Annotated in this window: 49 protein-coding genes and 1 pseudogene (1 of these 50 only partly in view); 24 read left to right on the top strand and 26 right to left on the bottom strand. The window is 62.0% G+C overall.

Translation table 11 applies throughout. From position 1 onward, the window contains the following. Positions 1 to 118: 118 nt before the first annotated feature. A complete protein-coding gene (locus ACESNB_RS13125; protein ID WP_373008016.1) occupies positions 119 to 3,193 on the top strand; it encodes an ATP-binding protein in 3,075 nt (1,024 codons plus the stop codon). Between the two features lie 66 nt (positions 3,194 to 3,259). On the opposite strand, the gene ACESNB_RS13130 is transcribed toward ACESNB_RS13125, so the two are convergent. Beyond that, positions 3,260 to 3,601, bottom strand: a complete 342-nt coding sequence (locus tag ACESNB_RS13130) for a hypothetical protein (protein ID WP_373008018.1) — start codon at positions 3,599 to 3,601, stop codon at positions 3,260 to 3,262. A gap of 292 nt (positions 3,602 to 3,893) precedes the next feature. On the opposite strand from ACESNB_RS13130, the gene ACESNB_RS13135 reads away from it, so the two are divergent. Further along, positions 3,894 to 4,220 (top strand): hypothetical protein, encoded by a 327-nt coding sequence (locus ACESNB_RS13135; RefSeq protein WP_373008020.1) that lies wholly within the window; start codon positions 3,894 to 3,896, stop codon positions 4,218 to 4,220. Positions 4,221 to 4,509: 289 nt separating this feature from the next. On the opposite strand, the gene ccrA is transcribed toward ACESNB_RS13135, so the two are convergent. Further along, positions 4,510 to 5,766 (bottom strand): crotonyl-CoA carboxylase/reductase, encoded by a 1,257-nt coding sequence (gene ccrA, locus ACESNB_RS13140; RefSeq protein WP_373008022.1) that lies wholly within the window; start codon positions 5,764 to 5,766, stop codon positions 4,510 to 4,512. Positions 5,767 to 5,930: 164 nt separating this feature from the next. Here ccrA and ACESNB_RS13145 point away from each other — a divergent pair, with 164 nt between their 5' ends. Then, positions 5,931 to 6,815: an aminotransferase class IV gene (locus ACESNB_RS13145; RefSeq protein WP_373008024.1), complete on the top strand. Its 885-nt coding sequence runs from the start codon at positions 5,931 to 5,933 to the stop codon at positions 6,813 to 6,815. Here ACESNB_RS13145 and ACESNB_RS13150 read toward each other — a convergent pair. Then, positions 6,764 to 7,084, bottom strand: coding sequence for a SemiSWEET transporter (locus tag ACESNB_RS13150; protein ID WP_373008026.1), 321 nt, complete (start codon positions 7,082 to 7,084; stop codon positions 6,764 to 6,766). The genes ACESNB_RS13145 and ACESNB_RS13150 overlap by 52 nt on opposite strands. 49 nt (positions 7,085 to 7,133) lie before the next feature. Next, positions 7,134 to 7,736, bottom strand: a complete 603-nt coding sequence (locus ACESNB_RS13155) for a hypothetical protein (protein WP_373008028.1) — start codon at positions 7,734 to 7,736, stop codon at positions 7,134 to 7,136. A gap of 87 nt (positions 7,737 to 7,823) precedes the next feature. Between ACESNB_RS13155 and ACESNB_RS13160 the strand changes: the two genes are divergently transcribed. Beyond that, the gene (locus ACESNB_RS13160; RefSeq protein WP_373008030.1) at positions 7,824 to 9,818 is read left to right on the top strand and encodes a methylmalonyl-CoA mutase family protein; all 1,995 of its coding nucleotides are present in this window, start codon (positions 7,824 to 7,826) and stop codon (positions 9,816 to 9,818) included. Positions 9,819 to 9,903: 85 nt separating this feature from the next. Continuing rightward, on the top strand, positions 9,904 to 11,313 hold the full coding sequence (gene rimK / locus ACESNB_RS13165) for a 30S ribosomal protein S6--L-glutamate ligase (protein WP_373008032.1): 1,410 nt from the start codon (positions 9,904 to 9,906) through the stop codon (positions 11,311 to 11,313). On the opposite strand, the gene ACESNB_RS13170 is transcribed toward rimK, so the two are convergent. From ACESNB_RS13170 to ACESNB_RS13185, 4 genes are all read right to left on the bottom strand, one after another. Next, positions 11,300 to 12,568 (bottom strand): multidrug effflux MFS transporter, encoded by a 1,269-nt coding sequence (locus ACESNB_RS13170; protein ID WP_373008034.1) that lies wholly within the window; start codon positions 12,566 to 12,568, stop codon positions 11,300 to 11,302. The genes rimK and ACESNB_RS13170 overlap by 14 nt on opposite strands. 153 nt (positions 12,569 to 12,721) lie before the next feature. Next, positions 12,722 to 13,312, bottom strand: a complete 591-nt coding sequence (locus ACESNB_RS13175) for a hypothetical protein (protein WP_373008036.1) — start codon at positions 13,310 to 13,312, stop codon at positions 12,722 to 12,724. A gap of 190 nt (positions 13,313 to 13,502) precedes the next feature. Then, positions 13,503 to 14,933, bottom strand: coding sequence for an aldehyde dehydrogenase family protein (locus tag ACESNB_RS13180; protein WP_373008038.1), 1,431 nt, complete (start codon positions 14,931 to 14,933; stop codon positions 13,503 to 13,505). A gap of 126 nt (positions 14,934 to 15,059) precedes the next feature. Further along, positions 15,060 to 16,580 (bottom strand): helicase HerA-like domain-containing protein, encoded by a 1,521-nt coding sequence (locus ACESNB_RS13185; protein WP_373008040.1) that lies wholly within the window; start codon positions 16,578 to 16,580, stop codon positions 15,060 to 15,062. Positions 16,581 to 16,741: 161 nt separating this feature from the next. On the opposite strand from ACESNB_RS13185, the gene ACESNB_RS13190 reads away from it, so the two are divergent. The 5 genes from ACESNB_RS13190 to mtgA all read left to right on the top strand — a co-directional run bounded on the left by ACESNB_RS13190 (position 16,742) and on the right by mtgA (position 25,870). After that, positions 16,742 to 17,860: an AI-2E family transporter gene (locus ACESNB_RS13190; RefSeq protein WP_373008042.1), complete on the top strand. Its 1,119-nt coding sequence runs from the start codon at positions 16,742 to 16,744 to the stop codon at positions 17,858 to 17,860. Between the two features lie 325 nt (positions 17,861 to 18,185). Further along, positions 18,186 to 22,910 carry an NAD-glutamate dehydrogenase gene (locus ACESNB_RS13195; RefSeq protein ID WP_373008044.1) on the top strand — a complete coding sequence of 1,575 codons (4,725 nt, stop codon included), beginning with the start codon at positions 18,186 to 18,188 and terminating at the stop codon, positions 22,908 to 22,910. A 98-nt stretch (positions 22,911 to 23,008) separates the two neighbouring features. Further along, on the top strand, positions 23,009 to 23,683 hold the full coding sequence (locus ACESNB_RS13200) for a glutathione S-transferase family protein (protein ID WP_373008046.1): 675 nt from the start codon (positions 23,009 to 23,011) through the stop codon (positions 23,681 to 23,683). Continuing rightward, positions 23,664 to 24,803 (top strand): tRNA epoxyqueuosine(34) reductase QueG, encoded by a 1,140-nt coding sequence (gene queG, locus ACESNB_RS13205; protein ID WP_373008048.1) that lies wholly within the window; start codon positions 23,664 to 23,666, stop codon positions 24,801 to 24,803. The genes ACESNB_RS13200 and queG overlap by 20 nt, the downstream gene beginning before the upstream one ends. Next, positions 24,800 to 25,870, top strand: coding sequence for a monofunctional biosynthetic peptidoglycan transglycosylase (gene mtgA / locus ACESNB_RS13210; RefSeq protein ID WP_373008050.1), 1,071 nt, complete (start codon positions 24,800 to 24,802; stop codon positions 25,868 to 25,870). The genes queG and mtgA overlap by 4 nt, the downstream gene beginning before the upstream one ends. A gap of 23 nt (positions 25,871 to 25,893) precedes the next feature. Here mtgA and ACESNB_RS13215 read toward each other — a convergent pair whose 3' ends face one another. Beyond that, on the bottom strand, positions 25,894 to 26,811 hold the full coding sequence (locus ACESNB_RS13215; RefSeq protein ID WP_373008052.1) for an SDR family NAD(P)-dependent oxidoreductase: 918 nt from the start codon (positions 26,809 to 26,811) through the stop codon (positions 25,894 to 25,896). 105 nt (positions 26,812 to 26,916) lie between these two features. On the opposite strand from ACESNB_RS13215, the gene ACESNB_RS13220 reads away from it, so the two are divergent. Genes ACESNB_RS13220 through ACESNB_RS13230 form a run of 3 tightly spaced genes read left to right on the top strand, consistent with a single transcriptional unit; the run spans position 26,917 to position 28,433 of the window. After that, positions 26,917 to 27,567, top strand: coding sequence for an HAD-IA family hydrolase (locus tag ACESNB_RS13220; protein ID WP_373008054.1), 651 nt, complete (start codon positions 26,917 to 26,919; stop codon positions 27,565 to 27,567). Then, positions 27,554 to 28,135: a hypothetical protein gene (locus ACESNB_RS13225; protein WP_373008056.1), complete on the top strand. Its 582-nt coding sequence runs from the start codon at positions 27,554 to 27,556 to the stop codon at positions 28,133 to 28,135. The genes ACESNB_RS13220 and ACESNB_RS13225 overlap by 14 nt, the downstream gene beginning before the upstream one ends. 4 nt (positions 28,136 to 28,139) lie before the next feature. Further along, positions 28,140 to 28,433 carry a 4a-hydroxytetrahydrobiopterin dehydratase gene (locus ACESNB_RS13230; protein WP_373008058.1) on the top strand — a complete coding sequence of 98 codons (294 nt, stop codon included), beginning with the start codon at positions 28,140 to 28,142 and terminating at the stop codon, positions 28,431 to 28,433. A gap of 4 nt (positions 28,434 to 28,437) precedes the next feature. On the opposite strand, the gene ACESNB_RS13235 is transcribed toward ACESNB_RS13230, so the two are convergent. From ACESNB_RS13235 to ACESNB_RS13255, 5 genes are all read right to left on the bottom strand, one after another. Continuing rightward, positions 28,438 to 30,102, bottom strand: coding sequence for a response regulator (locus ACESNB_RS13235; RefSeq protein WP_373008060.1), 1,665 nt, complete (start codon positions 30,100 to 30,102; stop codon positions 28,438 to 28,440). An 85-nt stretch (positions 30,103 to 30,187) separates the two neighbouring features. After that, the gene (locus ACESNB_RS13240) at positions 30,188 to 31,738 is read right to left on the bottom strand and encodes a nitrilase-related carbon-nitrogen hydrolase (protein ID WP_373008062.1); all 1,551 of its coding nucleotides are present in this window, start codon (positions 31,736 to 31,738) and stop codon (positions 30,188 to 30,190) included. Positions 31,739 to 31,795: 57 nt separating this feature from the next. Continuing rightward, a complete protein-coding gene (locus ACESNB_RS13245; protein ID WP_373008064.1) occupies positions 31,796 to 33,088 on the bottom strand; it encodes an ATP-binding protein in 1,293 nt (430 codons plus the stop codon). Positions 33,089 to 33,095: 7 nt separating this feature from the next. Then, positions 33,096 to 33,776: a response regulator gene (locus tag ACESNB_RS13250; protein ID WP_373008066.1), complete on the bottom strand. Its 681-nt coding sequence runs from the start codon at positions 33,774 to 33,776 to the stop codon at positions 33,096 to 33,098. 7 nt (positions 33,777 to 33,783) lie between these two features. After that, positions 33,784 to 34,140 (bottom strand): MarR family transcriptional regulator, encoded by a 357-nt coding sequence (locus tag ACESNB_RS13255; protein ID WP_373008068.1) that lies wholly within the window; start codon positions 34,138 to 34,140, stop codon positions 33,784 to 33,786. Between the two features lie 162 nt (positions 34,141 to 34,302). Between ACESNB_RS13255 and ACESNB_RS13260 the strand changes: the two genes are divergently transcribed. Next, positions 34,303 to 35,187 carry a branched-chain amino acid aminotransferase gene (locus ACESNB_RS13260; RefSeq protein ID WP_373008070.1) on the top strand — a complete coding sequence of 295 codons (885 nt, stop codon included), beginning with the start codon at positions 34,303 to 34,305 and terminating at the stop codon, positions 35,185 to 35,187. Positions 35,188 to 35,327: 140 nt separating this feature from the next. Then, complete coding sequence (locus ACESNB_RS13265; RefSeq protein WP_373008072.1) at positions 35,328 to 36,257, top strand: hypothetical protein; 930 nt, start codon at positions 35,328 to 35,330, stop codon at positions 36,255 to 36,257. A gap of 2 nt (positions 36,258 to 36,259) precedes the next feature. On the opposite strand, the gene ACESNB_RS13270 is transcribed toward ACESNB_RS13265, so the two are convergent. From ACESNB_RS13270 to ACESNB_RS13285, 4 genes are all read right to left on the bottom strand, one after another. Then, entirely contained in the window at positions 36,260 to 36,514 is a 255-nt protein-coding gene (locus ACESNB_RS13270) for a DUF3297 family protein (protein ID WP_373008074.1), read from the bottom strand. A gap of 46 nt (positions 36,515 to 36,560) precedes the next feature. Beyond that, the gene (locus ACESNB_RS13275) at positions 36,561 to 37,577 is read right to left on the bottom strand and encodes an NAD-dependent epimerase/dehydratase family protein (protein ID WP_373008076.1); all 1,017 of its coding nucleotides are present in this window, start codon (positions 37,575 to 37,577) and stop codon (positions 36,561 to 36,563) included. An 83-nt stretch (positions 37,578 to 37,660) separates the two neighbouring features. Further along, on the bottom strand, positions 37,661 to 38,812 hold the full coding sequence (locus tag ACESNB_RS13280; RefSeq protein ID WP_373008078.1) for a dipeptidase: 1,152 nt from the start codon (positions 38,810 to 38,812) through the stop codon (positions 37,661 to 37,663). Positions 38,813 to 39,001: 189 nt separating this feature from the next. Further along, positions 39,002 to 39,640, bottom strand: coding sequence for a peroxiredoxin (locus ACESNB_RS13285; protein ID WP_373008080.1), 639 nt, complete (start codon positions 39,638 to 39,640; stop codon positions 39,002 to 39,004). 128 nt (positions 39,641 to 39,768) lie between these two features. Between ACESNB_RS13285 and ACESNB_RS13290 the strand changes: the two genes are divergently transcribed. After that, complete coding sequence (locus ACESNB_RS13290; protein WP_373008082.1) at positions 39,769 to 40,296, top strand: histidine phosphatase family protein; 528 nt, start codon at positions 39,769 to 39,771, stop codon at positions 40,294 to 40,296. Between the two features lie 116 nt (positions 40,297 to 40,412). Here the strand turns inward: ACESNB_RS13290 and ACESNB_RS13295 are convergent, their stop codons facing one another. From ACESNB_RS13295 to ACESNB_RS13305, 3 genes are all read right to left on the bottom strand, one after another. Next, positions 40,413 to 40,724: a UrcA family protein gene (locus tag ACESNB_RS13295; RefSeq protein ID WP_373008084.1), complete on the bottom strand. Its 312-nt coding sequence runs from the start codon at positions 40,722 to 40,724 to the stop codon at positions 40,413 to 40,415. 78 nt (positions 40,725 to 40,802) lie between these two features. Beyond that, entirely contained in the window at positions 40,803 to 40,985 is a 183-nt protein-coding gene (locus tag ACESNB_RS13300; RefSeq protein WP_373008086.1) for a hypothetical protein, read from the bottom strand. A 233-nt stretch (positions 40,986 to 41,218) separates the two neighbouring features. Then, positions 41,219 to 42,799, bottom strand: coding sequence for an FAD-binding domain-containing protein (locus tag ACESNB_RS13305; RefSeq protein ID WP_373008088.1), 1,581 nt, complete (start codon positions 42,797 to 42,799; stop codon positions 41,219 to 41,221). Positions 42,800 to 43,042: 243 nt separating this feature from the next. Between ACESNB_RS13305 and ACESNB_RS13310 the strand changes: the two genes are divergently transcribed. From ACESNB_RS13310 to ACESNB_RS13325, 4 genes are all read left to right on the top strand, one after another. Then, entirely contained in the window at positions 43,043 to 43,543 is a 501-nt protein-coding gene (locus ACESNB_RS13310; RefSeq protein WP_373008090.1) for a hypothetical protein, read from the top strand. Then, positions 43,449 to 44,360 (top strand): glycosyltransferase family 2 protein, encoded by a 912-nt coding sequence (locus ACESNB_RS13315; RefSeq protein WP_373008092.1) that lies wholly within the window; start codon positions 43,449 to 43,451, stop codon positions 44,358 to 44,360. Before ACESNB_RS13310 ends, ACESNB_RS13315 begins: the two co-directional genes overlap by 95 nt. Positions 44,361 to 44,462: 102 nt before the next feature. Continuing rightward, positions 44,463 to 45,677 (top strand): acyl-CoA dehydrogenase family protein, encoded by a 1,215-nt coding sequence (locus tag ACESNB_RS13320; RefSeq protein ID WP_373008094.1) that lies wholly within the window; start codon positions 44,463 to 44,465, stop codon positions 45,675 to 45,677. Positions 45,678 to 45,679: 2 nt separating this feature from the next. Further along, positions 45,680 to 46,816: an acyl-CoA dehydrogenase family protein gene (locus ACESNB_RS13325; protein WP_373008096.1), complete on the top strand. Its 1,137-nt coding sequence runs from the start codon at positions 45,680 to 45,682 to the stop codon at positions 46,814 to 46,816. 82 nt (positions 46,817 to 46,898) lie between these two features. On the opposite strand, the gene ACESNB_RS13330 is transcribed toward ACESNB_RS13325, so the two are convergent. Next, complete coding sequence (locus tag ACESNB_RS13330) at positions 46,899 to 47,336, bottom strand: DUF2853 family protein (RefSeq protein WP_373008098.1); 438 nt, start codon at positions 47,334 to 47,336, stop codon at positions 46,899 to 46,901. A 303-nt stretch (positions 47,337 to 47,639) separates the two neighbouring features. Here ACESNB_RS13330 and ACESNB_RS13335 point away from each other — a divergent pair. Then, positions 47,640 to 49,223 (top strand): annotated as a pseudogene (locus tag ACESNB_RS13335) (FMN-binding glutamate synthase family protein). A 9-nt stretch (positions 49,224 to 49,232) separates the two neighbouring features. Here ACESNB_RS13335 and bfr read toward each other — a convergent pair. From bfr to ACESNB_RS13350, 3 genes are all read right to left on the bottom strand, one after another. Next, positions 49,233 to 49,712, bottom strand: a complete 480-nt coding sequence (gene bfr, locus ACESNB_RS13340) for a bacterioferritin (RefSeq protein ID WP_373008100.1) — start codon at positions 49,710 to 49,712, stop codon at positions 49,233 to 49,235. Between the two features lie 146 nt (positions 49,713 to 49,858). After that, positions 49,859 to 50,059 carry a bacterioferritin-associated ferredoxin gene (locus ACESNB_RS13345; RefSeq protein ID WP_373008102.1) on the bottom strand — a complete coding sequence of 67 codons (201 nt, stop codon included), beginning with the start codon at positions 50,057 to 50,059 and terminating at the stop codon, positions 49,859 to 49,861. A 32-nt stretch (positions 50,060 to 50,091) separates the two neighbouring features. Then, complete coding sequence (locus ACESNB_RS13350; protein ID WP_373008104.1) at positions 50,092 to 50,811, bottom strand: O-methyltransferase; 720 nt, start codon at positions 50,809 to 50,811, stop codon at positions 50,092 to 50,094. 76 nt (positions 50,812 to 50,887) lie between these two features. Here ACESNB_RS13350 and ACESNB_RS13355 point away from each other — a divergent pair, with 76 nt between their 5' ends. The 3 genes from ACESNB_RS13355 (at position 50,888) to ACESNB_RS13365 (ending at position 53,563) form a co-directional block, all read left to right on the top strand. Further along, a complete protein-coding gene (locus tag ACESNB_RS13355) occupies positions 50,888 to 51,505 on the top strand; it encodes a TetR/AcrR family transcriptional regulator (RefSeq protein WP_373008106.1) in 618 nt (205 codons plus the stop codon). A gap of 60 nt (positions 51,506 to 51,565) precedes the next feature. After that, positions 51,566 to 53,155, top strand: a complete 1,590-nt coding sequence (locus tag ACESNB_RS13360; RefSeq protein ID WP_373008108.1) for a lysine--tRNA ligase — start codon at positions 51,566 to 51,568, stop codon at positions 53,153 to 53,155. 69 nt (positions 53,156 to 53,224) lie between these two features. Further along, positions 53,225 to 53,563, top strand: coding sequence for a hypothetical protein (locus ACESNB_RS13365; protein ID WP_373008110.1), 339 nt, complete (start codon positions 53,225 to 53,227; stop codon positions 53,561 to 53,563). 9 nt (positions 53,564 to 53,572) lie between these two features. Here the strand turns inward: ACESNB_RS13365 and ACESNB_RS13370 are convergent, their stop codons facing one another. Further along, positions 53,573 to 56,784, bottom strand: the 3' portion of a protein-coding gene (locus tag ACESNB_RS13370) for an indolepyruvate ferredoxin oxidoreductase family protein (protein ID WP_373008112.1). The gene runs 247 nt beyond the window's last position; the window shows 3,212 of its 3,459 coding nt (coding positions 248-3,459); its start codon lies beyond the right edge, outside the window; it ends in the stop codon at positions 53,573 to 53,575.

A 56,784-nucleotide genomic window follows, 5' to 3' on the forward strand; every position in this document is an offset into this window, starting at 1 on the left:
CGCAACACCGCGCATCATACGCTTGCGAAGATCAGGGGAAATCAAATTTGCCATGGTAGCTACCTCCTCGAACTGTGAATCACAGTTCGAGGAGGCTGGGAATCAATTTGATTCACTCATGCTGTACGTTGCTCTAGCCCGTGGTACGGGTGATGTCGCAGCCGTCTGGCCCGTCAATGCGATCCTGCTTATTGTCGTGCTGAGGTGGCCAAAGGCCAAATGGCCAGCCCTGTTTGCGTGCCTGTTCATCGGCTATATCCTGGCCAATGTCGTTATCGGCGACCCGTGGGTGCGCAGTCTGATCCTAACGATGGCAAACAGCCTTGAAGTTCTCATCGTCGCGCTGATACTGAGCCGGAATTCCGCGCCGAATATCACCCGCAAATCGGGCATTTTGAGATTGTTCGCGGCATCCCTGATCGCGTGCAGCACTTCGACGCCGATAGCGCTTGCGGGTCTCGCGCTGACCGGAGCGGCCCTGCCTTTGCAGGATTCAGCTCTCTGGTTCTTTGGCGACATCCTGGGCCTGCTCCTCTTCGCGCCGTTGCTTTGGGCGCTTTTGACGAAACGCAAAACCGGGAACGACATTGGCTGGATGTCTGCGTTCGAGGGGTTGCTGGTTGTCGTCGTCACAATTGGTGTGTTTGTGCAGCCGAACTATCCGCTCCTCTTTCTCGTTCCGCCGGTGCTTGTGCCTCTGACTTTCCGCCACGGCGTTCGCGGGGCGGCTGTTGCGCTGCTGATCGTAACGGTGATCTCGATTGGGTTCACCTATGCTGACATGGGTCCGACCATGCTGGCAGAGGACGGGATCGTCCATCATATGCTTGTCCTACAGGCTTTTCTCGCAGCGAATTCCTACATGGCGCTGTCACTTGGTGCGTCCGTGAGCGAACGTCATCGCCTAAACCAGCGCCTGCGCGAGTCCAGACGCCGCATCGCCGAGCGATCGACGCGCGAAAAGGTTCTCCTCAGCCAGGCCGAAATGGCCAATGAAATCTCGCAGGTCGGGCACTGGACCCTGAATTCCGAGAAGAGTGAAGTCTACTGGTCGCCGGAAGTCTATCGTATTCACGGCGTGACACCCGAGACGTTCGATCCGATGCTCGATGGTGCGCTTGATTTTTATATCGAGGGTGACCGCGAACGCGTTGCGGGTCTGATTGATCAGCATATGAAGAGCGGTCAGGACTGGAATTTCGAGGCAACGATTCAGCGGCGCTCTGACGGCGAAAAACGCCGCGTAAGATCGATAGCCAAATGCCACGTCGGCCCCTCCGGATCGGTCGAACACATATTCGGCGTTTTCAAGGATATAACGCAGGAGCACGAACTTTATGCCGCCCTGTCTGTGAAGGAAGAACAATATCGTCTTCTGGCGGAACACTCGACTGATATCGTCCTCAAGTTCGGCCTCGACGGTGTGATCAGCTATGCTTCGCCTTCGGCGTCCATCGTTGCCTCGCCAGAGGAGTCCATCGGCAAGCGGACGGACGACTTCGTTTTTCCGGAGGATCGCGCGATCGCAATGTCGATTGCGCAGGAACTGTTCACGGGCAAGGAAATTGACGTCAATGCACAACGCGAATTCCGGATCCGCCTTGCTGACGGATCCATTGTTTGGCTTGAGGGCAAGTCTCAGGTCATCCGCGATGCTGACGGCAACCCGGTTGAGGCTGTATCGACCTATCGTGATGTCAGCGAACGTCATGAACGCGAAAAAGCGCTGGCCGCAGCGCGGCTTGAGGCCGAGTCTGCCGTCATCGCCCGCACGGAATTCCTGTCCAATATGAGCCATGAGATTCGCACGCCGCTGAATGGTGTCATGGGCTTCACCGATATTCTCAAGACGACGGCGCTGACGGATGACCAACTGACCTACGTCCAGCGCATTTCGTCTGCGAGCCGGACATTGCTCGAAATTGTCAACGACATTCTGGATTTTTCCAAGATCGATGCCGGACGGATGGACGTTGAAAAGCGACCCTTCGACATTCGCGAGGTGATTGAGGATGTCGTTAGCCTGGTCGCGGCGGCGCGACCGAACCCGAACGTCAAGATTACGTGCCAGGTTGCGCCCGAGATTGCTGCGGCGGTCGTGGGGGATGAAACCCGGTTGCGCCAGATACTCACGAATATCGTCGGCAATGCGGCCAAGTTTACGGAGGCGGGCCATGTCAGGCTGGACGCGAGACTGACGGACGGACGACTTTGCATGATCGTGGCTGATACCGGGCCGGGCATTCCTGCCGACAAGATGGACCACATATTTACCGGTTTCTCCCAGGCCAACGCCTCGATCACCCGGCGCTTCGGGGGCTCTGGCCTGGGCCTGTCGATCAGCCGGTCTCTGGCCTTGCTGCTGGACGGCAACCTGGAGATTGTCAGCGAAGAAGGGGTGGGGACGAATGCGATCCTGACCGTGCCTTATATCCCGGATAGGCGTACCGGCCGTGTCGAAGCGCCCGATATGGTCAAAGATCGCCGGGCACCGACGGCGGCGCGCATCATGGTCGTCGACGATATCGAGATGAACCGGGCCCTGATCGCTATCGGGCTGCGTTCGGCCGGGCACGAGGTGACGACCTTTGCCTCGGCGCCCGACGCGATCCTCTCGCTGCTTGAAGGCATCCCCTATGACATCATCCTGATGGATGTGCAGATGCCTGAAATGGATGGCTTGACCGCGACCCGCCGTATCCGGAAAATGCATGGGCCTGCAGGCCGCCTTCCGATTGTTGCGCTGACGGCGAATGCGCTGGCCACCCAGGCGTACGAATGTCTTGCGGCGGGCATAGACGCACATTTCTCCAAGCCCATCGATATGGTGCGCCTGAACAACCTGATCGAGCGCCTGCTGCGCAAGAAGGGTGGAGAGGTGGTCGAGCGGACGAGCGAAGCGGATGCCATGATCGCCGATCTGAAGGAAGACTGTCGCCGCGATATCCTGGAGCTGCCCGGCAAGCTGGGCGCATTGCTGCGGATCAGTGCGCCGGACACCCGGGCGCAAGCGGTTGCGTCGCTCGCCCATTCTGTGGCCGGAACATCCGGAAGCCTGGGCTTCAAGGATGTGTCGGACGCGGCCTTCAGGCTGGAGGCCGTTGCCAAGAAAATCCTGTCCGGTACGCCGGTTCCGGACTCGCTGGAGGGCGCGGTGGACAGCTTTGTCAGCGTCGTCGAGGATGCGGCCTGAGGCTAGCGCCTGCATCCGGAAACACCTTCCGGTGCCCGGCAAACCTTTCTGACAAGCCTGTCGGAGTCAGCTTGAATTATCCCACTTTTCCAGCGCGGCGGAGAGCAGCCCTGGCAGGGCCGTGGCGACGGCGCCAAGCTCGGGCCGGAGGCGATAGGCCGATGCCATGGGCAGGGCGACGGGCTTCGGATCGCCGCGTTTACGCTGGCGGGCGAGACTGCGCGCGAGGCGTTTGGCGTGAACTTCCGGCGCTTCCAGCACCTTGTAGAGGGCACTGACACGCGCAAGGAAGGGCGCGGCGGGCACAGGCCCGAATGCCCAGACGCTGCCTGGAAACAGCACAGGTGCGTCCGGATCGACGGCAGGCTGCACCCTTCCGGACAGGGCGAAGCGGTGCGGGGGCAGCACGGGTTGGCAGTGGGGATGGCAGGGTGAGCGCCAGCGTCATCAGGGTCAGCAACCGCCGCACGATCATCTCGAGCTGTTTCAGCCGCGCCATCGCCTTCTGCTTCAGGCTGCGTTTCAGCGTCAGCGTCAGCGGCTTCAGGTGGATACTGGTCAGCCCGATAATATTTGTCAGCGCGAGACTGGCTTCTCGGAGGCCATGAGAGATGAGATCGCTGTTGACGGTCATGAGGGCAGTATAGCGCGGGCGGGATATGGGTTGGACAAGGGTGTGGGAGAGACGCGGGGCCGACGAGTGAATATCGCGCAGCGCGGGCCGACCCTGCGCTTGCCAAAATTTCATCATCTTTGTCGGAACCCGGCGGCGAGTATCCCGCTTATTGGGCATCGTTCCAATCAACGGAGACCCCACCTGACCAACCAAACCTTCCATACAGAAATCGACGCCCTCAACGACGTCACCAAGGTCTTCATCGACAGCAAGAAAGGCTATGAAAAGTGCTGCGAGCTGGCCGATGACGGCTATGCCCTGCGGGCGCAATTCCTGAAGCGGGCGAATGAGCGTGCCGATCTTGTCAGCCGCTTCCATCATCATGTCCGCAGCCTTGGCGGCGAACCTTAGACGGATGGTGGCACGCTCGGCACGCCGCACCGCAGGTTCACGCAATTCGTGTCGCTGTTCAGCGACGATGAGAAAGCTGCGCTTGAAGCCGTCGATGATGGCGAGGAACACCTGGCCAAGGCAATCGAGGGCCGGATGGAGAAAAGCGAGGTGCAGGGACAGTCCCGAGCACTGCTGCAGGACGCCCTTCGCCGACCGGCTGACCTGAGACAGGGCCTGATAAAGAAAAAGCCGGCTCCTTCAGGGAGCCGGCTTTTGTGTGTTTTGTATGCGTGTCCGGTCGCCCGGCTTAAATCTGGCCCGTCACTTCCAGAACATCTTCGACGGTGCGCAGGCCGGGTTTCGGGCTGGTGACAAGGACGGCCATATTGCCGGGCAGGTGCTTGTTATCGAGCATCTTGTCATGGGCCGCCGGAATCTGGTCCCAGGGGAAGACTTCCGACATGCCGGGATCGATACGGCGGTTGATGACGAGGTCATTGGCAGCGCTGGCCTGTTTGAGGTGGGCGAAGTGGCTGCCCTGCACGCGCTTCTGGCGCATCCACAGGAAGCGGGCGTCCATGGTGAGGTTGAAGCCGGTCGTGCCGGCGCAGATGACGACCATGCCGCCGCGCTTCACCACGAAGACCGAAACGGGGAAAGTTGACTCGCCCGGATGTTCGAACACGATGTCGACATCCTTCTTGCCCGTATGTTCCCAGATGGCTTTGCCGAACTTGCGGGATTCTTTCATATAGTCGTTGAATTCCGGGCCATTGACCGTGGGCAGCTGGCCCCAGCAATTGAAGTCATTGCGGTTGAGCACGGCCTTGGCGCCGAGGCCGAGGACGTGATCCTTCTTGTCGTCGGAACTGACAACGCCGATGGCATTGGCGCCGGTGACGGCGCAGAGCTGGACCCCGAAACTGCCAAGGCCGCCGGACGCGCCCCAGACGAGCACGTTGTCGGCCGGCTTCACGATGTGGGGACGATGGCCGAACAGCATGCGATAGGCGGTCGCCAGCGTCAGCATGTAGCAGGCGCTCTCTTCCCAGGTAAGGTGTTTCGGGCGCGGCATGCACTGGCGGGCCTGCACGCGGCAGAACTGGGCGAAGGAGCCGTCAGGTGTCTCGTAGCCCCAGATGCGCTGGGACGGCGAGAACATCGGGTCGCCGCCATTACACTCTTCGTCGTCGCCATCATCCTGGTTGCAGTGGATGACGACTTCGTCGCCGGGCTTTACGCGCTTCACCTTGCGGCCAACGGCCCAGACGATGCCGGCGGCATCACTGCCGGCAATGTGATAGTCCTGCTTGTGGATGTCGAACGGCGAGACCGGCTCGCCGAGACCGGCCCAGATACCGTTATAGTTGACGCCTGCAGCCATCACGAGGACGAGCACTTCGTCGGAGTCGATGTCTGGCACGGGGACCTGCTCGAGCTGCATTGCAGTCGACGGGCGACCGTGGCGCTCGCGGCGGATGGCCCACGCGTGCATGAATTTCGGCACGTGGAATTCCGGTGGAATCTCGCCCAGTGCGTAAATGTCTTTCTGTTCTCTGCCCATAATTGAAATTCCAATCCTCCAAAATCACTTCAGGCAGCAGCATGCGCACGTTTATTGCGTGTCTTCACAAAGCCCCCGGGTCGCGGCACCTTGGCTTCACGCCCGCCCGGATGCAAGGCATTTGTTGCGGCGCACAATAACGCAACCGGATCGGCGTGACAAAAATGACAATATGCACCACGGCCTACCTCAACGGCGCCTTCTGTCCTGCAGCAGACGGTCGGATATCGCCGTTTGACCGGGGCTTCCTGTTTGCCCATGCCGCGTATGAGGTGACCGCCGTATATGGCGGGCAACTCGTGGATTTTGGGGGTCATATGTCGCGCCTCAGCCGCACGCTGGCCGGAATTGGCATTCCGAACCCCTTGCCGGGAGAGGGCTGGGGCAAGGTTCACCGCGACCTGATCGACTATAATGGCCTCACTGAAGGCCTGATCTATTTGCAGGTCACAGCCGGGGCCTATGGCCTGCGCGACTTTGCCGGGCCCGAGGAATTCGAGCCGACCGTGTTCCTTTATGCCGACTCCCGTCCGCTGATCGGCGCCGCGGCGCGCGACGGGATCAGGGCAGTCTTCCTGGACGATACGCGCTGGAAACGGCGCGACATGAAGACGACGCAGCTGCTGTCGCAGGCGCTGGCCTACCGCACGGCGCGCGAGGCGGGAGCGGAGACGGCCTTCCTGGTGGAAGACGGACGTGTGACCGAGGCGGCCTCGGCCAATGCCTGGATTGTTGATGGGGAGGGGCAGCTGGTGACGCGGGACCTGTCGCCGTCCATCCTGCCGGGGATCACGCGGGCGGGTGTCCTCGACCTGCTGGAAGGCTCAGGCCTTCACCTTGTCGAACGCGGCTTCACGCCGGAGGAGGCGCTGGGCGCGAAGGAGGCGTTCACGACGTCTGCGGGCGCGATGATCGCGCCGGTGATCGCGATAGATGGACAGGTGATTGGCAGCGGCAAGCCGGGGCCGGTGACGCGTCAGGTCCAGCGACTGTATTATCAGGCGATGGGCGCTGACGTGGCGACGGTGGCGCCGTGGACGATGGGCTGACGCGCAGGACGGCGGGCGGCCATTACGGCGCGGGCCTTGAGGGTGAGGATCGTGCCGGCGAGTACGATGGTGACGAGGTTTGCCAGAACGACCGGGACGCTGGCAATCATGATGCCATAGGCGAGCCAGGCGGCGATGCCAGCGGTGAACAGGACGTACATGACGAGGGAGATACCGCCGGTGTCGCGCGTCCGCAAGATCTGGACGGCCTGGGGCACGAACGAGACCGTGGTCAGGATGGCGGCTAAAAAGCCAATAAATTCAGTCATTTGGGGTGCGCTCCGCCGGCATTCTGGCCGCATGTACATCAAGTCCGTTTCAGCGGCGAGGGGAAGAATCAGGCCCGGATTCGGGATTGTAGAATTCGCCTTCGATGATCTCGCCATCTGCCGAGCCTGCGCTCGGATTGGCCTCGCGGAACGTTGCGTTCAGGGTCGACAGCGCGCTGCTGACCTCGGTTGTGGCGAGGCGGGCGCTGATCGCGTTGGCGGCGAGGGCAAAACCGGTGATGCCGATGAAGATCGCCGCATCTTCAAGGCCAAGGCCGCGCGCCAGGGATGTGTCGCGGAACAAAGCGAGGAAGCCCAGGAGGACAATGAACAGGCCGGCAAGGCCGCCAAGGCGTAAGGCAAATCCGGGCAACAGGCCCGCAAGCGATACAGGCGCAGGCGATCCGGTGAGCCGGGCGAGGCGAAAACGTTCAACCAGGCTGACGCCGACCATGGCAGCGGCCAGCAAGATGATCATCAGGGCGCTGCGCTGCATCAGGGCCACAAGGGCCACGCCGAACGGGAAGGCGAGCAGGGTGGCGAGGCGCAGGCCGAGCGCTGTCTGGAGGGGGGAGGAAGGCTGGGTCAGGGCGGCAGTATCCGGTGGGGGCAGGGGTGTGTAGGGTCGTTTTCGATGTGGCCATGAAGACACGCCAGCACAAGGGCGTGGTCTGACGCTTGCGCTGGCGAACGCCACACGGCATGTTGCGCCGCAACAATACAATTGGGGAGCCCCGGCATGGCCGACACACAAAAACCGTTCCAACACGCGCCTGACCGGCCGTGGATTTTCCGCACCTATGCGGGCCATTCGACGGCGCAGAAATCGAACGAGCTGTATCGGGGCAATCTGGCCAAGGGCCAGACCGGCCTGTCCATCGCCTTCGACCTGCCGACGCAGACCGCCTATGACGCCGACCATATCCTGGCGCGCGGCGAAGTCGGCAAGGTTGGTGTGCCGGTCAAGCATATGGGCGACATGGCGAAACTGTTCGACCAGCTGCCGCTGGAAGAGATGAACACGTCGATGACGATCAATGCGCCGGCGGCCTGGATGCTGGCCATGTATGTTGCGCTGGCCGACGAGCGCGGCGACGACCGGCACAAGCTGCGCGGCACGACCCAGAACGATATCGTCAAGGAATACCTGTCGCGCGGCACCTATGTGTTCCCGCCCGAGCCTTCGATGCGGCTGATCTCGGACATGGTATGCTGGTGCTATACAGAAGTTCCAAAATGGAACCCCATGAATGTCTGCTCCTATCACCTGCAGGAAGCGGGCGCGACGCCGGAACAGGAGCTGGCCTATGCGCTGGCCACCGCGATCGCCGTGCTGGATCGCGTGAAAGCGGGCGGGCAAGTTCCGGAATCAGACTTTGAAACCGTGTTCGGGCGGATTTCCTTTTTCGTGAATGCGGGTGTACGTTTCGTTACAGAACTTTGTAAGATGCGGGCCTTCGTCGACCTGTGGGAAGAGATCGGCCGCGAGCGTTATGGCGTGAATGACCCGAAGGCGCTGCTGTTCCGCTATGGCGTGCAGGTCAACTCGCTGGGCCTGACCGAGCCCCAGCCGGAAAACAATGTCTACCGCATCCTGATCGAGGCGCTGGCCGTGACCCTGTCGAAGCGGGCCCGCTGCCGCGCGCTGCAATTGCCGGCCTGGAACGAGGCGATGGGCCTGCCGCGCCCGTGGGACCAGCAATGGAGCCTGCGCCTGCAGCAGATCCTGGCCTACGAAACCGATCTGCTCGAATTCGAAGACATATTCGACGGCAGCCATGTGATCGACGGTAAGACCGAGGAATTGAAGGACAAGGCCCGCGCGACGCTGGCCGAGATCGACGCTCTGGGCGGTGCGACGAATGCCATTGGCCATATGAAGGAAAGCCTTGTCGGCGCGCATATCGATCGCATCAAGGCGATCGAGAACGGCTCGATGAGCGTTATCGGCGTCAACAAGTACACCTCGACCGAGGCAAGCCCACTGGGCACGGGCGACGGTGCCATCATGACGGTCGATCCGGCTGAAGAAGCCGCGCAAGTGCGCGAGCTGAAAGCGTGGCGGGCCAAGCGCGACAATGCGGCTGTCGAAGCGGCACTGGCGGACCTGAAGGCGGCGGCGGCAAGTGATGTGAACATCATGGAGCCCTCGATTTCCTGCGCCAAGGCGGGCGTGACGACCGGTGAATGGGGCACGGCGATGCGCGAAGTGTTCGGCGAATTCCGTGCACCGACGGGCGTGGCTATGGTTATCAGCGGCGATCCCGATGAAGAGATCGCGGCCGTGAAAGCCGATGTCGACCGCGTGTCGGAAGCGCTGGGCCGGCGCCTGACCTATGTGCTGGGAAAGCCGGGCCTTGATGGCCACTCGAACGGCGCCGAGCAGATCGCGGCGCGCGGACGGGAAGTGGGCATGGATGTCGTCTATGCAGGCATTCGCTTCACGCCAGCCGAGATTGCGGCGCAGGCGAAGGAGGCCAATGCGCATGTCGTCGGCCTGTCGATCCTGTCCGGCAGCCACCTGGATCTCGTGCGCGAGACGATTGCAGAGATGCGCAAGGTGGGACTGGAAAATGTGCCGCTGGTGGTGGGCGGCATCATCCCGCCGGAGGACGCGCGCGCCCTCGGCCAGATGGGCGTGACCCGCATCTACACGCCAAAGGACTTCAAGATTACCGGCATCATGGGCGACGTGGTGAAAGTGGTCGAAAAGGCGTGGCTGGCGACGGCCTAGGCTTACAGCTTTCTTCTTCTTGCGACGCAGCAACAAGGCGTCTAAGGGCGGCAATCACTTACAATTCAGCCTGACCGGAGCCGGCATGGGACAGTTTGAACTCGGTTGGGAGGAGTGGCTGGCGCTGCCGGACCTAGGCTTGCCTGCGATCAAGGCCAAGGTGGATACCGGCGCCAAGACATCGGCGCTGCATGCCAGCGTGATCGAGCCGTTCGGGCCGAACACAAAGCCGCAAGTGCGCTTCCTGATCCAGCCGGACCCGGCGGACCCGAACCTGGAGATCACCTGCTCGGCGCGGGTGATCGACCGGCGTGAAGTGACCAGTTCGAATGGCGACACCGAGCTACGCTATGTGATCGAGACCGAGGCCGAGATGGGCGGGCGGCGCTGGCCGATCCAGTTGACGCTGACCAACCGCGAGAATATGACCTATCGCATGCTGTTCGGTCGTGGCGCGATCCAGCCGGACATGATCGTCAATCCGAATGCCTCGTTCAGCCAGCCCTTGCTGGATTATGCCGGCTATGCCGGATTGCCCAAGCGCACGCCGGTCAAGCGTCCCTTGCGGATTGCGCTGTTGACCCGCGAGCCGGATAATTATTCCTCGAAGCGCCTGGTGGAGGCCGCCGAGGCGCGCGGGCATGTGATGGAGATGATCGATACAGCGCGCTGCTACATGCAGATCGGCACGCTGGATCCGGAAGTGCATTATGACGGCAAGGCGCTGGCGCGGTTCGACGCGGTGATCCCGCGCATCGGTGCGTCGATCACGGACTATGGCATGGCGGTGCTGCGCCAGTTCACCAATACCGGCGCGTTCTGCCTGAACGGGGCAGGGGCCATCGGACGGTCACGTGACAAGCTGCTGGCTCACCAGTTGCTGGCCCGCGCCAAGATCGGCATGCCGATCACGGCGTTTGCGCACAGCCCGAAGGATACAAAAGACCTGATCTCTCTGGCCGGCGGCGCGCCGGTGGTCGTGAAACTGCTCTCCTCGACGCAGGGCAAGGGCGTGGTGCTGGCCGAGACGCGCAAGGCCGCCGAGAGCCTGGTCGATGCGTTCCGGGGTCTGGACGCGAACTTCCTGGTGCAGGAATTCGTCAACGAGGCCGCCGGTGCCGACACGCGGTGTTTCGTCATCGGCAACAAGGTGGTCGGCGGCATGAAGCGGCAGGCGGCCAAGGGCGAGTTCCGGTCGAACCTGCACCGGGGCGGGACGGCGAGCGCGGTGAAGCTGACACGCGCCGAGCGCGACGTCGCGCGCGACGCGGCCAGGGTGCTGGGCCTGCGCGTGGCCGGGGTGGACCTGCTGCAGACCGCCGACGGACCGAAAGTGCTGGAGGTCAATTCTTCACCCGGCCTTCAGGGCATCGAAGGCGCGACCGGCAAGGACATTGCCGGCATGATCATCGAGCATCTTGAGCGCCAGGTGCGCCCGCTTGCCAAGGTGCGTGAGACGGGCGCGAAGCCGCGCCGCCGGATCATCGCGAGCTGAACAGCTTGCCCTGTTCGGTGATCAGGATGATCCCGAGGGATACCAGGCCGAGGCAGACGAAGCCCAGCGTCAGCGGAACCGTGGAACCATTATACTGGCTGGAGATGGCCATGCCGATGAGGCTGGCGACGGTCGTCGTGGCGAAGCCATAGGCGGCTGAGGCCGTGCCGGCGATCTTGCCGAGGGGTTCCATGGCAAGTGCGCTGAAGTTCGATCCCATCAGTCCGAAACATCCAAAGCAGAGCGCAAACAAGGGAAAGAAGATGTAGAGGTGGTCGCCGACGAAATGGGTGACCAGTGCGAGGATCGCTGCGACGATGGTGAAGACGAACAGGGCCGTCTGGCTGATCCGGCGCATGCCGACCTTCTCGACGATGCGCGAGTTCAGGAAGTTGGCGCAGGCTAGCGTGCCTGCGATTCCGGCGAACCAGAACGCGAAGGTTTCCTTCTGGCCGAAGACTTCGCGGAAGACCTGTTCGGACGAGGCAATGAATGAGAACAGTGCGCCGAAGATGACGCCGGAGGCGCACATGTATCCGAACGTGACGCGCGACTTGACGATTTGGCCATAGGCACCGACGGCAGCACTGAGATTGAGCGGCTGCCGAGCGTCTTCCGGCAGCGTCTCGGGCAGGCGGTACCATGTCCAAACGAGCATGATGATGCCGAAGACGGCGAGGACCACGAAGATGGCTTCCCACGGCGCAACGAGCAGGACGATCTGGCCGATGCCCGGCGCGAGGATCGGCACGACCATGAATATCGTCATCACCAGCGACATGAAGCGCGCCATCTGGCGGCCGGCAAACAGGTCTCGCACGACCGATACGGCGACGAGCCGTCCGCCGGAGGCAAACACGCCTTGCAGGAACCGCATGATCAGAAGGGCCATGAAGTCGCGCATCACGATGCAGGCAAAGGCGGTGATGATATAGCCGACGAGCGCGACGAAGAGGGGACCGCGTCGGCCAAACCGGTCAGAGATGGGGCCCCAGATGATTTGCGGCGCGCCAAAGCCCAGCACGTAGGAGAAGATGATCATCTGCTGGCGGTTGTCGCTTTCCATCCCCGGCGCGGTGAGGCCCACCGCATGGGCAATCTCGTTGAGCGCAGGCAACATGATGTCGATACCGAAGGCGTTTAGCGCCATCAGGCCGGCAATCATCACGACAAGTTCTCTGCGTCCGGGAACCGGGCGTTTGGCACCCGGCAGGATGCCCGAAGGAGGAATGGCGGAGGGTTCGGTGTCGGCCATGGGCCCGCCTTTCCTGTCTGGTACGGTTTGGGGGGAAGCCTTTCTATCTGGGCCAAGCCTTGCCGCTTGCCTAGAGGTGAAGCTTGGAATAATGCACCCAATGCAAAAACGCCGCCCTTGCGAGGCGGCGTTTCAGGTCGACGGGACAGTAGATCAGGATTCGGGGCGCTGAATCTGGCTCCCCAGATTGAAGATCACCTGGTTGGCGTCGAAATAGGCCGGATCATCGGGTTTAGGACCTTTGCCCATGATGATTTCAGCCGAAGCGAGATAGGAGGTGATCTCGCGGTATTCCTGCGGGCCATCCCAGAAGGGATCATAATAGCCGAAGCGAGACGCGTAGAATGAGCGTGGGTAGGCCCAGCGGCGGTAGGGATCGTGGAAGTAGGACGCACGTGGGCCGAAGTAGCGATAATCGAGATAGAAATTGCTGTAGAATGGCGAGTAGCCAGTCGTTGTCGGTACGACCCGGCTGTCAGCATCCGTGGCGCGCTGGACGACGCGGAAATGGTCAAAGCCGTGCTGCTTGGTGAGCTCCGCCGCGCGGTAGAGCATGTAGGTCTCCACCGTCTTGCGGTCTGTCAGGCTGTTGCCGGCGAAATGGACCTGGAAGCGGTTCGCTTCGATCTGTTGTTCCGAGTAGCCGCGATCTGAATCATACGCCGCCTGATAGGGGGTGGCGGTGGTACAGGCGACCAGTATGGCCAAGGCTGCAAACCCGGCGGCGATCTTTGAAATATGCATGTGGCAACCCTCCTGAGGATGTCTGCAAACTAAACGGTATCAGACCGTATCCTACCTGAAACTAGGTTGAATTGCATAGACTCACTACAGTGTTGGGTCAGGATGCCATCACATTTTCGAGATCATTGCGGCAACGAAAAAGGGCGACCCATCGGGCCGCCCTTGATCTTGCCCGTTCCGGTATGACGGATCAGGCGGCCTTGTAGCCGATGACAGCCTTGGTTTCGAGGAATTCCTCAAAACCCAGCTCTCCCCATTCGCGACCGTTGCCGGACTGGCCGTAGCCGCCGAACGGTGCCGAGAAGTCAGGGCTGGCGCCGTTGACCTGGATTTGACCCGCGCGGATCTGACGAGCCACGGCCTGGGCTTCCTTGTCCGGGCCCTGAACATAGCCAGCGAGACCGTAGACAGTGTCATTGGCCATCTCGATGGCGTCATCCAGCGTGTCGTAGGGCAGGATGCAAAGGACAGGACCAAAGATTTCCTCGCGGGCGATGGTCATCTGGTTGGTGACGTTCGCGAAGACGGTCGGGCGGGTGAAGTAACCCTTGTTGAAGCCTTCGGGGCGACCCGTGCCACCGGCGACGAGCGTCGCACCTTCGTCGATACCGACCTGGATCAGGTCCTGGACCTTCTGGAACTGGTTGCCGTTCGAGATCGGGCCAATGGCGCCCGGCGTCGCTTCGCCCGGCATCATGACCTTGACCGATTCTGCCGTGGCCTTGGCAATCGCGATGGCTTCGTCCTGCTGGTCTTTCTGGACGAACATGCGCGACGGAGCGTTACAGGACTGGCCTGTATTGGTCATCATCTGCATTACGCCGCCTGCGACGGCCTTTTTCAGGTCAGCGGTTGGCAGGACGATGTTCGGCGACTTGCCACCGAGTTCCTGGGCCACACGCTTGACGGTCGGCGCGGCGGCTTGTGCGACGAGCACGCCGGCGCGGGTCGAGCCGGTGAAGCTCATCATGTCGACATCAGGGTGCGCCGAGAGGACGGCACCGACATTCGGGCCGTCGCCGTTGACGAGGTTGAAAACGCCCTTCGGCACGCCGGCTTCATGCAGGATTTCGGTGAAGATCAGTGCGTCGAGCGGCGCGATCTCGGAAGGCTTGAGGACCATGGTGCAACCCGCTGCGAGGGCCGGGGCGACCTTGCAGGCGATCTGGTTGAGAGGCCAGTTCCACGGCGTGATGAAGCCGCAGACACCGATGGCTTCCTTGCGCAGCAGGGTCGTGCCTTTCAGCTCTTCCCATTCATAGCCGCGCAGGATGGCAGCCATGGTGGCGAAATGGCCCATGCCGGCAGGTACCTGCGCAGCGTTGGCGAGCCACATCGGGGCGCCCATTTCGTCGGAGATGGCGCTGGCCAGGTCGGGCAGGCGCTTCTGGATGCCGGCGGTGATCTTGTCGAGCAGGTCAGCGCGGTATTCGACTGAAGTCTGCGAGAATGCAGGGAAGGCGGCCTTGGCAGCGGCAACGGCCTTGTCGACATCAGCCTTCGAGCCGAGCGAGATGCGCGCAAAGGGCTCTTCAGTGGCGGGGTTTTCGACTTCAAGCGTGCGGGGCTCTACCGGATCGACCCACTCACCATTGATGTAGAATTTGAGATAATCTTTCATGGGCCGGAGCCTCCCTTTGATGTCTGTGGTTCTGACCTGACTATAGGTGACGCGCGCGTCACCGGCGAGTCCTGACGCAAAGGAAATCACCCGTGTAACGGGGAATTCATCTGAGGCAGGCGGCGCCTAGCGCTTCATGCCTCCCAGGATGCCGCGCAGGATGTAGCGGGTAAATTCGCGCGTTGCCGTGCGGGCGGCCTGTTTTCCAGCCGCTTCGAGTGGCGTCTGGCGCCGGGACCGGGTGGATTTGGTCCGGGATTTCTTCTTTTCGAGGGCAGCCTTGGTCTTTTCTTCCTTAGCGGCCAGCTTTTCAGCCTGTTCGGCAGCTTCGGCATCTTTTTCTTCCAGTATCTCGTAGGCGGACTCGCGGTCGATGACCTCTTCATACTTGCCGGCAAAGGGGCTGGCCTTCTGAACAATTGCGCGTTCGGCGGGTGTGGCCGGACCGAGACGGGAGGACGGCGGGCGGATCATGGTGCGCTGGACGATCGAAGGCGCGCTCTTGGTGTTGAGCGCGGATACCAGTGCTTCGCCGGTGCCGAGCTGGGTGATGACCTCCTCAGTATCGAAGGCCGGGTTTTCGCGGAACGACTGGGCGGCTGCGCGCACGCCCTTGCGTTCGGCAGGGGTGTAGGCGCGCAAGGCGTGCTGCATCCGGTTGCCGAGCTGGGCCAGTACGTTGTCAGGCAGGTCGCGCGGATTCTGAGTGACGAAGAAGACGCCGACGCCTTTCGAACGGATCAGGCGGACGACCTGTTCGATCTTCTGCATCAGGGCGGGCGGCGCATCGTTGAACAGGAGGTGGGCCTCGTCGAAGAAGAAGACGAGCTTTGGCTTGTCCGGGTCGCCGACTTCCGGGAGGCGTTCGAAGAGTTCCGACAGCAGCCAGAGCAGGAAGGTGGAATAGAGTTTCGGGCTGTTGATCAGCTTAGTCGCGTCGAGCACATTGACATAGCCACGCCCGTCCTGGGTCGTGCGCATCAGGTCTTCGAGTTGCAGCGCCGGCTCGCCGAAGAAATGCTCGGCACCTTCGCGTTCGAGCATCAGGAGGTTGCGCTGCACGGCGCCGAGCGAGGCGGCGGCGACGTTGCCGTATTCCTGGCTGATCTCGTCGCGCACGTCTTTCTGGGACAGGTGGACCAGCAGCTTGCGCAGGTCTTTGAGGTCGAGCAGCAGGAGGCCGTTATCATCGGCATATTCGAACGCGATGTTGAGCACGCCTTCCTGCGCGTTTGTCAGGCCCATCAGGCGTGACAGAAGGAGGGGGCCCATTTCTGAGATCGTGGCGCGGATGGGGTGGCCATTCTCGCCGAAGACATCCCAGAAAATGGTGGGGGCGGCGCCATAGCCGAAGTCCTCGAGGCCGATCAGGCTGGCGCGTGCGACCAGCTTTTCGTGCAGCTTGTGGTCGGCGCTGCCGGGGACACAGATGCCCGAGAGGTCGCCCTTCACGTCGGCGCAAAAGACCGGGACGCCGGCATCGGAGAAGCCCTGCGCCAGGATTTGCAGGGTCACGGTCTTGCCGGTGCCTGTCGCGCCGGCGACGAGGCCGTGACGGTTGGCCACTTTCAGCAGCATTTCCTGAGCGGTGTTCGGCGTGCCGGATCCGTCTGCGTCTGCGCCACCGATAAAAAGTGAATCCGTCATGCTCGCCAAATCTCCCCTGATGCGGCCGGAACGCTAATGATTTAACAGGATTCGGCAAGGTGCCGACTGAGCTTGGCGTGTGCTTTGCAAATGCAGGTGCAAGCACATCTTGACGCAGCGCGAGGCTGCTTCCAACCTGTATTTGCTTCAGGGGGACCTGTATGGACCGCGCAACCAAGACTGGCATCTGGATCATCGCCACCGGCGTGATCGTCGCGTTTCTTTATGTCGGACGCGGTATCCTGGCGACCTTCGCCATGGCCGTGTTCCTGTTCCTCGTGATCGAGGGTTTTGCGACGGTGATCGACAACTGGTCGCATTCGATGCGCCGTGGCGGCGCGCGGGCGATTGCCGTGCTGACCGTGCTCGGTGGCTTTATTGGCTTCATCGCCCTGATGGCGCACGGCATGTCACAGTTCGGGCGCGATGCGGCGGAATACGAGCAAAAGATCAATGCGCTGATCCAGGAGGCCTATGGTCTGGTCAATATGAGCGATGCCCCGACGCTGACCCATCTCCTGTTCAATGCGCAGGGCCAGCGTTTCTTTGCGACGATTGCGAATGCGACGGGCGACCTGTCGGGCGACCTCGTCCTGATTTTCATCTATGTCGCTTTCCTGTTCATCGCCCAGTCCGGCTGGACCCGGAAGCTGGACAATATCTTCCCGGAATTCGAGCAGCGCGGGCAGGTCCGCCAGATCGGTGACGAGGCCCGCCAAAGTATCGAGACCTATCTCTGGACCCAGACCGTGATCTCGGCCCTGATCACGGCGCTGACCTATATTTCCCTGCTGTTGCTCGGCGTGCAGAATGCCCTTTTCCTCGCAGCGCTCATCTTCGTGCTGAACTATATTCCGACTGTCGGGTCGATTGTCGCGGCGCTGGTGCCGCCCCTGTTTGCCCTCGTTCAGCCCGAAGTGCCGGCCTGGATTCCGGGCTCCGCGCCGCAGGACATCTATATTTATGCTGCCATCGTGTTCGGCATTGTCAGTTTCTGGCAATTCTCGATCGGGAATTTCATCCAGCCGCGGATGATGGGCGAATCGCTGAACCTGTCTTCCCTCGTGGTTTTGCTGGCGCTCGCCATATGGGGCGTGCTGTGGGGAATCCCCGGTATGTTCCTGTCGGCGCCGCTGACTGTGTTGATGATGATACTGTTTGCGCAGTCTGACGGCACGCGGTGGATTGCGATCCTCCTGTCGTCGGATGGAAACCCTCAGGGAAAGGGCGCGCAAACGGTTGCAGCTGCAACTGCCAAAGATCGTGGCGAAACGGATTGAAGTGTGGCACCTCGCGCCTTCGCAGAAGTAGAATGTACGGATCGGTGAAGTCTTCATGATTTGTAATGTAGTTTTGCCACCGGTAACCCTTGCTTTCTGAAAGCAAGGACCGAAATACAAGATCAGGCCTCCGCGTGCGTCCCCCCACCCAGCCTGCGGAACGCCTGTAGGGCCCGTCGGACACGTCCCCGTTCGACGGGCCCGCTTGTATCAGAGCCGCGCCCGGTCGGGCCTGCCAGTTTCATTTGTAACAAGCCATTGAAGGCCTTCGCGGCGCACGTTAGACCGGACCGAGTTTCCGCAGTCGCCACGCGAGCCTTTTCACATGCCCCCATCGCTTTCCAAGGCCGACCCGCTTCAGCAAGTGCTGACGCAGGTGAATCAGGAATCCCGCAATGAAGACCTAACCGGTCTGACCGAGGGTGACGTCCGCAAGCTGACGACGGACCTGTGGACATGGGCGAGCAGCGTTGCGCCCGGCGTGCATGACGCACGTGTCCTGATCGCGCCGGATGGGGAAAGCGCGCCATTGCAGAGGTCGGTGCTTGAGGCGGTCGGCCCGGACATGCCGTTCCTGGTCGATTCGTTGCTGGGTGAATGTGCAGCGGCCGGGCATGCGGTCAAAGCCCTGTTCCACCCGCTCGTGAACATGGACGACGGCCGGTGTGTTTCGGTGATCCAGATCCATCTGCCTCTAATGACGGACGCCGAGGCGAAAAAGCTGGCCGAGGGTGTGCGCAAGACGCAGGATTCAACCCGCGAAGTGGTCAGCGACTTTGAGCCGATGAAGGCGCGCATGGAGGCCGAGATCAAGGGCATCTCGCATCTCGAGAATCACGCCGAAGACGACAAGCGCGAAACGATCGCGTTTCTCGAATGGCTGCTGGAAGATCATTTCGTCTTCCTCGGTTGCCGCGAATACCATTTCGAGACGGACGCGAAGGGCAAGGTTCTGCCGGAAGAGCCGATCATGATCGAGGGCTCCAATCTCGGCATCCTGCGCGACGAGCAGTTGAACGTGCTGTCCCGCGACAGCGAACCACTGGTTCTCACACCCGAGATCAGCAATCTCCTGGCCGAGCCGTTCCCGATGTTCGTTGCGAAATCGACTCTGGTCAGCCGCGTGCACCGCCGGGTCAAATGCGACTATATCGGCATCAAGAAATATGATTCAGACGGCAAGGTGAACGGCGAAGTGCGCTTCCTCGGCCTGTTCACTGCCGAAGCCTACGACGAGACAGCGCGATCAATTCCGTTCGTGCGCCGACGGGTCAAGAAAGTGATTGAAGCATCCGGGGCGGCGCCGGGCGGGCATACGGAGAAAACCGTGGCCAACCTGCTCGAAACCTGGCCGCGCGACGAACTGTTCCAGACCCATTCCCGGGCACTGGCACCGATGATTGTCGGTGCTATGCATCTGGTGGGTCGCCCGCGCACCCGCCTGTTCCTGCGTCGCGACGAGTTCGACCGGTTCGTGACGGCGATCGTATTCGTGCCGCGTGAAGCTTATGACACCACGCTGCGCCTGCGCATCGCAGACGTACTGACACGCGCCTATGCGGGGACATTGGTGAAGTTCCAGCCCTATTTCGACACCGGGCCGATGGCCCGTGTGCATTTCGAAATTTCGATTGACCGTAATCATCCCCAGCCTGATCCGGACGCACTGGAACATGAAATCGCCGAGCTCGCCCGGACCTGGGACCAGGGGTTCCGGCAGGCCCTGATGGCGAGTCCGCTGGCCGAAGCAGACAGGGACGGCGCGCGTGCCTTTATCGGCGCCTTCAATGCGGCCTATCGCGAGGCGTTCCCGCCAGAAGAAGCGCTGCGTGATGTCACCACGATGGCAGGCCTGCATTTCAATACGCCTGTGCTCGCCCGCGCCTTCCGGTCGGACGGCGACGATGACGACAAGATACGTGTGAAAATCTACGCCCGCGAAGGCGCCATTCCGCTGTCACGCTGCGTGCCGGTGTTCGAGAATATGGGCCTGTTCGTGAATTTCGAAACGGGCTACCCGGTCCGGCCATCGGAGAAACCGGCAGCAGACGCGCCGGAGATATATTGGGTTCATTCACTGTCCATGCGATCCGTGGGCGGGGAATCCGTTGACCTGGACGTACTGGCAAAAGGGTTCGAGGATGCCTTCGTCGCTGTCTGGAGCGGGCTGGCCGAGAATGACGGCTTCAACCGGCTTGTCCTTTCGGCGGGTGCCAGCTGGCGCGATGCGGCGCTGATGCGGGCCTTGTCGGCCTATCGTCGCCAATCGGGACTTGAGCAGCCGCAAGAGGTCCAGGAGCGCGCGCTTGCCGCCCATCCGACGATCACGCGCCTACTGCTTGACCTGTTCGCGGCCCGGTTTGATCCTGCCACACATGCCAGTCTCGATGCCCGCCGCGATGCGGTGGCAGGCATTCGGGCATCCATCGAGGCGGCTCTGCGCGATGTGTCAGCGCTGGCTGAAGATCAGATTCTCCGTCGCCTGACCGATCTCATCTGCGCGATTCAGCGAACCAATTTCTACCAGACTGGCGAAAAGGGCCGTGGCCGCGCGTTCATCAGTTTCAAAGTGGAGAGCCGCGAACTGGAAGACCTGCCCGAACCGAAACCGTACCGCGAAATTTTCACGTCGAGTCCCCAGGTCGAAGGCGTGCACCTGCGCTTCGGGCCTGTCGCGCGTGGCGGGCTGCGCTGGTCGGACCGGCCGTCAGACTATCGCACCGAAGTGCTGGGCCTTGTAAAAGCCCAGCAGGTCAAGAATGCGGTGATCGTTCCTGTTGGATCAAAGGGCGGATTTTTCCCCAAGCAACTGGCCGACCGGTCAAATCGCAACGCCTGGTTCGAAAGCGGGCGCGACGCCTACAAGCAGTTCATCACGGCATTGCTCGGCCTGACCGACAATCTTGACGGCGCTGAGGTCGTCCATCCGGATCATACGGTGATCTGGGACGGGGAAGACCCGTATCTCGTAGTCGCTGCCGACAAGGGCACGGCGACGTTCTCCGATACGGCGAACGCGATCAGCGAGGCGCACGGCTTCTGGTTGGGCGATGCGTTCGCGTCGGGCGGTTCGGTTGGCTATGACCACAAGAAAATGGGGATCACGGCGCGCGGCGCGTGGGAGGCGGTCAAGCGTCACTTCCGCGAAATGGGCAAGGATATCCAGACCGAACCCTTCACCGTGATCGGCGTTGGCGACATGAGCGGCGATGTCTTTGGCAATGGCATGTTGCTGTCACCGGAGATCCGCTTGGTCGCGGCTTTCAATCACATGCACATCTTCCTCGACCCGAATCCCGGCAATTCGAAGAAGAACCTGGCCGAGCGACAACGCCTGTTCGACCTTCAGGGCTCGTCCTGGGCGGACTATGATACGAAGCTGATCTCGACCGGCGGCGGCATCTTCGAACGGTCGGCCAAATCGATCACGCTGAGCGACGAGGCCAAGGCCGTGACAGGCCTGGCGAAAGATGCGGTGACGCCAGACGAATTGATCCACGCCCTGCTCAAGGCTGAAGCGGACCTGCTCTGGTTTGGCGGTATCGGGACCTATGTGAAGGCGAGTACCGAAACCCATGCCGAAGTGGGCGACCGGTCAAGCGATGCAATCCGCGTCAATGGACGCGACCTCCGGGCCAAGGTGATTGGCGAAGGCGCCAATCTCGGGCTGACACAAGCCGGGCGGATCGAGTTCGCGCAGGGCAAAGGGCATATCAATAACGATGCCATCGACAATTCCGCCGGCGTCGACAGTTCCGACCACGAGGTCAACATCAAGATTCTAGCCGCCGAGGCCATCCGGACCGGCGCGCTGAAGGCGAAGGACCGCAATGCGCTCCTGGCCGAGATGACCGACGATGTCGCGGCGCATGTTCTGCGCCACAACTATGACCAGACCGGCGCGCTGACGCTGGCGGAATCGAGTGCCGCTGGCGATCATGACGCCCTTGAACGCCTGATGATCTATCTGGAAGAGCGCGGCGTGCTCAACCGGTCGCTGGAGGGGCTGCCCAGCACGGCGCGCATGCGTTTGCGGCAGGAGGCCGGCGCCTGGCTGACCCGTCCGGAGCTGGCGGTGCTGCTGGCCTGGTCGAAGATCGTGCTGATCGACGATGTCGTTGCATCCGACATTCCGGACGATCCGTATTTCGAAAGCGTCCTAAAATCCTACTTCACCAAGCCGATCGACACGTATGAGGATGCGATCCGCAATCACCGCCTGAAGCGGGAAATAATCGCGACCGTGATCGCCAACCGGTCACTCGACATGGCCGGGCCTGTGCCGCTGTTGCGCCTGCGTGAGATGACCGGCGCTGACAATGCCGCAATCGTTCGCGGCCTTGAGGCGTCACGCGCCGTGCTCGATTTTGATGCGTTCCGCCGCGAAGTCGACGCGCTCGACACCAAGGTCGGCGCGGATGTCCAGACCGACATGCGGATCCAGGCCATGCGGGCGATGAACGAAGCCGCGGCCTGGTATGTGCGCAACTTGCCCGGCGTGACAGTCGGTGAGGCGGTCGCTCAAACACATGCACCACTGAATGAATTCAAGACCGCTCTGGGTTCGGTCCATGCGCCGTTCCCGGCGGCGCGGATCGAGCGTGCGGCGCGCGCCTTCGTCAAGCGCGGTGCACCCGACGCGCTGGCACGGTGGACCGCCGCAATGAGCCACTTCTCGCAGGGGCTGGTCGTGATCGACCTGGCCAGGGCGGCTAGTGTCGGCGTGCCCGATGCGGGCGCCGCCTTCTATGCAATCGGCGACGCGCTGCGCCTGGACCGGCTCAGAGCCTCGGCCCGTGAGGGGCTCGCCAAGGCCGGCTACTGGGACCGGATCGCGGGACGCCGGCTGGTCAGCGAAATGGTGCGCATCCAGGCGGCCGCTGCGCAGGAAGCGCTCGCCGGGGGGGGCGTCGATGCCTGGCTTGCCGAACGCGCCGAGACGCGCCGGCAATTGGTTGCCACGCTTGGCACCCTGACGAAGGGTAAGGACTGGTCGTTCGCCAAGTTCACGCTGTCGGCCGACGCGGTCCGACAATTCATGGGACGGTAAGGGCTGGCGAGTTATACACAGGGCCGAAGCGCAAGTGACGGCAGCCAGCAAGGCTTTGCTTAACAGGCGCAGTAAGCCTGCTATGAGTGAACGCCATCATGAAACGGCTCTATCATTGGCCCCTCGATCCCGCCGGACGGCTGGTGCGTCTCGTCCTCGCTGAGAAAGGCGAAGCTTTCGATTTGTTCGAGTCGACCCCATGGGCGCCGCATCCGGATGTGTCTGCGCTCGCGCATGGCGCTGTTGCTCCGGCACTGGTGGAAACGGGACCCGAGGGTAAGACGTTCGCGTGTGGCACGCGCGCCATCTGCGAGCAGATGGAAGAGCTGAAGCCGACACCGGCCCTGTTGCCGGAAGACCCGAATGAGCGGGCCGAAGCGCGCCGCCTCTGGGCCTGGGTCGAGGCCGGTTGCGAGGAAGTCACCGACAAGCTGCTGACCGAACGCGTCATGCAATGGGTGCGGCGCGACCGCCAGCCGGATTCCGAAAAGCTGCGGCGCGGGGCGCACGCGCTGCGCGGACGGCTCACCTTCCTCAATGGCATGGTTGAGCTCAACGGCTATCTGGCAGGGCGCACATTGTCCCTGGCCGACCTGTCGGCGGCAGCGCACCTGTCGGCCTATGACTATTTCGGCGATGTCGAGTGGGATGCGGTGCCGGACCTGAAGACCTGGTATGCAAGGATCAAATCGCGCCCCAGTTTCCGTCCGCTACTCAGTGACCGGATAGAGGGCACGCGGCCCGTGGCGCATTATGCCGACCTCGACTTCTGATCCCGTGGCCGGTTCACCTGAAGCCTTCCTCAAACATACCGGGCGCACGATTGGGTTTGACAGTGTGCGCATTGCGCGTGCGGACGAGGCCTGGGCGGCGGGGGAGCGGCTTGAGGCGTTCGTGGCTGAAGGCCGTCATGGCCAGATGGACTGGATGGAGACGACACTTGAGCGTCGCAAGGCGCCGACATCGATGTGGGCGGGCGCGAAATCAGCGGTGGTCGTTGCCCTGAACTATGGCCCGGGCCTGGATCCGATGGACATGCTCGGCGAACGCAGTCTTGGCAATATCTCCGTCTATGCGCGGGGGAAGGACTATCACGACCTTCTCAAGTCGCGCCTGAAGCAGCTTGCGCGCGCCTTTGTTGCGGAGACCGGCGCGGAGGTGAAAGTCTTCGTCGATACCGCGCCGCTGATGGAAAAGCCGTTGGCCGCGAAGGCTGGCATGGGCTGGCAGGGCAAGCATACAAACCTTGTCAGCCGCGAGCTGGGCTCCTGGTTCTTCCTCGGTGTGATGCTGACAGATGCGGTGCTGGTGCCGGATGCGGCCGAGGCCGACCATTGCGGCTCGTGCAGGGCGTGTCTCGATATCTGCCCGACACAGGCTTTCCCGGCGCCTTACCAGCTCGATGCGCGCCGCTGTATCTCCTATCTCACGATTGAACATGCCGGGCCGATCCCGCGCGAGTTCCGTGCCGCGATAGGCAACCGGATCTATGGCTGTGACGACTGCCTCGCCGTGTGCCCTTGGAACAAGTTTGCCGAGGCGGCGTCCGAAGCGGCGCTGCATGCGCGGGCGGAATTGAAGGCGCCGGGGCTGGATGAGCTTGCCGCGCTGGACGATGCCACGTTCCGGGACGTGTTTTCGGGGTCTCCGGTCAAGCGGAGCGGCCGGAACCGGTTCGTCCGCAATGTGTGTGTCGCGATTGGCAATTCGGGCGACGCGGGTCTTGTCGCGTCTTTGCTTGCGCTGCTGGAAGACGCGGCGCCAGAGGTGCGCGGGGCGGCCATCTGGGCGCTGGTGCGTCTTGATCCTGACAGATTTCAGGCCGAGAAGGCCGCGCGGCGGGATCGCGAGAGCGATCCGGGCGTTATGGCGGAATGGGACCAGACGGCATGACCAATCGCGCAGGGCGGCAAGTGAGCGGCAAGGGGCCGGTAAGGGTGTGGTTCGTCCGGCTGGTGCGGTTCCTTGCGGGGCTGTTCGTCGGCCTGCACATCTATGCCGCGATGCTGATCTTCCTGCCGGTTCCGGGTACGATCCTGATGGTCCAGCGCGCGGCCGGTGGCGAGCACCTGCGCCGCACCATGACCCCGCTGGAAGATATTTCACCCTTCCTGGTCACGGCTGTGATTGCCGCAGAGGATGCGCGTTATTGCGAGCATCATGGCATCGACCCGGAAGCGATCGAGAAGGCGATTGACGAATACCAGCGTGGCAAACGGGCGCGCGGGGCTTCGACGATCACGCAGCAGACGGCCAAGAACGTGTTCTTCTGGAATGGCGGTGGCGCGCCCCGCAAGGTCGGCGACATGTGGATGGCGACCTTCATCGATCATGTCTGGGGCAAGCGCCGCGTGATGGAAGTCTATCTCAATGTTGCGGAATGGGGCGACGGCATCTTTGGGGCCGAGGCCGCGGCGCAGGCGCGGTTCGGCAAACCGGCGTCGAAACTGACAGAGCGGGAAGCCGCCCTGCTTGCCGCCGTACTGCCCAGCCCGAACAAGTGGCGCATCGATCCGCCGGGACCTTATGTCACCAAGCGGGCCGGGTCGCTGCAGGCGCGGATGCGTGTGGTGCGCCACCAAGGCCTTGATGCTTGCGTGTTTGGCGACAAGCGCCCTGCGCCGCTGCCGCCTGTGAAGGGTGAGCCTGCGCCACCACCGCCGGAAGCCGTGCCGGACCTGCCGCCTGCGCCGGAACCGCTGCCGGACGCGACCGGCGGCGATACGCCGATTGCCAGCGACGATCCGCTGAACGAGGTGCTGGATGCGGCGGACGAGTCTTTCGCCCAGCCCGCACCGGTGGCTATTGAGGAACCTGAGCCGTTTGTCGCGGACGAGATCGCGCCTGCGTCCCCGTCAGAGCCGGAGCCCGAACCAGAGGCAACAGGCCCTGTCGACCTGCGCCCCCGGAACGATCTGGGACTGGAACCGGAGCCTGCAGTCGACGACCCGCCGCAATAGAGCGGGCCGCGACCGGTCCGGGCCTAGACCGGGTCGTAAGGAAACACGCTTGCTGATGCGCCCAAATCGGTGAAGCTGCCCTGCATGGCGGGGAAGGCGTTGTCGATCAGGCTGTCGGGTGTCCAGCCTTCCATGCGGGCGACCGATTTGACCGGCCGGGGCTGGTCGCAAAGGATCACTTCATTGCCGCGCACGATGAAAATCTGGCCGCTGACATGCTTGGCCTTGTCGGCGCATAGCGCGACGGCCAGCTGGGCGACCTGATCTGCGCGCATGGAATTCTTGATCCGCTCGACACGCTCAGCGCCGGCTTCGTCCTTGACCGGGATCGAGGCGATCATGCGCGTCCAGGCGAACGGGGCAATGACATTGGAGCGGACATTCTTGCGCTCGCCTTCCATGGCGATGATGCGGGAGAGGCCCGCAATGCCCATTTTGGCGGCGGCGTAATTGGCCTGGCCGATATTGCCGATAATGCCGGAAGTGGACGTAAACAGCACGAAGGCGCCGTTTTCCTTCTCGCGGAACAGCTCAATGGCGGCGCGGGTGACGTTGAAACTGCCGCGCAGGTGCACGTCGATAACGCTGTCCCAGTCTTCTTCGCTCATCTTGTGGAACATGCCGTCGCGCAGGATGCCGGCCGGGTTGATGATCGCGTCGAGGGATCCGAACGTGTCCTTGGCCTGTTCGACCATGCCTTTGACAGCGCGCATGTCGGTTACGCTTTCGGAGTTCGAAACGGCCTCGCCGCCAGCGGCGCGGATTTCGGCGGCGACCTTTTCGGCCGGGCCTGCATCGCCCTCGTCACCGCCTGTCAGGCTGCCGCCCAGGTCGTTGACCACGACCTGGGCGCCTTCGCGCGCCGCCAGCAGCGCTGTTTCGCGCCCGATACCGTTTCCGCCGCCTGTGATGAGTACTGTTTTTCCGTCAAGCACGCCCATGATCGCAAATCCTCCGCGTTTTCCATGTGATTGACGGGCACCCTAGATACGGCCAAGCAATGTTCAAGGTTTGAAACTCGAATTGAGGAAGGCTAAAGCTGCCGCATGGAAAAGACATTCAAAGCAGTTATCTGGGATTTCGGGGGCGTTTTCACCTCCTCACCCTTCGACGCCTTCACCCGCTACGAGGAAGAGAAGGGCCTGCCAAAGGACTTCATCCGCTCGGTCAATGCCGTGAATCCACTGGAAAACGCCTGGGCCCTGCTTGAGCGTAGCGAAGTCGATGCTGCAGGATTTGACGGCATGTTCCGCTCTGAATCGCAGGCCCTGGGGCATGAAGTGCCGGGCCGCGACGTGTTGTCCCTCCTGTCCGGTTCGCTGCGCCCGCGCGTCGTCGCTGCGCTGGACGCCTGCAAGGCGAAGGGCAAGGTCGGCTGTATCACCAACAATGCGCCGATTGGCAAAGGCGCCTCGATGACGAATGACAGCGAGAAGGCGGCCCAGCTGGAAAAGGTCTTCGCCATGTTCGACCATGTCATCGAAAGTTCGAAACTGGGCATTCGCAAGCCGGACCCGCGCATTTATGCGCTGATGTGCGAGGCGCTGGATGTCGCGCCGGAAGAGTGTATCTATCTCGACGATCTCGGCATCAACCTCAAGCCTGCGCGCCAGATGGGCATGACAACGATCAAGGTGCTTGGTGAGGACCAATTGCTCGCAGACCTTGAGGCTGTGACCGGTTATGCGCTGGCGTAGCGCCCTCCTCGCGGCGATGGCCCTGAGCCTCGCCGCCTGCGGTCGGGGCGGCGAAGAGCCGATTCCGGCCATTCCCGACGAAAGCCTGACGCAGCCGCCGGTCGCGCCTGAACCTGTCGAGATCACTGAAGACGTCTCGGAAACGCGCGATGCCTTGTTGAAATATGCCAAAGCGGGTTCGTTAGGCGGGCTGGCGCGCACGGCAGCCAAAAGCGATGGCTTCATCTCGAATTTCGGCGGGCAACCGCACAGGGATTTCTGGGACCTGCTTCGCCGTACCGGCCTCGACCCGAACCTGAAGCTGCGCGAACTGCTGGCCCAGCCAGCAGGCGTCAGGACGGTCGATGGTGAGCGCTGGTATATTTGGCCAGACCTTGCGGCGCGCGATGCGACCGACCTCATTCCCGAGAAGATGTCGTTCCAGGATCGCAAACGGCTCAAAGAACTGATTGGTGAAGACGGTATTGACCTGATACGTGCAGGGAAGGGATATCCCGGCATGCGCACGGCGATCGCCGAGGATGGGCGCTGGGTATATTTTGTGCTCGGGCTTGATGGAGAGGACTAGACTGATGGCAAGCAAGATCGGCGCAGACAGCGCGCTTCAGCAGGTCAAAGGCTGGACGGCCGGGCCGGGCGAACGCGACACGATCAAGAAGACGTTCAAGTTTTCCGATTTCAAGACCGCTTGGGCATTCATGTCGGCGGCCGCCCTAAAGGCGGAAGCGATGGACCACCATCCTGAATGGTTCAATGTCTACAACAAGGTCGAGGTGACGCTCACCACGCATGACGTTGACGGCGTTTCAGCCAAGGACGTGGAGCTTGCCCGCTTCATGGATGCGTTTGCTGCCAAGCTTGGCTGATCCGTCAGGTATTGGACGCGACCAGGAAGAGTTTTTGCAGGTTCACGCCGACGGTCGTATCCTGGGAAATTTGGCCGATTGTCGGCACGCGCAGGGTCGAACGGGTGCGTAGTTTGCTCCGGACTCGCGACAGGACAGTGAGCAATTCGCGCTCAAGTATCGGCTTGGAGAGATAATCATCCATGCCCATATCGAGATAGCGTTCGCGGTCGCCGGTCATCGCGTCGGCCGTGAGCGCAATGACAGGTATGATGGACCATGATTCATGGCTTTCGCGAATATGTTTGAGTGTTTCAGGCCCGTCCATGCCGGGCATATGCACATCCAGAAGTACGAAATCGACTGTTTCGTTTGCCAGGATAGCCAATGCTTCCTCGCCGCTGGAACCGTCGATCACTGTCAGGCCGCGTGGCTCCAGCGCAGCGCGGGCCACGCGGCGATTGATCTCATTGTCATCGACAATGAGTGCCCGAAGTCCTCGCAGGCTGGGGGCGATCCGGCCGTGGGACGATTTTGGTGCCGGGGAGGTTTCCGGAGGTGCCTCGGCGAGGCGTGCTTCGAATGAAAATGAGAACACGGACCCTTCGCCCGGATTGCTCGTGCAGGTGATATCCCCGCCCATCAGCCTGGCCAGCCGGCGGGAGATAGCGAGCCCAAGCCCCGATCCGCCAAACTTGCGACTCGTCGTTTCGGAGCCCTGCTCGAAGTTCTGGAACAGTTTTGCACGCTGCTCGTCGGGTACACCGATGCCTGTGTCGCAGACATGAACGGTGACGCCGACACGGCCATCACGCGACATCTCGCCGGCCAAAACGGCGATGGTGACACCGCCCGTTGACGTGAATTTGACGGCATTGAACACGAGGTTGTCGATGCACTGGCGCACGCGCTTCGTGTCCAGCGACAGGAATTCGGGCAGCTTGGGGTCAAATGCGACCTCAAGGGTAAGGCCCTTCTTGCGTACGACTGGAGCGAAAGTGCGCTTGATGCACGAGATGCGATCACGGACGTTCGCTACGACGGGCGAGATGTCCAGCCGACCCGCTTCAATCCGGGACAGGTCGAGAATATCGTTGAGCAAGACCAAAAGCGAATGCGAACTTTCGACGATCGTATCGACCATTTCGCGATCCGCGTGATGAAGCTCCCTGTGCTGAAGCGCCTCCGACATGCCGATGATGCCATTCAGCGGTGTGCGAATCTCGTGGCTCATCGTAGCCAGGAATTCCGATTTTGCCTCGCTGGCCGTCAGCGCTGCCCGGCGCGCGTCCTTGAGTGAAACTTCGCGTTTCACAATATCTGTGACGTCATGTGCGACACCGATGACAAAACCGTTCTCGAGGCGCGAATAGCTGGCGACGACGTGGCGGCCCGTGGCGGTAACCATGTCGAGGTCGCGGCACTTCTGGATGGCGTCCATGACCAGAGACTGGCGCACCTGGAACGTGGCCTCGTTGAGGCGTGGGAAAAGGTGACGAATCTGTTGTCCGACAGCGTCATGAAGGCGGGTGCCGTCATCCATGCTGGAATAGAGGATCGGCCAGTGCGCGCGGGTCATTTTGTTCGCGAAAAGCAAGCCGCCGTCTGGCGTGAACACAACGAATCCGGCCTGCAATTGGTCGAGCGCGCGCCAAGCTTCCGCTGGCGTAATCGATGTCGTGTCGGTCATTTGTCCCGCCCAAATGTCGTCCCGTTACATGACTAGCGTGAATGTGTGTAGGGATCGTAAAATCGGGGGCGAACATTCCGCAGAGTTACCCGCCTTTTTTCCACGCCACCTGATAGAGATCGAAGCGCCGATCCTTGAGATTCTGGACCGCACCCGACTGGCGGGCTGTCAGCAGGTCCGACAAGGACAGGTCGGCCAGCGCAACTGTTTCGGTGTTGGCTGGCGTGTCTGCTGCTACGCCGTCGCGCGAGAAGGGGAAGTCTGACGGCGTCAGGATGCAGCTTTCGGCATAGTGGATGTCCATGTTCTCGACATTGGGAAGATTGCCCACCACGCCCGACATGACGACATAGCACTGGTTCTCGACAGCGCGCGCCTGGCAGCAATATCGCACGCGAAGATAGCCGCGGCGCTCGTCGGTGCAGAACGGCACGAACAGGATCAGCGCCCCCTGATCGACCAGGTGGCGCGCCTGTTCGGGGAATTCGCTGTCATAGCAGATCATCACGCCGATCGGTCCGCAATCGGTCTGGATGACCGTGTTGCCCGACCCACCACGAATGTTCCACCAGCGCCGCTCTGAAGGCGTCGGGTGGAGCTTCTGCTGCGTGTGGACCGAGCCGTCGCGCAGGAAGATGTAGGAGATGTTGAATATGTCGCCATTGTCCATCCGGCTTGGATGCGACCCGCCGATGATGTTGATATTGTAGGAAATGGCAAGCTTTTCCATGAACGCGACATAGCGGGATGTATATTCGGAAATCTTCTCGATTGCCTCGATCGGTGCGAGCGGTTTGTGCTCGAGCGAAAGGAGTTGCAGCGTGAACAGTTCCGGGAACACGACAAAGTCCGACCGGTAGTCCGATGCGATATCGACGAAATATTCGACCTGCGTCTCGAACTCGTCGATCGACTGGATCTTGCGCATCTGGAATTGCACGGTCGTGATGCGTACGCTTTCCGGAAGGTTCGTTCCACCGAGGCTCGGCTTCGCCTTGATCTCTTCCTGTGCCAACGGGTTCTTCCAGAACATGTGCGTGGCATGGTTCATCGAGGGCGCGTCGCCCGGCAGGTAGTTCTTCAGCACACCGATGGGCTCGAACCCCTGGCGCAGCTGGAATGAAATGACCTGGTCCTTCAGTTTCGAGCCCACGACGGCTTCGATATAGTCGGCCGGGTTCGGGTATTCCTTGGCACGGCGGGCATATCCGGGCATGCGTCCGCCGAACACGATGCCCTTGAGTTCGAGATACTGGCAGAGTTCCTGGCGGACGCGGTAGAAGCGCTGCCCGATCCGGAGACGCCGGAAGCCCGGGTCGACACCGACATCCATGCCATAGAGCACATCGCCTTCGGGATCGTGACGCGCGGCAAATCCGCCGCCGGTGATCTCGTCCCATGTGTGCGGGGCGAAAGCGACCTCAGAACTGATCATGAAGGTTGCGCAGTGGCCCACGGCCTTGCCCTCATACTCGGCAATGAACTGGCCTTCCGGAAACCGGTTGATATGGCCGAGAAGGTTGTCTCGGGTATAGCCCATGCCGGGGCCGTAGATCCGTTCTGACAGGTCTATGATCGCCCCGACATCGGCCGGGGTGGCGTTGCGAACGATCAGTTTGGCGGCAGAATTCGTCATAGGGGCTCCGGACGGATCGAGTTCAGGTATTATGAGGCGCGCCTGGAGAAGGTCCAGTCAGTGGGGGAGGCGGAGACTGGCACGCAGGCCGCCCAGCGCACTGTCTGACAGTCGCAGATCGCCTCCGTGCGCTCTTGCTGTGTCGCGCGCAAGTGTCAGTCCCAGTCCGGTGCCGGAGGCGTTTTGCGTCCGCGCTTCGTCGAGCCGGGAAAACGGACGGAACGCCTCTTCCCGGCGCGCCGGCGGGATGCCTGGACCATTGTCGTCGACATGGACTTCGGCGGCATGTGGACCGTCGACAAGGGTCACACGGACCTCTGTTCCATACTTCACGGCATTGGAAATCAGATTGTTCACGGCCCGCTTCAGGGCCAGCGGACGCCCCGTTACGTCAATGGCGCCCGGGCCAGTTACGGCCACGTGCTCACCGAATCCGGCGGCGGCGTCCCGGACCAGGCGGGCAAGGTCCAGCGGCAGGGGATCGTCGCCTTCTTCGCCGCGGGCAAATGTCAGGTATTCGTCCAGCATCATCGCCATGTCGTCGAGGTCTGACTGGGCCGCGCCGAGTTCTTCGGTCTGGTCCATCATGGCGAGGGAGAGTTTCAGGCGGGTCAGCGGGGTGCGCAGGTCGTGGCTCACGCCGGCCAGCATGGCCGTGCGCTGTTCGGCGAAGGCAGTGAGGCGGCTTTTCATGTCCAGCAGCGCGCGGGCTGCGTCTCGCACTTCAGTCGCACCTGAGGGCCGGAAGTTGAGAACCTCCCGGCCACGACCGAATGCGCGCGCTGCTTCCGACAGGCGCAGGATGGAACGGACCTGCTGGTTGAGGAAGGCGACGGCGAGCGCGAGCATCAGGAGGGAAGAGGCGATCACCCAGACGATGAAGAAGTGCGAGTTCACCGTCAGCGCGCGTTTCCGCTCGATCAGGATTTCGACCGTGTCGCTGCCTGACGGAAAGCGGAAATGCAGCATCGAGGACGGATCAACGCTGACATCCACGGGGACGCCAAGCCGGGTCGCCAGTTCTTCCTTGAGCGTCTGGCCGTAGGCGAACCGGTGCACCAGATGCGGCCCGCCTGATTCCGGATCGACATGGTCGCAGCTGAATTGCATGTCGAGATCGCCCTCAAGACGCTCGCGGGTGATCGGCGATTCGGGCCGCTCATCACAATAGGACTGGATCAGCGCGGCATCGCGGGCAATTGACTGGGCCAGCTTGCGGTTCACCTCGGCGAGGTGGCTGTCGTAATAATACCAGGTCATCAGGGCGAGGATGAGCACGACCGGCGCCACCACCATGAGCAGGCTGCGGGCGTAAAGCCCGCGTGGCGTAATATCTCTCAGGCGGGCCATGCGCGTCTCAGTCCGGCATCAGGCGGTAGCCGACGCCCCGCACGGTCTGGATGTGGATCGGCTCGCGCGGATTGGGTTCGATCTTCCGGCGCAGGCGCGTCACCTGGACATCGACCGACCGTTCCATGCCGGCGGACGTAAGTGCGGCGAGGTCTTCGCGGTCAACCGGTTCACCGGCATTGGCGGCCAGAACGGTCAGTAGCTGCAGTTCGGCATCGGTCAGGCGAATGCGCTTTTCGCCTTCGCGCAATTCGCCGCGGGCGGCGTTGAAGACGAGCCCGGACATCTCGACGTCCTCTGGCGGCACATCCTTGTGCGACCGGCGCAGGATGGCGGCGCAGCGTAGGGCCAGTTCTTCCGGTTCGAACGGTTTGGGCAAATAGTCGTCGGCGCCGGTTTTCAGTCCTGCAATCCGGTCGCTGGCTTCGCCGCGCGCAGTGAGCAGCATGACCGGCGTGTGTTTCTGACGCCCCTCGCGGATGGCGGCGAGCAGAGACAGGCCATCCTCGCCGGGCATCATGACGTCGAGAATGGTGAGATCGAATGTCATCGTTGCCAGCAGCCGCCGCGCGGCGGCAGCGTCGCTGGCGGTTGTGACCCGGTGACCCTCGCGCGACAGGAAGCGTTTCAGCAAGTCGCGGATACGGTCGTCGTCATCGACGACCAGGATATGGGCAGGGTCTGTCATCGCCGCCTCACTTGGCCAGTGCTTCGAGCGCGAGGCGCGTGCCTGCCACGGCGTCTGGCCCGGCGGTCCGGAAGGCGAGGCGCAGGCGTTCGCGCAGCACGATGGCGATCGGCGTTGTCAGTGTCACGCCGGCATCCGAGAGGACCAGGGTGCGGCGCCGTCCGTCGCGCTCTTCGCGTTCGCGCGCGATCAGGCCGCGTGCGTCCAATGTACCGATGAGGCGGGCAAAGGTTGGCACCGTCATGCCGAGCGAATCGCGCATTTCGCTGACCGTCCGGCCCGGTTCGTAGCGGATCGATATGAGAATTTGCATCTCTGGCTTGCTCAATCCCGCTTTCCTGCGGGCGGTTTCTGCTGCAGACATGAGCTCGCGCCCTCCCGCCATCAGGAGGCCGACGCCTCGATCGAGCTCCTGATCCATCAGGAAAAGGCGCGGATCGAAGGGTCGGTTCAGGTTGACGTCAGGGGCCATAGTCTGAAATGAACGCGAATACATAAAAAGTGCAAGCGAGGAGCGCTGAAATCCATGGCAAGTATCCCCTATGACGACCGTGACGGGTACATCTGGATGGATGGCGAATTCGTCCCGTGGCGGGATACGAAGGTGCATCTCCTGACGCACGCGCTGCATTATGCCTCCGCTGTGTTCGAGGGCGAGCGCGCCTATGGCGGCAAGATTTTCCGATCGCTTGACCATTCGAAGCGCCTGCACAATTCCGCGCGCATCATGGGGTTCGAGATACCCTTCACCGTTGAGCAGCTGGAAGCGGCCAAGCGCGAAGCGCTCGCAAAGTCGGGCATCGAGAGTGCATATATCCGGGCGATTGCCTGGCGCGGATCCGAAATGATGGGCGTTTCGGCCCAGAACAACACGATCCACCTCGCTGTCGCAGTGTGGTCGTGGGGCGACTATTTTGCTGACAAGATGAAGGGTATCCGGATGACGCATGCCGAGTGGCGCCGTCCGGCTCCGGACACTGCGCCCTGCCATGCCAAGGCCGCCGGCCTCTACATGATCTGCACGCTGTCCAAGCATGCCGCTGAGAAGGCCGGCTATGCCGATGCGCTGATGCTTGACTATCGCGGCCGGGTGGCCGAAGCGACGGGCGCGAACATCTTCTTCGTGCGGGACAACGCGCTGCACACGCCGACGCCGGACTGTTTCCTGAACGGCCTGACACGCCAGACCGCGATGAAGCTCGCCAAGGCCCGCCAGATTGAAGTCATCGAGCGCGCCATCATGCCGGACGAGCTTGCGACCTTCTCGGAATGCTTCATCACGGGCAGCGCCGCCGAGATCACGCCGGTCGCGGAAATCGGCGCGCACATTTACAAGCCGGCCGAGATCAGCCATTCGCTCGTCGATGATTATACACGGCTCGTGAACGGCAAGATGGAACTCGCGCTCTAGCTAGCGGGAGGCCGCCGAACGATGCCAGATACGGCGCCTACCGAGAACCTCAAGGCCATCGCGGCACAGGCGGACCTGCATCACCAGTACCTGCTCGGGCTCGAGCTGATGGTCGCCACCCGTGAGGGCCCGGCGACTGGATGTTCCGCGTATGCCGGCGCCAGCACGAGGAGAAATTTCTCTCCAGTTTCCGCAAGCTGGGCCTGGATGACCTGCCGGACGCCGTCGCCTGCGCGCGCTATCATGTCCTGTCGAACAGAATGGGCGGAGTGACGGTCGAATATATGGAAGAGTCCGACACGAAGGCCTGGGTGCGCTTTCGCTACCCGCGCTGGATGTATGACGGCCCTGCGATCTGCGGCGTGCCCGTCGAGGCGAGCCAGGGCTTCCTCAGGGGCTGGTGCGCCCAGAACGGTGTCTCGCTCGAAAATCCACGTCTCGGCTTTGTCTGCGTCTCGGAAGACATGACCGGCCAGTTCGGCCTCTGCGGCTATTTCCGCGAATACGATCACGACCTGAGCGAAGACGAGCGGCTGCAATTTGCGCCCGACGAAGCCCCGCCGCCTTATGATCCGGCGCAGCAGCCAGCGCCGCCGGCAGGTGATTGGAACACGGCCCGCCTCGCCAAGGCGAACCGAAACTATGCCGTGGAATATATTCGCAATGGCGTGCGGGAGCTGGTGAACGTGCTGGGGCAGAAGCGGGCGCTTGAACTAGCGAAACTGGCCGCCCGGCTGACCGGCCTGCAGCAATACAGGCACATCGCCGAGGCCGTTGGCGGCGTCGATGGCGGCCCGGCGGAGGCGGCGCGCTTCCTTACCGGGATGTTCGCGGGCATGGGCGACGCGGTCGTGTCAGAAGGTGATCATGGGGGAGGGCAGGCGGTGCTGCATCACCATGGCCTCACGATTGTGCGGGGCCTTGACGGCGAGGAACGCAGCAACCTGCTCACCTGCTGGACCGAGCTATGGCGCGGCGCAGTGCACTCGTGCCGCGCGTTCATGGATGTGGCGGTCACAGAGACGGCGGACGGGCTCGACTGGACGATCACGCCGAAAGGCGCGGCCTGACGTCAGGCTTCGCCGGCTTCCTCGTCCTTGATCCAGACTTCGACCGGGCCCTTGAGCAGCATTGTGAGCGGGTTGCCCTTGCGGTCGACGGCCTTGCCGGCGGAGACGCGGATCCAGCCTTCGGAGATGCAATACTCCTCGACATTGGTTTTCTCGGTGCCCTTGAAACGGACGCCGATGCCGCGCAGCAGCAGGGCCTCGTCATAGTATGGGCTTTTCGGATTGATGCTCAGGCGGTCGGGGAGTGTGTCTGTCATGGGAATGCTCTTTGCCTCGTCCCTCGGCTGGACTCAAGAGGGTGTTTCACGGACGCGGGATGGCGCCGGCTTCAACCAGCTGTTCGAACATGTCGGTGATCGCCTGACTGACGGGGTGGTAGACAAGGCCCAGCTCCCGCTGCGACTTGGAATTGTCGGCGCGCCAGGGGAGTTTCGGTCCGGCTGATGGGGCCTCGACGACAGGAAATGGCCACGCGTCGCCGAATTTTTCCCGCAGCACGTCAGCGATATAAATGAAACCTTGGGCTTCCGCGAAAGTGATGTGGCGACCGTCGGCTTCAGGCACGAAGCCTGCGCGCATATGCGCCTCTGCGACATCGCGCACGTCGACCATGCCGATCTCGCGCGGCGGCGCGCCATCCTTCAGGGCGCCGTTGCCAAAGGCCTTCATGTAATTGAAGGACTCGGAGGTCTGGTCCGGGCTGATGCCGGGGCCCAGCACGAGCGCGGGGTTGATGACGACGAACTTCCAGCGGTTCTGCGCACCGGCCATCTCCCAGGCGGCGCGCTCGGCCAGCGTCTTGGAATAATTGTAAGGTGTGACCGTTAGGGACGAGGATGTGTTCCAGTCATTTTCCGTCAGGATACCGCCTGACGCCTTGGCGACGTCTTCGATCACGCCATAGATTGCCGCACAGGAACTGGTGACCACGACACGCCGGACACTTTCGACTTCATTGGCTGATTCGAGCACGTTGCGCGTGCCGTTCAGCGCCGGATCGACGAGATCGCGTTGGGCGTCCGCGACGGTGACGGTGAAAGGGGAGGCGGTGTGGAAGACTACGGCGCAGCCCTGCATCGCTTCAGTGTAGCTGCCGGGATCAAGCAGGTCGGCTTTGAAGAATTTGATCGTGCCGGGCTTTGCGTCTGCCAGCGCCTGGAGCGGCCCGGTCTTTTTTGCATTCGACGGGTCGCGGACTGCCGCGTGGACCGTGAAGCCCTCGTCCAGCAGGCGGCTCACCAGCCAGCCGGCGACATAGCCGGTCGCACCTGTCACGAGGACCGGGGCGCTTGTGTCATAGGTCGGAACGGGTGCAGGCATGGTGTGGGCCTTTCTTCAAAACTGCGGGCAGCGAGCGCCAGCATGAGCTTGCGCACATAGGCACGCGGGGCGCGTTTAGCCAATCACACGGTCATACTTTGCCCCCAGACACGCAGCAGGCTGCCTCCGAGGAATTGCGCCGTCTCCGGTTCGCCGAGACCGCGTTTCAGCAACAGGCCGGCCAGGTCCGGCAAGCGGCGGTAGTCGTCGAAGACGGGTTTGTAATTGCCGTCCATGTCGGTGCCCATGCAGACATGGTCGATACCGACAGCGTCGATCAGTTGGAATATCCGGTCGGCATAACCGGCCAGCGTGCTGATGCCGATGCCGCTCGGCCAGGCGCCGATCAAGCCGCCGGACGCGGCCACTTCTCGGGCGATATCTGCGGAAATGAAACGGGGATGTTGAAGCTCCGTACTGTTGATATGCGTGTGCGAGAACATGACCGGCTTGTCGGTGATCTCCAGCACGCGCCGGGCGGCGCTTTCCGGCATATGAGCGAGGTCGATCAACATGCCGAGCCGGTTCATTTCGCGCACGATGGCCTCGCCGGCCGCCGATAGGGCACTGTCATGGCCCGCTGCGGTCATTGGCTCGCTGATCTCGTTGGCGCGGTAATGCATCAGGGTGATCGATCGCACGCCGTCTGCATGGACCTCCTGCAGCCGGTCGCTTGATCCGCCGAGGAAATCAGCACCTTCGACCGTCCAGATGGCACCCGGCTTGCCGGAGGCCCGCACGGCCTCCATCTCGCCGGGGGATGACATGGCGGTGACAATACCGTCGCGAGCGAGGCGTTTGAGATTGGCCATCTGGATTTTGTAGCTCGCCCAGGCTTCGCCTTCCTCAAAGGGACGGCGCACGACTAGGCTCTTTTCCTTCGACAGGTCGAGGACGTTGAAATCCGCAACAGCCGCGAAGCTGGACGCGCCAAGGCCGCCTTCCACCATGTCGCTTACCGTGCGCGGCTCGAAGCTGCCCTTGGCGGAATAGACTTGCAGCAGGGGCGGCAGGCCACTGGCGCCGCGCACGAAAGTCTGGCCCGGATGGGCATGGGCATCCACCGCCGGGTTGGCTTTCAGGAAGGCCACGCCGCGCGCGCGCTCTTGCGCCGTGAGCTCAAATCCAAGCGGAGCTGGCCCGGGCCGCTTGCGCAAAGTGTGAACGCCGTAGGCGGCGCCGGCGAGGGCGGCCGCCCCGGCACCAAGCAGGACGCGCCGTGTTAGCTTGCCCATATGATCCTCCCGGTTTTCCGCCGACTAGCGGGGAGAGAGGCGTTGCCGTCAAGCGAATGGCCAACGTGCATTCCAGTCAGCAAAAAGTTCCCGCCACGAGCCCGTCCAGGATGGATCGGGTCGCGACGGGGTTTCGATCAGTTTCCAGGACGTCCTGGAAACCGCTGCGTTCGGGGGAGAGGTGGCGGTCTAGCTGCCGGGCTGGGCTGTGTAGCGGAGGTAGGGCTTCACGGCCTTGTAGCCTTTCGGGAAGAGGCGCTCGATTTCTTTCGGATCGGTCAGCGAGGGCACGATGATCACGTCCTCACCGTCGCGCCAGTTCACAGGCGTCGCCACTTTGTGATTGTCGGTCAGCTGCAGGCTGTCGATCAGGCGAAGCACCTCGTCGAAATTGCGTCCGGTGCTGGGCGGGTAGACGATTGAGGCGCGGATCTTCTTGTTCGGATCGATGACGTAGACCGCCCGAACGGTGAGCTTCGCGTCGGCGTTCGGGTGGATCATGTTGTAGAGCGTGGCGACCTTTCGCTCGGTATCGGCGATGATCGGGAACTGGACGCTTGCATTCTGGGTCTCTTCGATATCCTTGATCCAGCGCTTGTGATCTTCCACACTGTCGACCGATACGACCAGCGCCTTGGCGCCTCGCTTGGCGAATTCATCCTTCAGCCTGGCTGTGTAGCCGAGCTCGGTCGTGCAGACCGGGGTAAAATCGGCCGGGTGGGAGAAGAAGACGACCCAGTCCTTGCCGGCCCATTCGTGAAATTTGATCCGGCCTTCCGTCGTGTCGGCTTCAAAGTCGGGGGCAACATCGCCAATAAGAAGGCTCATAATTCAAACTCCTGTCACTTGATTTGTGGAGCGGAAATGGTGCCTAAGGACAGCAGAACCAATGCGAAACACCTCAAGGTGTAGATAAGTTTTTCTAATGGTCCCGGCAGAGCGAGCAAAAAGCGCCCATGAAACGTCTGATCCTGATGCGTCATGCCAAGACCGAGGCCTGGGTCGAAGGTATCGACGATTTCGCGCGAGCCTTGACCGAACAGGGTCATGTCGACGCCCGCCGGGTAGCCGAGGAGATCGTTGCGCTGGGCTGGAGCCCTGAACGCATTCTCGTGTCGACCGCGCGCCGGGCGCGCGAGACATGTTCGGAAGTCGCCAAAGTGGTGGAAGGCGAACGCGTGCGTCCGATGGAGGCGCTCTACCTTTCCGGAATGCGCGGCATCGCCGAAGCGGTTCGGCAGAACGATGGCGCCTCGACGCTCATGGTCATCGGGCACAATCCCGGCCTGCACGATTTCGCGTTGAGCCTGCTGCGGGATGGCGGAAGTCGCGATCACCGGAGTTCGGAACGGCTGAACGAGAAGTTTCCGACGGCGTGTGCCGCCCTGTTCGAAGCAGACGAGGACGGCGCGTTCCTGCCGGTTCATTTCCAGCTGGCCGATGTGATGCGGGCGCGCGATTTCCGGGAAGCCGATCCAGTCTGACCGGTAAACGTAGACGCCACCCTGCCTTGGAGGGGACAGGATGGCGTTAGGAGCCGCAGGCGAGCGAGTTCAGGGGAGAGGCGACGTTCGCCCGAGAGCGCAGCTCCTGCGCGTGTTCAGCTAGCCTTTTTGGCGGCGTGAACCTTGGTGAGTTCGGGGCTGTCGATCGACTTGACGACGGTATTCATCGTCCGGTTTGTGCAGAGCGTCGTGGCGAATTCGCGTCTGACAGGGATGTCGGCGTGTTCTGCTGCGCAGCGTTCGACAACTTCTTCGTTGATTTTCTCGTACTCGACGCGGGCCCCTTCAGGGCTTTCGGCTGCGGCGCGATCAAATGTGACGGCCATCTCGAACTTGTCGCTTGCGGCAAAAGCCGGTGTGGCGAGGAGGGCGGCAACCAGGGCGGCGGTGATCAGGGGGCGTTTCATCTGTAGATCCTTATTTGCTCTATTTTGGGGGAACCCGGCGCCGCAAGCCCAGGGGGCATGCGGGGCAGCGCCGGGGTGCTAGTGGGTTTCGCGGCGGGCGAGGCGGCGACGACGGCGAACGAGCAAGCCGGGCCGACCCCCAAGGCTGACATCATTGGCCGGTGTGGACCGGGCCGTTGCCGAACCGGTCAGGATGGCATGAGCCATCGCGGCGGCGGGGGCAGGTGTTTCGACGTCGTTGAGACGGGCGCGGGGGGTCATTTTCTTCTAGTCCTTCTTGCTTGGTCTGAATGTCTTTGGCGAACCATTCCGCCGTCGACATGATCAAGATAAGATAGACTTTATCGAAAAGCAATAATAATTTATCGAAAAATAATAAAATTGAGATAAATTCGGGCCTTAGGCCTCATTGTTATTCGATATGGTGGCATGAAATGACGTTGCAAGGCCCGTTAACTCCGCTTCGTGTTGGAAAAATCCGGGCGCGCGATGGCTTAAATCGCAGGAGAGCGCGCCGATTCGGCTGTTTCGGGCATTTGAAGGTCAAATGCGAGCTGACGCGGAGCGGTCCCGGGGCGTGCCTTGCTCTGCCGCGGCGATGTCGTTGCCGCGCGTTGGGTCTCTGACCGCCTATGGGTCGTGCCATCCGACCTGGCGGGGGAGGCCTTGCTGGCATAAAGCCGGTCACGCGCTTCGCGGGCTGCAGCCATGTGATCGACGATCCGCATCGGATAGGTCTGGCCCAGCACGATGCCGGCTTTTGCCAGTTCGGCCTTGGGCGCGTCCCAGGGGGCATGGATATGTGCCGCCGGCAGCGCGGCCAGTTCCGGCACCCAGCGACGAATGAAGTCGCCGTCGCGGTCGTGGTCGAGCGACTGTTTCACCGGATTGTAGATGCGCGGGATACCGGACCCGGCTGCGCCGGAATGCGATTGGGCCTGAGGGTAATGGATCCCGGCTTCGAAATCGGTGAACAGGGCCGCCAGGCGCGACGCCGGTTGGCGCCAGTCCATCCAGAGGTGCTGCGCGGCGAAGGCCATCACCATTGCGCGCATGCGATGGTTCAGCCAGCCGGTCTGATTCAGCGACCGCATGCAAGCATCAAGGAAGGGAAACCCGGTCCGGCCATTGATCCACGCTTCGAGTCGCGGATCACCATCGGTCACGATATCGCGCAGGCCATCGGGCGTGGCGAGCAGGTTGCGACTGTCGATCGATGTCTGGTCGTCGAGTTTCTGGATGAAACGGCAATGCCATTGCAGGCGGGAGAGGAAACTGTCGAGAGACGCGGCGAAGGTGGAGTCACCATCAAGTGCCAGGTCAGTCCGTGCCCGCGCAGCGGCCTGGCAGGCCTCGCGGATCGACACGGTGCCGGAGGCGAAATGGGGCGACAGGCGCGAACAGGCGCCTTCGGCCGATTGCGGGCTCGACATCGCCGTTCGGTAGCGCCGCCCGCGTGCGGCAATGAAGGATCGCAGGAGTTCGACGCCTTCTGCGCGTCCGCCCGGCTGCCGCTTGGGGCAGGAATCGGCAGGGAGGCGGAAATCTTCTGCTATGGGCCATTCGCTGGTGGATACGTTCGACGGCTGCAGCAAGTCAGGTGCCTTGACGCGCGGGGCCAGCATCACGGATTCCCAGCGCCGTTCCCAGCCCTCGCCGCCGTTCAGCCGCCGGATGACGCCGTTCTGTGGTTGCTCGCGCAGGGCTATGCCGGCCTTGACGGCCCAGCGCTGCACGGCCCGGTCGCGGTCAAAAGTCCATTGCGGGCCGGTTTCCTCGTGCGCGTGGATCGCGGCGATGCCATGTCGCTTGTGGAGTTCGGCAAGAACCTGCGTCGCCTCGCCGACCCGCAGGCAGAGGGCAGAGCCGCGCGCCTTGAGCGCTTCATCCAGACTCTGGAGACTCTCCATGAGGAAGTCGAACTGGCGCCGGGAATGTTCCGGCAGGGCCCAGAAGCCCGGCTCGAAGATATAGAGTGGCAAAACCGGTGCGCCGCTCGCCACAGCCGCAAGGAGGGGCGCGTGATCGTGGACCCTGAGGTCCCGCTTGAACCAGACAACATGCAGATCAATCATGGAACAAACATAGAACATTCCAGCAAACGCTCAAGCTATTTCTGCATCCGGGCGTGAGGGAAAGGAATCTCGCCATAAATAGTTTCGTGAGCGAAACGAATTCAATTTGTGATTTGTGGCCCCGACTTATCCACAGGTCTTTTCTCTTGAACGGGAAAGGCAAATCCGGCGAGGGATATTGTCCCTGCCGGAGCCTGACCCTGCCTTGGCGGAAAACGCCGCGCTCGGGTTCGGGGCCGGGACTTGCCCAGACAATCCGCCATGACGGTGCTGCAGGGCAAGCAGACAGGCATGACGCGTCGCCTGTCGGTCATGGTCGGCGTGCCGCTTCTCATCGCGCCGGATATCACCATCCAGATGGTCATGTGTATGGGGCTGGCCTTGTTCGGCGCAATTCTCCTGTTCCGAACCGGACTTGTGATGCTCGGCTGCCTGCAGGCACGCAGGCTGCCGGAAGCGCTCGGTACCGACCTGCTCCTGCCGATCTATACAATTCTCGTTGCCCTGAAGGACGAAGCCGCCAGCGCGGCGCAGCTATCGCGGGCGATCCTCGCCCTCGACTATCCGCCCGACCGGATCGATCTCAAATTGCTGATTGAAACCGGCGACGAGGCAACACGTGCTGCGCTGCTTGATCAGGACTGGCCGGATGGAACAGAGCTCATCGGGCCTGCCGCGCACCAAGCCGCGCGCGCTCAACTATGGGCTGGCGCGCGCCCGGGGCGCCTATGTCGTTGTGTATGATGCCGAAGACCGCCCCGACCCAAGGCAATTGCGAGAAGCCGTGGCTGCGTTTGTGCGTCGGGGGGGGGGGACCTCACGTCTTGCCTGCGTCCAGGCGCCCCTCGTCGGGATGCCGGAAGGGGGCGGCTGGCTGTCGGCGCAATGGGCGCTGGAATATGCTAACCAGTTCGGGCGCATCCTGCCTGCGCTCGCTCGTCTTGGCCTTCCCATCGCGCTGGGCGGCACGAGTAATCATTTCAACCGGGCGAGGCTGATCGAGGCGGGTGGATGGGACGCGTGGAACGTGACCGAAGATGCCGACCTCGGCTTGCGTCTGGCCCGTCGCGGCGCGCGGGTCGGCATGATTGCGCCGCCGACCCTGGAGGCGCCGCCAGAGCAGATGAGCGTGTGGCTGGCGCAGCGCTCGCGCTGGCTGAAAGGGCTCCTGCAAACATGGCTCGTGCTGATGCGCACGCTGGCCACATCGCTGCGGGAGATGGGGCTCGCCGGGTTCGTGTCGATGCAATTGACCCTCGGCGCGGCGATCCTGTCGGCAATCGTGCATGGCCCATGGGCCCTCTGGTGCCTGCTATGCCTGTGCGCGCCGGACCTATCGCTCGGTCCGCTCGGGACGGGCGTTGTGGCGGTTTCATACCTGGCCGGTGTGGCGACAGGTGTCGCTGCGCCGGGGTGCTGGGGCAAGCGACCCTTGATCGTTGCGCTGACGACGCCACTCTACTGGCCGCTGCAGTCCGTCGCCATGGCACGTGCCCTGTACGGTTTGTGTCATGCGCCGCACTTCTGGGCCAAGACTCCGCACGGCGCGCCGTCCTGCTGAACGCTCCGAAAAATGTTTTACCCAGCGTCAGGCTTGGCGTGGCTGCCGCGGAGATTTAGGGTCGCGTCAGACACAATGCCTGACAATTGAGGAGCCGTTCCCATGGCCTATGACGTCACCGAAGACCTGGACGCGTTTCGCGCCGAAACGCGTGACTGGCTGGAGGCGAATTGCCCGCCCTCCATGCGCACACCGATGACGGACGACGAAATCGTCTGGGGCGGCAAGCGCGGCACTTTCGTCAATCCGGAATCGAAGATTTGGCTCGACCGTATGGGCGAGAAGGGCTGGACCGCACCCGAATGGCCCGCGGCCTTTGGCGGCGGTGGCCTGACCAAGGACCAGAACCGCGTGCTGCAGGAAGAACTGCGCCGCATCCGGGCGCGGCCCGCACTCTTCTCTTTCGGTCTCTGGATGTTTGGCCCGGCCCTGCTCGAGTTCGGCAATGAGGAACAGAAGAAGCGCTTCCTGCCGGATATCGTCAAAGGCAAGACGCGCTGGTGCCAGGGCTATTCCGAACCGGGCGCGGGTTCTGACCTCGCCGGCCTGCAGACGCGCTGCGAAGACAAGGGCGACCATTACCTGATCAATGGCCAGAAAGTCTGGACCTCCTACGCTGACCAGGCCGACTGGATTTTCTGCCTCGTGCGGACCGACACCTCGTCCAAGCATGAGGGCATCAGCTTCATCCTGTTCGACATGGCAAGCTCGGGCGTTGAAGCGCGTCCGATCCTGCTGATCTCCGGATCGTCGCCATTCTGCGAAACCTTCTTCACGGACGTCAAAGTGCCGAAAGAGCAATTGGTCGGACGCGTGAATGGTGGTTGGGAAATTGCCAAACGCCTGCTGCAATTCGAGCGCTCATCGATCTCGGCCGGCGGCTTTGGCGGCACGGGCGGATCCGGCATTCTCGGCCCGGAAGAATACGCCAAGATGCATGTCGGCACTGACAGCGAAGGCCGGATCGCCGATGGCGACCTGCGCGGACGCATCGCTGACCACAAGATGTACGCCAAGGCGTTCAACCTGACAGTCCAGCGCCAGACTGAGCAGGCGAAAGCCGGCCAGCAGGTGGGCCATACCGCTTCCATCCTGAAATATGGCGCGGCCAAGATGAACCAGGACCGCCACGAACTCCTGATCGAAGCGCTGGGTTCTGAAGCGCTCGGTTGGGAAGGGGAGGGCTTTGATGAGAATGCCATGAAGGCGACGCGCGGCTGGCTGCGTTCGAAAGGCAACTCGATCGAAGGCGGTACAAGCGAAATCAACCTCAATGTCGTCGCCAAGCGCGTACTCGGCCTGAAGGACCATCAATAGTCATGACTTTCGTACTCACTGAAGACCAGGAAATGCTGCGCGACACGGCCCTCGCGTTCGTGCGCGATGAATTGCCGGTGACCCATTTGCGTGCCCTGCGCGACAAGGGCGCCAATGGCCGTGATGCGGGCACGCGCAAGAAGCTCGCCGAACTCGGGTTCTTCGGCGTGATCATTGCCGACGAACCGGGCGGCGAACATTTCGGCCTTGTCGGCCTCGGCCAGATTCTTGAGGCGCAGGGGCGCACGCTCGCCGCGACGCCGCTGCTGCAGACGGCCCTGATCGCTGCGTCCGCCATCCAGCTCGGCGGCAGCAAAGCCATGCAGGCCGAATGGTTGCCAAAGATCGCTACGGGCGAGACGACGTTCGCGCTTGCGCTTGATGAGTCCGCGCACTTCTCACCCCTGAATGTAGCGACCGAAGCCGAGAGCAATGGCCAGGGTTACACACTGAACGGCATGAAGCGCTTTGTGCCCGGCGGCCATGACGCGGAGATGTTCATCGTCGTCGCGCGCACGTTTGGCGAGGCTGGTGACCGGCATGGCATTACGCTGTTCCTTGTGCCCGCCAACGCTAAGGGTGTCACCGTCCAGGAACTGAAGACGGTCGACTCCCACGGCGCGGCGCATGTCACCTTTGACGACGTCATGGTCGGGGCAGGGGCGGTGCTTGGCCCTGTCGACGAAGGCGCCGATGTGCTCGAGCCTGTGCTCGACCGCGCCGCCATCGGCATGGCGGCAGAAATGCTCGGATCGTCCGTGGCTGCGTTCGAGATGACGCTTGAATACCTGCAAAGCCGCAAACAGTTCGGCCAGCTGATCGGCTCGTTCCAGTCGATGCAGCACCGCGCAGCGAAAATGTTCACTGAGATCGAGATGACCCGGTCTTGCGTCGCTGCGGCGCTGGCGGCGGTCGATTCCGGCAAGGGCGACGTCGCCGAACTTGCGAGCCTTGCCAAGGCAAAGGCCAGCGAACTCGTGCATCTCGTGTCGAATGAGTGCGTCCAGATGCATGGCGGTATCGGCATGACGGATGTGGCTGATCCGGGCCTCTACATGAAACGCGCTCGCGTGCAGGAAGCGCTGTATGGTAGTGCCAGCTGGCACCGCGACCGCTACGCACGCCTCCAGGGCTTCTGATCCTTTTCAGGAACCAAGCATGAAAAAGCCGGGCCAGCGATGCTGAGCCCGGCTTTTTTTAATCCGTAAGCGGATTGAAGGACTAGCCCTTGAGGACTGAACCCTTTTTCAGGGCCTTGGCGATGAGGTAGTACATCACCGGACGGTGCTTGGCGCGAACCGACTTGCCATAAGCGGCAATGGCGGCGGCAATCGCAGCGTCTGCCTTGGCTTCGTCCGTGACGCCGAGCTTCTTGGCGACGAAGCCCTTGCGTACGCGCGCGAGTTCTTCCTTGTCGGAAGTGGCGACAGTCGCCGTGTCGGATTTGTAGATGGTTGGGCCAGACGCTTTCACGGCAGCTTCGAGCAGCGCCATGTCAGGACGTGCTTCACCGACTTTTTCTTTCAGGTCGGCGATGTATTTTTCCATCAGCACTTCTTTCGCTGTTGGCGCCTTGGCGGGTGCAGCGATTTTTGGTGCAGGTGCAGCCTTCTTGGCGGCAGCAGGTTTCTTGGTTTTTGGCTTGGTTGCTTTTGCCATGGGATTGTCTCCTCAATGGGCCCGGAAGCGGGCGGTTTTTATTTTACGCAGCTAATATCTCGAATTATTTCGACACGCGCAGGCACACTGACCTTTTTTTCCACAGCCTGCCAACCCCCTTTAGGCGCAAGCGCTGCATCTGTCTCTTTCAAAAAGATCCGTAAGCAGAGTAATATTTAGATCGCACATTGCGATTCACGGCATCGTGCGCGACGCGCGTTGGGCTGCTTGCATGCGCTTTGTTGACGATGCGCAATGCATGGCCCAAGTCTGGACATATGGAAAAACTACAGGGATTTCAACATGCTGCGCTTTGTTCCGTTTCTCGCAATCTCCGCACTGTTCGTCTTGTGCCTGTTGGGTCTGGAGTCGGTTCGGTGGTTGCGCGCGGGGGCCGAAATACTTGGCGTTCTTGTCCTGCTTGGGCTCTACGATTTTTTTCAGCGCCGCCACACTTCGTGGCGCAACTTTCCGATCCTTGCGCATATCAGGTGGATGGCGGAAGAATTGCGTCCCTTCTTCCGGTTCTAGATTGTCGAGATCGACACGGAGGGACGGCCATTCAATCATGAGCAGCGTGCGCTGGTCTATCGGCGTGCAAAGAATGTGTCGTCTGTCGAACCCTTCGGCAGCCTGCTCGACATCGACAAGCCGCCTTATGAATGGCTCGCGCATTCCTTCGCGGCCAAAAACACGGAAGGCGATTGTCCGCGTGTCAGTGTCGGCGCGCCCGGAACGACGCAGCCATACTCGGTCAGCGTGTTCAACATCTCGGCGATGAGTTTCGGGTCTCTGGGGGCGCATGCGATCGAGGCGCTATCGACGGGGGCGAAGATGGGCGACTTCTACCACGACACCGGAGAGGGGGGCGTTTCGCCATATCACCGTGCCGGCGGCGCCGATGTCGTCTGGGAGATCGGCTCGGGCTATTTCGGGTGCCGCGCGCAAGACGGCACGTTTGATGCGGCGCGATTTGCCGACGTCGCCAAGGATCCGCAGATCAAGATGATCGAGATCAAGCTGAGCCAGGGCGCCAAGCGGGGCCATGGCTGTGTGCTGCCGGGTGCGAAGGTGACGGCCGAGATCGCCGCCACGCGTGGCATTCCGATTGGCGAGACCTGCTTCTCGCCGACCGGGCATTCTGCCTTCTCCACACCGATCGAGATGATAGAATTCGTGGCGCATCTTAGAGACCTCTCCGGCGGCAAGCCTGTCGGCATCAAGTTCTGCGTCGGCAATCGCTGGGAGATTCTCGCTCTGTGCAAGGCGATGCTGGAGACCGGCATCCGGACAGACTTCATGGTCGTCGATGGCGGGACCGGTGCCGCGTCGGCGGAATTCCTGGACCATATCGGCGCACCGCTGCGTCAGGGCCTGGTGCTGACGCGCAATGCGCTGATCGGCTCAGGATTGAAGGATCATGTCCGGCTGGCCTGTTCCGGCAAGCAGATCAGCGCGTTCGCCATTGCATCATCCATGGCGCTGGGCGCCGACTGGGTGAACACGGCACGGGGCTTCATGTTTTCGCTGGGCGGTATCCAGTCGCTCAACTGTCACAACAATACCTGCCCGACAGGTATCGCGACCACGGACGAGGGCCGCCAACGCGGACTCGTGGTCGCCGACAAAGCGGAGCGGGTCTACAATTTCCATGGCAATACGGTGAAGGCGCTGATGGAAGTGGTCGGCGCCGCCGGGTGCGAACATCCGGCCGAGCTGACGCCGCGCCACAGCATGCACCGGGTGACAGAAGATATCACGCTTCCAGCTCACCGGGCTTACGACCTGCTTGAGAAGAACGCGCTGCTGGATGCGCCGGAGGACACGGAGCTCGCCGATGAATGGGCCATGGCCCAGGCTGCGTCTTTCCGCCCCCTGAGCCTCTGACGTCGTTCCTTAGCCGCCATTGGCTTCCGATTGCAGCATTGTGTAGCGTTCGATCCCGATGCGTTCGATCAGGTCGAACTGGGTTTCGAGATAATCGACATGCTCTTCCTCATTGGTGAGGATCCTGCCGAACAGGTCGCGGCTGCCATAGTCGCGGACCTTTTCTGAATGCTCCATGGCATCGCGCAGCAGCGGGATGGCCGTCATTTCCATCTTCATGTCGCACTCGAGGATTTCGTGAACGCTCTCGCCGATATTGAGTTTTCCGAGGTCCTGCAGATTCGGCAGGCCGCCCAGGAAGAGGATGCGCTCAATCAGCCAGTCGGCGTGATGCATTTCCTCGATCGATTCCTTGTGCTCATGCTCGGCGAGCTTGCTGACGCCCCAATCCTTGAGCATGCGCGCGTGCAGGAAGTACTGGTTGATCGCTGTCAGTTCGTTCCGGAGACAGAGATTCAGGAATTCGATGACTTTGGTGTCGCCTTTCATGGGGCTCTCCTGCGCAAGTGAATGGGTCTGCTCCCGGAATAGGTGAATCGCCCGGCGAAAGCAATAAATTCTCGAATAAAAACAAGTTCATCTGCAAGTGAGACACAGTCTCACCGCGTGCTGAAACGCAGTCTCAAACAGAACGCTTATTCGGCGGCGAGGAGGGCCGGTGATGGCGCCTTGAGGTCCATTTCCTGGGAGATGATCTTGCCGATCGAACAGCTGCATTTCCCGCAATTGAACTTGCAGCCATGATGGGCCTGCACGGCCCTTGGGCTGCGCGCACCGGCATCGACCGCGGCGCGGACGCTGGAACAATTGATGCGGTTGCAAATGCAAATGATCATGAGAACCATTTGCATCAAGCTGCGAATGATTGTCAATAGCGACAGTCCGGCTTTTCTTTACTTTGTTCTCTCCATGTTGAAATCGACAGGCCGCTGCCAATTGGAACAACGGTCGTTTCATAGCTATTACGGGGGTCGCAGACATAATCGACGAAGGGTTTCAGCGTCTTGCGGAACGAATGGATATTGTCGGCAAAGATGATTGCGCCATCAGCCAGCTTTGGCTCCAGCAGGTGCAGGATCGGGATATACATCTCCTTCCACCCATCGAGGAAGACGAAGTCGACCGGGCCGTCGAGCGGTTCCAGGCTTTCCAGCGCGTCGCCTTCCCTAATATCCGCCCAGCGCTTCAGGCCGGCGGACACGAGGTTTGATTCCGCAATCCGGAATTTGTGCGGCAGCATTTCAGTGCCGGTGAACCGTCCGCCGTTTTCGCGTGCGGCGGCGGCAAGATAGATTGCCGAGATCCCGAACGAGGAGCCGAACTCGACGATATTGCGGGCCTTCGCGGCGCGGGCGACCTGGTACATGAGGCGGCCGAGTTCGGGTGACACCGGGATGTAGGCATCCGACAGGAAGGGCTCGGCGGACTCGAATACACTGCGTCCGCGCAAGTAGCCCAGCGCAATTGAGGGGAGGGCGCGGGCAAAGACCCATCTGTCCCGGCGCGCGTCCCTGTGCAGGCGCGAAAGTGTGTCGGCGATTTCCGGATCGTTCAGGCCATCGCGTGGATGTGTGCTGTCGAATGGCATGGCTGTATCTCCTCTGGCTCTGGTCTCTGCATAAAATACGAGTTATTACTCATGTTTTGCTACTCGCATTGGTGTCATGGCCCGCGCTGCGTCGATCATCCCGAGAAAACCGCCGACTCAGGTCCGGTCGGCCCAGACCGTCGAGGCCATTCTCGAGGCGGCTGCTCGCATTCTCGAGACGGACGGCCTGGCCGGATACACGACCAACCGGATCGCTGAGACCGCCGGCGTGAGCGTCGGCTCGCTCTATCAGTACTTCCCGAACAAGGAGGCGGTGACGGCCGCGCTCGTTCTGGCTGATTCCCAGCGCTTTCTTTCCCGGATGCAGGAGACGGCCGCGCGCGTAAAAAATGCGCCTGTCGATGTGGCTATCGCGGAACTGGTCGAGGTATCGGTCGCTCACCATACCGACCGGCCCGAACTCTCCCGCGTGCTCGACCAGGAGGAGGGGCGGCTTGCGCTCCATGAAGACCTGCAGGATGTCCGCGCCGGCATTTTCAATGTTGTTCATGAATTGATGGCCTCGCGGAAGCTGGAGACACCCTTCGAACCGGAAGCGGCAACGCAAGATATACTCGCTTTGGTCCAGGGTATTACCGACAAGGCCTGCCTTCACGGCGAGACGAATCTGGAGGTCATCAAGGTGCGTGTTTGTTACGCCGTGTTCGGGTATCTCCGCCTGCCTGCGAGTTGACCCCTGCCGGGCCTGTGACTACAGGCTGTGCGCTGGATTTCCCAACCGGACTTGCATGCCATGACTGACCTTTCGACACTTGCCCATTCTGCCAAGGCTTGGCCGTTTGAATTGGCGCGCGCGCTGAAGAAGCGGGTCGACCAGCAGGTCAAGGCGGGTGAGCGCAAGCTCGATGATCCTGTCGTATTTGAAACCGGCTATGGTCCGTCGGGTTTGCCGCATATCGGCACGTTCGGGGAAGTGGTGCGCACGATCATGGTGCGACATGCGTTCGAAGTGCTGACGGGCGGGAAGATTCCGACGCGCCTGATCTGTATTTCCGACGACATGGACGGCATGCGCAAGGTGCCGCCGACCGTGCCGAATCCGGAGAGCCTCGAAGCATACCTGCAGCAGCCGCTGACCTCGGTGCCGGACCCGTTCGGGACGCATGACTCCTATGGCGCGCATATGAATGCGCGACTGTGCGCCTTCCTCGACCAGTTCGGGTTCCAGTATGAATTCGTCTCGGCGACGGAATGCTACAAGTCCGGCCGGTTCGATCCCATGTTGCGCCGCGCCGCCGAGAAGTTCGACGAGATCATGGCCGTGATGCTGCCGACGCTGGGCGCTGAACGTCAGGCGACCTATTCGCCCTTCCTGCCGATCTCGCCGAGCACCGGCCGAGTCCTCTATGTGCCGATGAAACATGTCGACGCTGCGAAGGGGGAAGTGACCTTCGAGGACGAAGACGGCAGCGACGTGACTTTGCCGGTCACCGGTGGGCACGTGAAGATGCAGTGGAAGCCGGATTTCGGCATGCGCTGGGCTGCGCTCGGCGTCGACTTCGAAATGTTCGGCAAGGACCATCAGGCCAATGCGCCGATCTATTCCAGGATCGCCAAAATCCTCGGTCACCGCCCGCCGGAACAATATGTCTACGAGCTGTTCCTGGACGACAAGGGCGAGAAGATTTCCAAGTCCAAGGGCAATGGCATCTCGGTCGAAGAATGGCTCGCCTATGCGCCGGACGAGAGCCTGTCGCTATTTCAGTTCCAGAAGCCGCGCGTGGCGAAGAAGCTCTATTTCGATGTCATTCCGAAAACGGTCGACGAATACCTGACCTTCCTTGAGAAATATCCCGACGAAGAGCCTGCGCGCCAGCTTGAAAACCCGGTCTGGCACATCCATTCGGGCAATCCCCCGAAGGCGGATGTGCCTGTCAGCTTTGCACTGCTGCTGAACCTCGTGGCGGTGGCCAATCCCGAGGACAAGAGCCAGCTCTGGGGCTTCATCTCGCGCTACGCGCCGGAAGCTTCGGCTGAGACCCATCCGCTGCTCGACAGCCTCGCTGATTATGCGATGCGCTATTACCGCGACTTCGTTCTGCCCGCGAAAGTGTTCCGCGCGCCGAGCGAGCAGGAGCGCGCGGCGATGGCGGATCTCTCTACCCGGCTGAAAGCCTTCGATGAAGAGCCAACGCCCGAGAACCTGCAGACGCTGACTTTCGCGGTCGGCAAGGACCATGGTTTCGAGAACCTGCGCGACTGGTTCAAGGCGCTCTATGAAGTCCTGCTCGGGCAGGAACAGGGACCACGCTTCGGCAGCTTTGCAGCGCTTTATGGCGTCGGGAATACGGCGCGCCTGATTGATGAGGCCCTTGCGCGCTAACGGGGCTTTAACTGTGAAACGGGACATGGGTCCTCTAGGCTTCCATCGAACCGGAAAGCGAACCTGCCCATGAAGACCTACCAGGCCCTTTTGCTTGCACCGCTCCTGCTGGCAACGCCCGCCTGCGGTGCAACGAAAATCGTCACGGTCCCGGTTGGCCTCGCTGTCGGTGCCACGAAAGTGGCGGGCAAGAGCGTGGTCTATGTCGGCGGCATGGCTGTGCGGACAACCGGCGACGTGCTGGATGGGCCGGACGAAATGGCAAAGCTCGACGTCACGCTAAAGACGCGCACGGGTCGCACCAAGCACGTGCGCAAGACCGTCAAGGTCAAGTATCTCGAGCGAGAGCTCAAGAAAATAGAGAAAAAGGGCCGCATCGTCGACGTAGAGGTCACCACGGCGGATTAGGCCTTCGCCTTACTCCGCCGCGATCAGGGTCGTCTTCACTTGCGGCATGTTGCCCATGGGCCAGCCTTTCCAGAGGGCGGCTTCGGTCTCGCTCGCGAGGGCGACGGCGGCATCCTTGACGTGACCGTAGCCCCGGATGTCATCCGGGATTTCCGCGATGGCCATGGCGAGGGTGTGGTTCGTGGCTGTCAGGTCCGCCGCAAGCGTCTCCAGCGTCTCCAGATAGGTGTCGCGCAGGGCGCGTTCCATCTTGCGTTCCTCGGTGCGACCGAACAGGTCGAACGGGGTCTCGCGCAGGCCCTTGAGCCGTGTCAGGATTTTGAACCCGAGCATCATCCAGCCGCCGAAATGCTTTTTCTTCAAGTGGCCGTGGCTGTCCCTCTTCGAGATCAGGGGCGGGGCCATCCAGAAGCGCAGCTTGCCGCCCTTGAACTGGCTGGCGAGCTGTTTGGCAAAGTCACCATTTGTGTAGAGACGGGCGACTTCGTACTCGTCCTTGTAGGCCATTAGCTTGAAGGCATAGGTCGCGGCCGCGCGGGACAGTTTGTCTCCCAGGCCTGCGGCTTCTTCCGCCGTGCGCACGCGGGTTACGGCGTCACGATACTGTTGGGCATAGAATTCGTTCTGGTAGGCGATCAGGCGCGTGGCGCGATCGTCGATCAGCTCGTCCAGCGTCTTCGGTTCCAGGTGGCCGCGCGGATCGTGCTGGGCGACGAGGCGCTCAGGTGCGGCAGCGGCGATGCGGCCGATATTGAACGCGGCCATATTGTCGTCGACCTTGGTGCCGTTGAGGCGGATCGCACGATAGAGGCCCCGCAACGAAACAGGCACGGCGCCTTTCTGCCAGGAATAGCCGACCATGATCATGTTCGTGTAGATCGCGTCATGGAGGTATCCGACGGCAAGCGCTTCGGCATCGAAGGCGCCGAAGTCACGTGCCTGGCGCTTCACGCGGGCGGCCAGAAGATCGCTCTCGAAACGCTTCGACCGGTTGCGGATGAACTCGCTGGTCGGGGTGACGTCCGAATTCGCATAGGCCGCTGTGCGTCCAGGCTCCATGAGGAGCAGGGCGTCGCCGCCCGCCGCGACGACAAGGTCGCAGGCGATGACGAGGTCGGCGCTGGCTGGGGGCACGCGGCCGGTCGAGATGGCTTCCGGTTTGCGGGCGAAGCGGATGTGCGAGAGGACAGGGCCGCCCTTCTGGGCAAGGCCGGTCATGTCGAGCGATGAGGCGGCATTGCCGTCCACGTGCGCAGCCATGGCGAGGACGGCTGCGACGGTTGTGACGCCGGTGCCGCCAACGCCGGTGAACAGCACGTTCCACGGTTCGGCCAGGCTGGGTGTCTGAGGCAGGGGCAGACCGGACGCATCGAATTCGCGGCGCACTTCGCCGGTCCAAGCCGGCTCGCCGTCTTTCACGGTGACGAAGCTGGGGCAGAAGCCAGTGAGGCAGGAGAGGTCAGTATTGCAGGTCGACTGGTTGATGCGGCGCTTGCGGCCGAGCTCGGTTTCTACCGGCTCGACCGACAGACAGTTCGATTTCACCGAACAGTCGCCGCAGCCTTCGCAGACTTCCTGGTTGATGATGACGCGCACGCGGTCGGGCGCGATGATGCCGCGCTTGGACCGGCGGCGTTTCTCTGTGGCGCACATCTGGTCATAGATCATGACCGAGACACCCGGCGTGCCGCGCAGCATGACCTGCACGTCTTCGAGGTCTTCACGGTCATAGATTTTCACGCGGCGCGGCAGGTTCTTCACACCGGCATAGCGGGTCGGGTCTTCGGTCACGATGACGATGGTCTGGACGCCTTCGGCTTCGACCTGCTGTGCGATCTGGGCTGGTGTCTGGCCGGATTCGACGTGCTGGCCGCCGGTCATGGCGACCGCGTCATTGTAGAGGATCTTGTAGGTCATCTTCGCGCCGGACGTGACGGCGGCGCGGATCGCGAGGCTGCCCGAGTGAGAATAGGTGCCATCGCCGAGATTGACGAAGACATGGTCTTCATCGGTGGCCCAGTGCTGACCGACCCAGGCAATGCCCTCGCCGCCCATCTGGCTGGTCATGTCGGTTTTCCGGTCGGGCATGAAGTTCGCCATGTAATGGCAGCCGATACCGGCCAACGCGCGGGAGCCTTCGGGCACGGTAGTCGATGTATTGTGCGGGCAGCCGGAGCAGAAGTGCGGGCTGCGGATCGTGGGTGACGCATTCGTGCGCGCCGCTTCACCGGCGCGGCCGACGCGGTCGAAATAGGCGTTGGCGCGGGCGGTGTCCCAGCCGGCCGGAATGATTTTCATCAGGGCGGTGGCCATTTCGGGAATGGTGATCGACGCAACGTCCGAGAGGAGCGGCTTGCCCTCTGCCGTGCGCTTGCCTTCGATAACCGGGCGCTTCGAATCCGGCAGGTCATAGAGTGCGGCTTTCAGCTGTTCCTCGATCAGCGGGCGCTTGTGCTCGATGACGACGACGCGTTCGAGGCCGGCGCAGAATTCGCGCACGCCTTCCGGTTCCAGCGGCCAGGGCATGGCGACCTTGAAAATGGCGAGGCCGAGACGGCCGGCGTCTTCGGAGGTCAGGCCGATGGCGGCGAGCGCTTCGAACACGTCGCGTGCGGCCTGTCCGGTGACGATGACGCCGATGCGCGGCTTGGGCGATGGCAGGATGACATGGTCAAGCCGGTTGGCGCGGACATAGGCCTGCGCGGCGGGCAGCTTGAAGTGGCGCAGGCGCGCTTCCTTGTCGAGCGGCGTGTCGCCCCGGCGCATGTGGACGCCGGCCTCCGGCAGGTGGAAGGACGGCGCGACAAAGCTGAAACGGTCGAGATCGATATTTACCACGGCGCCGGAATCCATCGTGTCGGCAAGGGCGACGAGGCCGGTCCATGCCCCGCTATAGCGGCTCATGTTCCAGCCGTGGATGCCATAGTCGAGCACGTCCTGGATCGAGGCCGGATTGAGCACCGGGATTTCGGCGTCCGCCATGGCGAATTCCGACTGCGAGGGCAGAGTCGAGGATTTGCAATTATGGTCGTCGCCGATAATCGCGAGGACGCCGCCAAGCGCTGACGTGCCGGCGGCATTGGCGTGCTTGAAGACGTCGCCGGTACGGTCGACGCCGGGCGCCTTGCCGTACCAGATGCCGAAAAGGCCATCGAAGCGCGCGCCGGGGAACAGGCCGAGTTGCTGGCTGCCCCAGACGGCAGTGGCGCCGAGGTCTTCGT

The sequence above is a fragment of the Hyphomonas sp. genome, from assembly GCF_041689225.1.
Classification (GTDB): Bacteria; Pseudomonadota; Alphaproteobacteria; order Caulobacterales; family Hyphomonadaceae; genus Hyphomonas.

Excerpts from the sequence above, each read along its gene's own strand:
- ACESNB_RS13320 (WP_373008094.1), top strand. The coding sequence starts at position 44,463 with ATGGCCTATGACGTCACCGAAGACCTGGACGCGTTTCGCGCCGAAACG.
- ACESNB_RS13255 (WP_373008068.1), bottom strand. The coding sequence starts at position 34,140 with ATGTCTGCAGCAGAAACCGCCCGCAGGAAAGCGGGATTGAGCAAGCCA.
- ACESNB_RS13305 (WP_373008088.1), bottom strand. The coding sequence starts at position 42,799 with ATGATTGATCTGCATGTTGTCTGGTTCAAGCGGGACCTCAGGGTCCAC.
- ACESNB_RS13145 (WP_373008024.1), top strand. The coding sequence starts at position 5,931 with ATGACAATATGCACCACGGCCTACCTCAACGGCGCCTTCTGTCCTGCA.
- ACESNB_RS13230 (WP_373008058.1), top strand. The coding sequence starts at position 28,140 with ATGGCAAGCAAGATCGGCGCAGACAGCGCGCTTCAGCAGGTCAAAGGC.
- ACESNB_RS13180 (WP_373008038.1), bottom strand. The coding sequence starts at position 14,933 with ATGAAAGATTATCTCAAATTCTACATCAATGGTGAGTGGGTCGATCCG.
- ACESNB_RS13215 (WP_373008052.1), bottom strand. The coding sequence starts at position 26,811 with ATGGGCGTGCTTGACGGAAAAACAGTACTCATCACAGGCGGCGGAAAC.
- rimK (WP_373008032.1), top strand. The coding sequence starts at position 9,904 with ATGGGACAGTTTGAACTCGGTTGGGAGGAGTGGCTGGCGCTGCCGGAC.
- ACESNB_RS13280 (WP_373008078.1), bottom strand. The coding sequence starts at position 38,812 with ATGGGCAAGCTAACACGGCGCGTCCTGCTTGGTGCCGGGGCGGCCGCC.
- ACESNB_RS13345 (WP_373008102.1), bottom strand. The coding sequence starts at position 50,059 with ATGATCATTTGCATTTGCAACCGCATCAATTGTTCCAGCGTCCGCGCC.
- ACESNB_RS13300 (WP_373008086.1), bottom strand. The coding sequence starts at position 40,985 with ATGACCCCCCGCGCCCGTCTCAACGACGTCGAAACACCTGCCCCCGCC.
- ACESNB_RS13160 (WP_373008030.1), top strand. The coding sequence starts at position 7,824 with ATGGCCGACACACAAAAACCGTTCCAACACGCGCCTGACCGGCCGTGG.
- ACESNB_RS13240 (WP_373008062.1), bottom strand. The coding sequence starts at position 31,738 with ATGACGAATTCTGCCGCCAAACTGATCGTTCGCAACGCCACCCCGGCC.
- ACESNB_RS13175 (WP_373008036.1), bottom strand. The coding sequence starts at position 13,312 with ATGCATATTTCAAAGATCGCCGCCGGGTTTGCAGCCTTGGCCATACTG.
- ACESNB_RS13250 (WP_373008066.1), bottom strand. The coding sequence starts at position 33,776 with ATGACAGACCCTGCCCATATCCTGGTCGTCGATGACGACGACCGTATC.
- ACESNB_RS13185 (WP_373008040.1), bottom strand. The coding sequence starts at position 16,580 with ATGACGGATTCACTTTTTATCGGTGGCGCAGACGCAGACGGATCCGGC.
- ACESNB_RS13350 (WP_373008104.1), bottom strand. The coding sequence starts at position 50,811 with ATGCCATTCGACAGCACACATCCACGCGATGGCCTGAACGATCCGGAA.
- ACESNB_RS13330 (WP_373008098.1), bottom strand. The coding sequence starts at position 47,336 with ATGGCAAAAGCAACCAAGCCAAAAACCAAGAAACCTGCTGCCGCCAAG.
- ACESNB_RS13355 (WP_373008106.1), top strand. The coding sequence starts at position 50,888 with ATGGCCCGCGCTGCGTCGATCATCCCGAGAAAACCGCCGACTCAGGTC.
- ACESNB_RS13295 (WP_373008084.1), bottom strand. The coding sequence starts at position 40,724 with ATGAAACGCCCCCTGATCACCGCCGCCCTGGTTGCCGCCCTCCTCGCC.
- ACESNB_RS13290 (WP_373008082.1), top strand. The coding sequence starts at position 39,769 with ATGAAACGTCTGATCCTGATGCGTCATGCCAAGACCGAGGCCTGGGTC.
- ACESNB_RS13245 (WP_373008064.1), bottom strand. The coding sequence starts at position 33,088 with ATGGCCCGCCTGAGAGATATTACGCCACGCGGGCTTTACGCCCGCAGC.
- ACESNB_RS13125 (WP_373008016.1), top strand. The coding sequence starts at position 119 with ATGCTGTACGTTGCTCTAGCCCGTGGTACGGGTGATGTCGCAGCCGTC.
- ACESNB_RS13285 (WP_373008080.1), bottom strand. The coding sequence starts at position 39,640 with ATGAGCCTTCTTATTGGCGATGTTGCCCCCGACTTTGAAGCCGACACG.
- ACESNB_RS13315 (WP_373008092.1), top strand. The coding sequence starts at position 43,449 with ATGGAACAGAGCTCATCGGGCCTGCCGCGCACCAAGCCGCGCGCGCTC.
- queG (WP_373008048.1), top strand. The coding sequence starts at position 23,664 with ATGCCGACCTCGACTTCTGATCCCGTGGCCGGTTCACCTGAAGCCTTC.
- ACESNB_RS13225 (WP_373008056.1), top strand. The coding sequence starts at position 27,554 with ATGCGCTGGCGTAGCGCCCTCCTCGCGGCGATGGCCCTGAGCCTCGCC.
- ACESNB_RS13170 (WP_373008034.1), bottom strand. The coding sequence starts at position 12,568 with ATGGCCGACACCGAACCCTCCGCCATTCCTCCTTCGGGCATCCTGCCG.
- ACESNB_RS13190 (WP_373008042.1), top strand. The coding sequence starts at position 16,742 with ATGGACCGCGCAACCAAGACTGGCATCTGGATCATCGCCACCGGCGTG.
- ACESNB_RS13360 (WP_373008108.1), top strand. The coding sequence starts at position 51,566 with ATGACTGACCTTTCGACACTTGCCCATTCTGCCAAGGCTTGGCCGTTT.
- ACESNB_RS13275 (WP_373008076.1), bottom strand. The coding sequence starts at position 37,577 with ATGCCTGCACCCGTTCCGACCTATGACACAAGCGCCCCGGTCCTCGTG.
- ACESNB_RS13150 (WP_373008026.1), bottom strand. The coding sequence starts at position 7,084 with ATGACTGAATTTATTGGCTTTTTAGCCGCCATCCTGACCACGGTCTCG.
- ACESNB_RS13265 (WP_373008072.1), top strand. The coding sequence starts at position 35,328 with ATGTTCCGCGTATGCCGGCGCCAGCACGAGGAGAAATTTCTCTCCAGT.
- ccrA (WP_373008022.1), bottom strand. The coding sequence starts at position 5,766 with ATGGGCAGAGAACAGAAAGACATTTACGCACTGGGCGAGATTCCACCG.
- ACESNB_RS13195 (WP_373008044.1), top strand. The coding sequence starts at position 18,186 with ATGCCCCCATCGCTTTCCAAGGCCGACCCGCTTCAGCAAGTGCTGACG.
- ACESNB_RS13365 (WP_373008110.1), top strand. The coding sequence starts at position 53,225 with ATGAAGACCTACCAGGCCCTTTTGCTTGCACCGCTCCTGCTGGCAACG.
- ACESNB_RS13200 (WP_373008046.1), top strand. The coding sequence starts at position 23,009 with ATGAAACGGCTCTATCATTGGCCCCTCGATCCCGCCGGACGGCTGGTG.
- ACESNB_RS13260 (WP_373008070.1), top strand. The coding sequence starts at position 34,303 with ATGGCAAGTATCCCCTATGACGACCGTGACGGGTACATCTGGATGGAT.
- bfr (WP_373008100.1), bottom strand. The coding sequence starts at position 49,712 with ATGAAAGGCGACACCAAAGTCATCGAATTCCTGAATCTCTGTCTCCGG.
- ACESNB_RS13220 (WP_373008054.1), top strand. The coding sequence starts at position 26,917 with ATGGAAAAGACATTCAAAGCAGTTATCTGGGATTTCGGGGGCGTTTTC.
- mtgA (WP_373008050.1), top strand. The coding sequence starts at position 24,800 with ATGACCAATCGCGCAGGGCGGCAAGTGAGCGGCAAGGGGCCGGTAAGG.
- ACESNB_RS13325 (WP_373008096.1), top strand. The coding sequence starts at position 45,680 with ATGACTTTCGTACTCACTGAAGACCAGGAAATGCTGCGCGACACGGCC.
- ACESNB_RS13270 (WP_373008074.1), bottom strand. The coding sequence starts at position 36,514 with ATGACAGACACACTCCCCGACCGCCTGAGCATCAATCCGAAAAGCCCA.
- ACESNB_RS13235 (WP_373008060.1), bottom strand. The coding sequence starts at position 30,102 with ATGACCGACACGACATCGATTACGCCAGCGGAAGCTTGGCGCGCGCTC.